The sequence below is a fragment of the Hydrocarboniphaga sp. FW305-C-57 genome (assembly GCF_058783045.1).
In genome coordinates, this window is the sequence record NZ_JBYSYG010000017.1 from 57,672 (window position 1) to 109,174 (window position 51,503).

At 65.1% G+C, this 51,503-nt stretch carries 46 protein-coding genes, 2 tRNA genes and 3 pseudogenes (1 of these 51 only partly in view); 30 read left to right on the top strand and 21 right to left on the bottom strand.

Features of this window, described 5'->3' with window-relative positions:
- From prmA to AC3WUM_RS23330, 4 genes and pseudogenes are all read left to right on the top strand, one after another.
- Positions 1–205, top strand: a pseudogene (prmA, locus tag AC3WUM_RS23315) (50S ribosomal protein L11 methyltransferase); its annotated part reaches 662 nt to the left of the window's first position; the annotation flags it as partial.
- 629 nt (positions 206–834) lie between these two features.
- Positions 835–1,104 carry a helix-turn-helix domain-containing protein gene (locus AC3WUM_RS23320; RefSeq protein WP_492413462.1) on the top strand — a complete coding sequence of 90 codons (270 nt, stop codon included), beginning with the start codon at positions 835–837 and terminating at the stop codon, positions 1,102–1,104.
- A 100-nt stretch (positions 1,105–1,204) separates the two neighbouring features.
- Entirely contained in the window at positions 1,205–2,824 is a 1,620-nt protein-coding gene (gene purH, locus AC3WUM_RS23325) for a bifunctional phosphoribosylaminoimidazolecarboxamide formyltransferase/IMP cyclohydrolase (protein ID WP_492413464.1), read from the top strand.
- A 121-nt stretch (positions 2,825–2,945) separates the two neighbouring features.
- Positions 2,946–3,974 carry a sensor histidine kinase gene (locus tag AC3WUM_RS23330; protein WP_492413466.1) on the top strand — a complete coding sequence of 343 codons (1,029 nt, stop codon included), beginning with the start codon at positions 2,946–2,948 and terminating at the stop codon, positions 3,972–3,974.
- Between the two features lie 24 nt (positions 3,975–3,998).
- Here the strand turns inward: AC3WUM_RS23330 and AC3WUM_RS23335 are convergent, their stop codons facing one another.
- From AC3WUM_RS23335 to hemA, 6 genes are all read right to left on the bottom strand, one after another.
- Positions 3,999–5,063, bottom strand: coding sequence for a hybrid sensor histidine kinase/response regulator (locus AC3WUM_RS23335; RefSeq protein WP_492413468.1), 1,065 nt, complete (start codon positions 5,061–5,063; stop codon positions 3,999–4,001).
- Positions 5,064–5,197: 134 nt separating this feature from the next.
- Positions 5,198–5,542 (bottom strand): hypothetical protein, encoded by a 345-nt coding sequence (locus tag AC3WUM_RS23340; protein ID WP_492413470.1) that lies wholly within the window; start codon positions 5,540–5,542, stop codon positions 5,198–5,200.
- The gene (locus AC3WUM_RS23345) at positions 5,539–6,312 is read right to left on the bottom strand and encodes a HesA/MoeB/ThiF family protein (RefSeq protein WP_492413472.1); all 774 of its coding nucleotides are present in this window, start codon (positions 6,310–6,312) and stop codon (positions 5,539–5,541) included. Before AC3WUM_RS23345 ends, AC3WUM_RS23340 begins: the two co-directional genes overlap by 4 nt.
- Positions 6,309–7,142: a peptide chain release factor N(5)-glutamine methyltransferase gene (prmC, locus tag AC3WUM_RS23350; RefSeq protein ID WP_492413473.1), complete on the bottom strand. Its 834-nt coding sequence runs from the start codon at positions 7,140–7,142 to the stop codon at positions 6,309–6,311. Before prmC ends, AC3WUM_RS23345 begins: the two co-directional genes overlap by 4 nt.
- Positions 7,143–7,152: 10 nt before the next feature.
- Positions 7,153–8,229 (bottom strand): peptide chain release factor 1, encoded by a 1,077-nt coding sequence (prfA, locus tag AC3WUM_RS23355; protein ID WP_492413475.1) that lies wholly within the window; start codon positions 8,227–8,229, stop codon positions 7,153–7,155.
- 51 nt (positions 8,230–8,280) lie between these two features.
- Positions 8,281–9,543, bottom strand: coding sequence for a glutamyl-tRNA reductase (hemA, locus tag AC3WUM_RS23360; RefSeq protein ID WP_492413476.1), 1,263 nt, complete (start codon positions 9,541–9,543; stop codon positions 8,281–8,283).
- Between the two features lie 294 nt (positions 9,544–9,837).
- Here hemA and AC3WUM_RS23365 point away from each other — a divergent pair, with 294 nt between their 5' ends.
- From AC3WUM_RS23365 to AC3WUM_RS23385, 5 genes are all read left to right on the top strand, one after another.
- Positions 9,838–11,580, top strand: a complete 1,743-nt coding sequence (locus tag AC3WUM_RS23365; protein ID WP_492413478.1) for a tetratricopeptide repeat protein — start codon at positions 9,838–9,840, stop codon at positions 11,578–11,580.
- The gene (lolB, locus tag AC3WUM_RS23370; protein WP_492413480.1) at positions 11,577–12,191 is read left to right on the top strand and encodes a lipoprotein insertase outer membrane protein LolB; all 615 of its coding nucleotides are present in this window, start codon (positions 11,577–11,579) and stop codon (positions 12,189–12,191) included. The genes AC3WUM_RS23365 and lolB overlap by 4 nt, the downstream gene beginning before the upstream one ends.
- Positions 12,192–12,228: 37 nt before the next feature.
- Positions 12,229–13,086 carry a 4-(cytidine 5'-diphospho)-2-C-methyl-D-erythritol kinase gene (ispE, locus tag AC3WUM_RS23375; RefSeq protein ID WP_492413482.1) on the top strand — a complete coding sequence of 286 codons (858 nt, stop codon included), beginning with the start codon at positions 12,229–12,231 and terminating at the stop codon, positions 13,084–13,086.
- A gap of 30 nt (positions 13,087–13,116) precedes the next feature.
- Positions 13,117–13,191 (top strand) — tRNA-Gln (locus AC3WUM_RS23380).
- A gap of 89 nt (positions 13,192–13,280) precedes the next feature.
- The gene (locus AC3WUM_RS23385) at positions 13,281–14,234 is read left to right on the top strand and encodes a ribose-phosphate diphosphokinase (protein WP_492413484.1); all 954 of its coding nucleotides are present in this window, start codon (positions 13,281–13,283) and stop codon (positions 14,232–14,234) included.
- Positions 14,235–14,339: 105 nt separating this feature from the next.
- Here AC3WUM_RS23385 and AC3WUM_RS23390 read toward each other — a convergent pair whose 3' ends face one another.
- The 3 genes from AC3WUM_RS23390 to AC3WUM_RS23400 form a co-directional block, all read right to left on the bottom strand.
- Positions 14,340–15,002 carry an HAD family hydrolase gene (locus AC3WUM_RS23390; protein WP_492413485.1) on the bottom strand — a complete coding sequence of 221 codons (663 nt, stop codon included), beginning with the start codon at positions 15,000–15,002 and terminating at the stop codon, positions 14,340–14,342.
- 10 nt (positions 15,003–15,012) lie between these two features.
- Complete coding sequence (locus AC3WUM_RS23395; protein ID WP_492413486.1) at positions 15,013–17,250, bottom strand: TonB-dependent receptor plug domain-containing protein; 2,238 nt, start codon at positions 17,248–17,250, stop codon at positions 15,013–15,015.
- 196 nt (positions 17,251–17,446) lie between these two features.
- Entirely contained in the window at positions 17,447–18,370 is a 924-nt protein-coding gene (locus AC3WUM_RS23400) for a LysR substrate-binding domain-containing protein (RefSeq protein WP_492413488.1), read from the bottom strand.
- A 192-nt stretch (positions 18,371–18,562) separates the two neighbouring features.
- Here AC3WUM_RS23400 and AC3WUM_RS23405 point away from each other — a divergent pair, with 192 nt between their 5' ends.
- Genes AC3WUM_RS23405 through AC3WUM_RS23420 form a run of 4 tightly spaced genes read left to right on the top strand, consistent with a single transcriptional unit; the run spans position 18,563 to position 23,515 of the window.
- Positions 18,563–19,495 (top strand): phosphate/phosphite/phosphonate ABC transporter substrate-binding protein, encoded by a 933-nt coding sequence (locus AC3WUM_RS23405; protein WP_492413490.1) that lies wholly within the window; start codon positions 18,563–18,565, stop codon positions 19,493–19,495.
- A complete protein-coding gene (phnC, locus tag AC3WUM_RS23410) occupies positions 19,492–20,304 on the top strand; it encodes a phosphonate ABC transporter ATP-binding protein (RefSeq protein WP_492413492.1) in 813 nt (270 codons plus the stop codon). The genes AC3WUM_RS23405 and phnC overlap by 4 nt, the downstream gene beginning before the upstream one ends.
- Positions 20,297–21,349: a phosphonate ABC transporter, permease protein PhnE gene (gene phnE / locus AC3WUM_RS23415; RefSeq protein ID WP_492413494.1), complete on the top strand. Its 1,053-nt coding sequence runs from the start codon at positions 20,297–20,299 to the stop codon at positions 21,347–21,349. The genes phnC and phnE overlap by 8 nt, the downstream gene beginning before the upstream one ends.
- Before the next feature lie 27 nt (positions 21,350–21,376).
- Positions 21,377–23,515 carry a phosphocholine-specific phospholipase C gene (locus AC3WUM_RS23420; RefSeq protein WP_492413496.1) on the top strand — a complete coding sequence of 713 codons (2,139 nt, stop codon included), beginning with the start codon at positions 21,377–21,379 and terminating at the stop codon, positions 23,513–23,515.
- A 204-nt stretch (positions 23,516–23,719) separates the two neighbouring features.
- On the opposite strand, the gene AC3WUM_RS23425 is transcribed toward AC3WUM_RS23420, so the two are convergent.
- From AC3WUM_RS23425 to AC3WUM_RS23440, 4 genes are all read right to left on the bottom strand, one after another.
- A complete protein-coding gene (locus tag AC3WUM_RS23425) occupies positions 23,720–25,183 on the bottom strand; it encodes a DegQ family serine endoprotease (protein ID WP_492413498.1) in 1,464 nt (487 codons plus the stop codon).
- A gap of 277 nt (positions 25,184–25,460) precedes the next feature.
- Positions 25,461–26,315, bottom strand: coding sequence for a DMT family transporter (locus AC3WUM_RS23430; RefSeq protein WP_492413500.1), 855 nt, complete (start codon positions 26,313–26,315; stop codon positions 25,461–25,463).
- Positions 26,315–27,640 (bottom strand): ATP-binding protein, encoded by a 1,326-nt coding sequence (locus AC3WUM_RS23435; RefSeq protein WP_492413501.1) that lies wholly within the window; start codon positions 27,638–27,640, stop codon positions 26,315–26,317. The genes AC3WUM_RS23430 and AC3WUM_RS23435 overlap by 1 nt, the downstream gene beginning before the upstream one ends.
- Positions 27,637–28,293, bottom strand: a complete 657-nt coding sequence (locus AC3WUM_RS23440) for a response regulator transcription factor (protein WP_492413502.1) — start codon at positions 28,291–28,293, stop codon at positions 27,637–27,639. Before AC3WUM_RS23440 ends, AC3WUM_RS23435 begins: the two co-directional genes overlap by 4 nt.
- Before the next feature lie 170 nt (positions 28,294–28,463).
- On the opposite strand from AC3WUM_RS23440, the gene AC3WUM_RS23445 reads away from it, so the two are divergent.
- Entirely contained in the window at positions 28,464–29,141 is a 678-nt protein-coding gene (locus AC3WUM_RS23445; RefSeq protein WP_492413503.1) for a 50S ribosomal protein L25/general stress protein Ctc, read from the top strand.
- Between the two features lie 172 nt (positions 29,142–29,313).
- Complete coding sequence (gene pth / locus AC3WUM_RS23450) at positions 29,314–29,895, top strand: aminoacyl-tRNA hydrolase (RefSeq protein WP_492413505.1); 582 nt, start codon at positions 29,314–29,316, stop codon at positions 29,893–29,895.
- A gap of 27 nt (positions 29,896–29,922) precedes the next feature.
- On the opposite strand, the gene AC3WUM_RS23455 is transcribed toward pth, so the two are convergent.
- Positions 29,923–30,075, bottom strand: coding sequence for a hypothetical protein (locus AC3WUM_RS23455; RefSeq protein ID WP_492413506.1), 153 nt, complete (start codon positions 30,073–30,075; stop codon positions 29,923–29,925).
- 168 nt (positions 30,076–30,243) lie between these two features.
- On the opposite strand from AC3WUM_RS23455, the gene AC3WUM_RS23460 reads away from it, so the two are divergent.
- Positions 30,244–30,798 carry a hemerythrin domain-containing protein gene (locus AC3WUM_RS23460; RefSeq protein ID WP_492413507.1) on the top strand — a complete coding sequence of 185 codons (555 nt, stop codon included), beginning with the start codon at positions 30,244–30,246 and terminating at the stop codon, positions 30,796–30,798.
- Between the two features lie 109 nt (positions 30,799–30,907).
- Here AC3WUM_RS23460 and AC3WUM_RS23465 read toward each other — a convergent pair whose 3' ends face one another.
- Positions 30,908–31,486, bottom strand: a complete 579-nt coding sequence (locus AC3WUM_RS23465) for a type 1 glutamine amidotransferase domain-containing protein (protein WP_492413508.1) — start codon at positions 31,484–31,486, stop codon at positions 30,908–30,910.
- Between the two features lie 235 nt (positions 31,487–31,721).
- Between AC3WUM_RS23465 and AC3WUM_RS23470 the strand changes: the two genes are divergently transcribed.
- From AC3WUM_RS23470 to AC3WUM_RS23480, 3 genes are all read left to right on the top strand, one after another.
- Positions 31,722–31,952 (top strand): biotin/lipoyl-containing protein, encoded by a 231-nt coding sequence (locus AC3WUM_RS23470; protein WP_492413509.1) that lies wholly within the window; start codon positions 31,722–31,724, stop codon positions 31,950–31,952.
- A 152-nt stretch (positions 31,953–32,104) separates the two neighbouring features.
- Positions 32,105–32,731: a DUF47 domain-containing protein gene (locus tag AC3WUM_RS23475; protein ID WP_492413510.1), complete on the top strand. Its 627-nt coding sequence runs from the start codon at positions 32,105–32,107 to the stop codon at positions 32,729–32,731.
- Positions 32,731–33,729, top strand: a complete 999-nt coding sequence (locus AC3WUM_RS23480; protein WP_492413511.1) for an inorganic phosphate transporter — start codon at positions 32,731–32,733, stop codon at positions 33,727–33,729. Before AC3WUM_RS23475 ends, AC3WUM_RS23480 begins: the two co-directional genes overlap by 1 nt.
- A gap of 42 nt (positions 33,730–33,771) precedes the next feature.
- On the opposite strand, the gene AC3WUM_RS23485 is transcribed toward AC3WUM_RS23480, so the two are convergent.
- Complete coding sequence (locus AC3WUM_RS23485) at positions 33,772–34,068, bottom strand: hypothetical protein (protein ID WP_492413513.1); 297 nt, start codon at positions 34,066–34,068, stop codon at positions 33,772–33,774.
- A 25-nt stretch (positions 34,069–34,093) separates the two neighbouring features.
- Here AC3WUM_RS23485 and AC3WUM_RS23490 point away from each other — a divergent pair, with 25 nt between their 5' ends.
- From AC3WUM_RS23490 to AC3WUM_RS23510, 5 genes are all read left to right on the top strand, one after another.
- A complete protein-coding gene (locus AC3WUM_RS23490; RefSeq protein WP_492413514.1) occupies positions 34,094–35,044 on the top strand; it encodes a hypothetical protein in 951 nt (316 codons plus the stop codon).
- An 81-nt stretch (positions 35,045–35,125) separates the two neighbouring features.
- On the top strand, positions 35,126–35,674 hold the full coding sequence (locus AC3WUM_RS23495) for a DUF3016 domain-containing protein (protein WP_492413515.1): 549 nt from the start codon (positions 35,126–35,128) through the stop codon (positions 35,672–35,674).
- A 141-nt stretch (positions 35,675–35,815) separates the two neighbouring features.
- Positions 35,816–36,784, top strand: coding sequence for a polyprenyl synthetase family protein (locus AC3WUM_RS23500; protein ID WP_492413516.1), 969 nt, complete (start codon positions 35,816–35,818; stop codon positions 36,782–36,784).
- An 11-nt stretch (positions 36,785–36,795) separates the two neighbouring features.
- A tRNA-Pro gene (locus AC3WUM_RS23505) sits at positions 36,796–36,872 on the top strand.
- A 99-nt stretch (positions 36,873–36,971) separates the two neighbouring features.
- A complete protein-coding gene (locus AC3WUM_RS23510; RefSeq protein WP_492413517.1) occupies positions 36,972–38,150 on the top strand; it encodes a tyrosine-type recombinase/integrase in 1,179 nt (392 codons plus the stop codon).
- Positions 38,151–38,311: 161 nt separating this feature from the next.
- Here AC3WUM_RS23510 and AC3WUM_RS23515 read toward each other — a convergent pair whose 3' ends face one another.
- Both AC3WUM_RS23515 and AC3WUM_RS23520 read right to left on the bottom strand, forming a co-directional pair.
- The gene (locus AC3WUM_RS23515) at positions 38,312–38,911 is read right to left on the bottom strand and encodes a LysE family translocator (RefSeq protein WP_492413519.1); all 600 of its coding nucleotides are present in this window, start codon (positions 38,909–38,911) and stop codon (positions 38,312–38,314) included.
- A complete protein-coding gene (locus tag AC3WUM_RS23520) occupies positions 38,908–39,831 on the bottom strand; it encodes an alpha/beta hydrolase family protein (RefSeq protein WP_492413521.1) in 924 nt (307 codons plus the stop codon). The genes AC3WUM_RS23515 and AC3WUM_RS23520 overlap by 4 nt, the downstream gene beginning before the upstream one ends.
- Positions 39,832–40,225: 394 nt before the next feature.
- On the opposite strand from AC3WUM_RS23520, the pseudogene AC3WUM_RS23525 reads away from it, so the two are divergent.
- Positions 40,226–40,824: pseudogene (locus AC3WUM_RS23525) on the top strand (transposase); the annotation flags it as partial.
- Positions 40,825–41,141: 317 nt separating this feature from the next.
- Here the strand turns inward: AC3WUM_RS23525 and AC3WUM_RS23530 are convergent.
- Positions 41,142–43,997, bottom strand: coding sequence for a winged helix-turn-helix domain-containing protein (locus AC3WUM_RS23530; protein WP_322266427.1), 2,856 nt, complete (start codon positions 43,995–43,997; stop codon positions 41,142–41,144).
- A gap of 167 nt (positions 43,998–44,164) precedes the next feature.
- Between AC3WUM_RS23530 and AC3WUM_RS23535 the strand changes: the two genes are divergently transcribed.
- The 5 genes from AC3WUM_RS23535 to AC3WUM_RS23555 all read left to right on the top strand — a co-directional run bounded on the left by AC3WUM_RS23535 (position 44,165) and on the right by AC3WUM_RS23555 (position 49,371).
- Positions 44,165–45,343, top strand: coding sequence for an alkane 1-monooxygenase (locus AC3WUM_RS23535; protein WP_322266428.1), 1,179 nt, complete (start codon positions 44,165–44,167; stop codon positions 45,341–45,343).
- Positions 45,344–45,379: 36 nt separating this feature from the next.
- Entirely contained in the window at positions 45,380–45,580 is a 201-nt protein-coding gene (locus tag AC3WUM_RS23540; protein WP_322266429.1) for a rubredoxin, read from the top strand.
- Positions 45,581–45,754: 174 nt separating this feature from the next.
- Positions 45,755–47,986 carry a PQQ-dependent dehydrogenase, methanol/ethanol family gene (locus tag AC3WUM_RS23545; protein WP_322266430.1) on the top strand — a complete coding sequence of 744 codons (2,232 nt, stop codon included), beginning with the start codon at positions 45,755–45,757 and terminating at the stop codon, positions 47,984–47,986.
- 33 nt (positions 47,987–48,019) lie between these two features.
- Complete coding sequence (locus AC3WUM_RS23550; RefSeq protein WP_322266525.1) at positions 48,020–48,166, top strand: rubredoxin; 147 nt, start codon at positions 48,020–48,022, stop codon at positions 48,164–48,166.
- A gap of 167 nt (positions 48,167–48,333) precedes the next feature.
- Positions 48,334–49,371, top strand: coding sequence for a helix-turn-helix domain-containing protein (locus AC3WUM_RS23555; protein WP_322266431.1), 1,038 nt, complete (start codon positions 48,334–48,336; stop codon positions 49,369–49,371).
- Positions 49,372–49,380: 9 nt separating this feature from the next.
- Here AC3WUM_RS23555 and AC3WUM_RS23560 read toward each other — a convergent pair.
- Positions 49,381–50,377, bottom strand: a pseudogene (locus AC3WUM_RS23560) (IS3 family transposase).
- Positions 50,378–50,624: 247 nt separating this feature from the next.
- Positions 50,625–51,209 (bottom strand): glutathione S-transferase family protein, encoded by a 585-nt coding sequence (locus AC3WUM_RS23565; protein ID WP_322266432.1) that lies wholly within the window; start codon positions 51,207–51,209, stop codon positions 50,625–50,627.
- Between the last annotated feature and the right edge of the window lie 294 nt (positions 51,210–51,503).

The following is a 51,503-nucleotide window of genomic DNA, read 5'->3' on the forward strand; positions in this document are numbered from 1 at the left end:
GGCCGATCTGGTGCTCGCCAACATTCTCGCCAAGCCACTCCTCGCGCTCGCCCCGCTGCTCTGCTCGAGCTTGCGACAGGGCGGCTGGATCGTGCTCGCCGGCCTGCTCGATCGTCAGGCCGACGAAGTGCGCAGCGCCTACGAATCCTGGATCGATTTCGAACCCGACGTCAGCCGCGACGGCTGGACCCGCCTGGCCGGCCGCTGCCGCATTCCGGCAATGATCGCCCCGCGCCGCCTCGGCCCCGAACTGCTGACCGCCGGCCAGCCGCGTCCCGAACATTTTCCGGTGCTCGCGGGCAGCGGCTTCAGCGCCGTGATCAATCTGGCGATGCCGACCTCGCCGAATTTCCTCGCCAACGAAGGCGATCTGGTGCGCGCCGCCGGCATGGACTACCACTGGCTGCCGATCGAGTGGACCAGCCCGTCGGCCGCGGACTTCGAACGCTTCCGCGTGCTCATGGATCAGCTCGGCGATCGCCGCCGCCTCGTGCACTGCGCGCTCAACATGCGCGTCTCCGCGTTCGTGTTTCTCTGGCGCGTGCTGCATCGCAGCGTGAACCTCGCCGAGGCTGCGCGCGATCTGTATTCGGTATGGACGCCCGACGAGGTCTGGTCGCGCTTCATTTCGGAGCAGCTCGCGACACGGGGCCTTGATTTACCGGGCCCCGCGGAACTCGAGAGTTGAGCCCCAAAAAAGCCGCCGGTTTTTCATTTCGGTGCCGGCTTTTTTCGGTCCGGACTTGGCGCTATTATTCGCGCCCCCCAAAAACATGACCCCGGGCGGATGTCCTCGCCGACGGGAAAGTCAGTTGTAGTGCCCGAGGGCCGCGCATGTCTGCATACAAGTCGTCTCACGACATCAAACCGCTCAGCCATTCGGTGTCGGAGTGCTTGGACGACTACTTCAGCAGCCTCAACGGTCACGCGCCGGCCGAACTCTACGAGATGATCCTCGGCCAGATCGAACCGCCGCTGCTGCGCGCCACCCTGCGTTACTGCGATCACAATCAGTCGCGAGCCGCCGAAATGCTCGGCCTCAACCGCGCCACGCTGCGCAAGAAGCTGCGTCAGCACCGCATCGCCGCGAAACCCGAGCACTGAGCCGACCCTCGGGCGCTCTCGAGACGACATTGAATCGGGCGCCGACTCACACACCGATTCTCCAGCCGATTCACTTTCCCCAGCTGTCGAAGGCCTGACCATGAGCACTGTCACCTCCACCGGGCTGTGCCCGGTCCGCCGCGCCCTGATCTCCGTTTCGGACAAGACCGGCGTCGTCGAGCTCGCCCAACAGCTGCGCGCACTCGGCGTCGAACTGCTTTCCACCGGCGGCACCTTCAAGCTGCTCGTCGACAGCGGCATCGCGGCGACCGAAGTCAGCCAGCACACGGGCTTTCCCGAGATCATGGACGGCCGCGTGAAGACGCTGCATCCGAAGATCCACGGCGGCATTCTCGGCCGTCGCGGCCAGGACGACGCGGTCATGGCCCAGCACGGCATCGAGCCGATCGATCTCGTGGTGCTGAACCTCTATCCGTTCGAGCAGACCGTCGCCAAGCCCGGCGTGTCGCTCGAAGACGCGATCGAGAACATCGACATCGGCGGCCCGGCGATGCTGCGAGCGGCCGCCAAGAACTGGGCGCACGTCGCGATCCTGACCGAGCCCTCGCAGTACCAGGGCCTGCTCGCCGAACTGCAGCAGTCCGGCGGCGTGAGCAAGGCGCGCCGCTTCGAGCTCGCGGTGACCGCGTTCAATCACGTGTCGAACTACGACGGTGCGATCAGCGACTTCCTGTCCTCGGTCAAGCTCGATGAGACGCAGAGCGAGATCGCCGGACGCGAGACCTTCCCGGGCCAGGTCAACGGCCGCTTCGTCAAAGTGATGGACCTGCGCTATGGCGAAAACCCGCACCAGAGCGCCGCGTTCTATCGCGACCTCTATCCAGCACCCGGCACGCTCGCGACCTTCCGCCAGTTGCAGGGCAAGGAACTGAGCTTCAACAACATCGCCGATGCCGACGCCGCCTGGGAATGCGTGCGCAGCTTCGTCAAGCCGGCCTGCGTGATCGTCAAGCATGCGAACCCCTGCGGCGTCGCCGTGAGCCTCGACGGCATCGGCCGCGCCTACGAGCTCGCCTTCCAGACCGATCCGACTTCGGCCTTCGGCGGCATCATCGCGTTCAACCGCCCGGTCGATGGCGCCACCGCGCGCAGCATCACCGGTCGCCAGTTCGTCGAAGTGGTGCTCGCCCCGGGCTACGACGACGAGGCGCTCGCCGCCTTCGCCGCCAAGGCCAACGTGCGCGTGCTGCTGATTCCGCCGCCGGAAGGTGGCGACCTGCGCGCCGCGCATCCGGGCAACGACTCGCGCCGCGTCGGCTCGGGCCTGCTGATCCAGACCGCGGACCGCGGCATGATCACGGCCGACGATCTCAAGATCGTCACCGAGCGCGCACCGACGCCGGCCGAGATCGACGACCTGATCTTCGCCTGGAAGGTCGCCAAGTACGTCAAGAGCAATGCCATCGTCTACGCCAGGAATCGCCAGACCATCGGCGTCGGCGCGGGCCAGATGAGCCGCGTCTACAGCGCCAGGATCGCCGGCATCAAGGCCGCCGACGAGAAGCTCGAAGTGCGCGGCTCGGTGATGGCCAGCGACGCCTTCTTCCCGTTCCGCGACGGCATCGACGCGGCCGCCGCCGCCGGCATCTCGGCGGTGATCCAGCCGGGCGGCTCGATGCGCGACGCCGAAGTCATCGCCGCGGCAAACGAGGCCGGCATGGCGATGGTGTTCACGGGCATGCGCCACTTCCGCCACTGAACCTGCCGGCGCACGGCGCGGGCAGCGTCCGGTCGGCCGGCATTCACTTGGAACGCCTAAGCTCTCGAAAGTCAGCAAGCCCTTCTCCGACCGCCGCAGCCCGGCGCCGCCCATAATCACGATGCTCGACTCATCCACCGCCTCGGCCGCCGATCCTGCGATCCAGCAGCAGGCCCGTGTCGCGCTGAGCGGCGATGACGCGGGCATGCTCTCGGTCGTCGAGGCCTGGCTGCAGCGCTGGCAGCTGCAGCGTGTCGACGACGGCGAGGCCGAGCTGCACATCAGCCTCGGCCGCTGCTCGCCGACCTGCGAAGCCGCGGCGACGATGAGCCTCTGCATCGGCGGCGACGCGTCCGACGAAAGCGCGATCCCGCACCTGCCCTGGCCGATCGACGAGTCGGTGCTGCGCACGGTGGTGATGAGCCTGCTGCAAACCGGCGAGGCACGCCGCGAAAGCGAAAACGCGCGCCGGGTACGGGATCAATTCCTGTCGACGCTGTCGCACGATCTGCGCACGCCGCTCAACGCCATCCTCGGCTGGGCCGACATTCTCGTGCGCCAACCGCGCGAGGCCGATTTCACCCAGGGCCTGCAGGCGATCGAGCGCAACGCCAAGGTCCAGGCGCAGATGCTGTCGGACCTCGTCGACGTCTCGCGGCTCGAAGCCGGAACGCTCAAGCTCGAGATCGAGACCATCGATCTCGCCCCCGTGGTCAGCGCCGCGATCAACGGGCTCAAGCAGCAGGCCGAGGCACGCAAGGTCGAGGTGCATTACACGCCCGCCGCGCTGCCCGCGACGATCCAGGCCGATGCGGAACGCCTACAGCAAGCGCTACACCATCTGCTCGCGAACGCGATCAAGTTCACGCCCAAGGGCGGACGTATCGATGTCGAACTGCAGGGCGATGCCGGCACGCTGAGGCTCGTGGTTCGCGACAGCGGTCGCGGGCTCGACACCAACAAGCTCGCGACGCTGCGCGCCTCCATCGCCGCCGCGCCCGGCGTCAATCCCGGCGGACTCGGCACCGGGCTGCGCATCGCGCGCGAAGTGGCTCGGCTGCATGGCGGTCGGCTCGCCATCGATAGCGACGGACCCAACACCGGCAGCTGCTTTTCGCTGCAACTGCCGACGCAAGGCGCTACCGCCTAAGCGGCGGCGCGCGCCCGACCCGTTTCAGGGCCGCGGAGCGCCCTTGCCGGCCAGCGGCAGCACGAACGAAAACACCGCCCCGCCGTTGTCACGATCCTCGTACCAGAGGTGGCCGGACATGCGCGTGATCTCTTCCTTCGAGATCGCCAGGCCCAGGCCGCTCGCGTGCTGCACTTCGGAGTCGGCCTGCAGGCGCACGTAGCGCTTGAACAACTGCTGCTGGCGCTCGCGCGGAACGCCGGGTCCGCGATCGGCCACCGAGACGCGGGCCATGCCCGAACGCCCGGTCTCGCAGCGCACCGTCACTTCGCTGCCGCCCGGGGCGTAGCGCAGCGCGTTCGAAATGAGGTTTTCGAGCACGTGGCGGATCGCCGTCGCATTGCCGAGCACTTCGGGGTCGTCGACGATGTCGGCGCTCACCTTCATCTCGCGCTCCTGCGAGAGCAGCGCGAAGCTGTCGACGGTGCCGCGCACCACCGGGGCGAGCCGCAGCGGCGAGATCTCGACCTTGCGCAGATCCTGCGACTTGGCCCAGCGGCCGAGATAGCTGTCGATGAAGCTCAGGCAGTGCTTGGCCGACTCGCGGACTTCGGCCGCCATCTTCTCGGGGCTGTCCTTGCCGCGCTCGAGCAGGTCGACCGCGAACAGGATGCTCGACAGCGGATTCTTGAGATCGTGCGCGACGATCTGGGTGAGATCGGCGCGCTCCTGCGCGACCAGCGCCAGGTGATCGCGGGCACGCTTGAGTTCGACGTGCGTCTTCACGCGGGCGAGCAGCTCTTCGGCGACGAAGGGCTTGGTCACGTAGTCGACCGCACCGTGCTGGAAACCCTGGATCACGCTCTCGCGCTCGCGCGCCGCGGTCAGGAAGATGATCGGCACATCGGCCGTGCGCGGGTTCGCGCGCAGGTGTTCGCAGACTTCGAAGCCGTCCATCACCGGCATGCGCATGTCGAGCAGCACGAGGCTCGGCGTGCGACGCAGGCAGTGCTCGAGCACCTCTTCACCCGACAACGCGGGCACCACCTCGTAGTTCGCGCGCTCGAGCAGCGCGGTGACCACTTCGATATTGGACGCTTGATCGTCCACGACGAATATGACGTCTCGGTCCATGGATCTCACGAATTAGGCACGATGGCCGCGGGCTGAACTGAAACGTGCGTTGCGCATCCCGCAATGTAACCGGGCAGGTCCATCCTTGGTGGTGACCCTGCGGCCAGCACCTAGTCCTCAACCCTCAACACGCGTTCGACAGGCAAACCCGACTCGAGCTCCCAGGCGCGCATCTCGAGCACCCCCTTGGTGTTGAGCGAGACGACGAGGTTCAGTATCCCCTCGCGCAACTCGCTCGCATCCGGCACCGCCGGTGAGGTCGGATTGGACCACAGGCGCGCCCACAGGTCTTCGTCCGCACGGTGGGTTCCCATGTCCGCGGCCGCAAGCCGGAACACCGCCGGACGGCCGCCGCGCTCGTAGACCCAGCCGTGGATCGGGTTCGGCTGGGCGATCTGGGCCTCGTGCAGGATCTGGATCGCGAGGCGACGCGGGACGAGCAGGTCTGGGTTCATGGCCTAGAGTTTGACGGGTGGGTTTGATCGCCGCGTGCATCACCGCAGACGGGGCACCGCGGTTCGCGGCGGAGATTGAGCGTGCGCCATTGCTGGCGATCGAGCGCGTTCCAGAGCCGCAGCGTGCCGGCTTCGGCGTCCTGGCCGAGCAGCAGCTTGATCGCCGCGAGCGCCTGCAGGCTGCCGATGGTGCCGACCACCGGGCCGAGAATGCCGGCCTCCTCGCAGGTTTCGGCGGCTTCGCCGCCTTCGGCGTAGAGGCAGGCGTAGCACGGTCCGCCGCGACGCAGGTCGAACACCGCGAGCTGGCCTTCGAAGCGGATCGCCGCGCCCGAGACCAGCGGCTTGCGCGCGGCCACGCAGGCGCGGTTGATCGCAAAGCGCGTGGGGAAATTGTCGGTGCAGTCGAGCACCACGTCGGCCTGGCGCGCGGCCGCGAGCAGGGCCGCGTCGTCGAGCGGGCCCGGCAGCAGGTCGAGCTCGCAGTCCGGGTTCAGCGCGCGCAGCGTTTCGGCGGCCGCGGCGAGCTTGTCGCGGCCGACATCGGCCTGGCGATACAGCGTCTGCCGCTGCAGGTTGCTCAGGTCGACGCGATCGAGGTCGGACAGCAGCAGGCGCCCGATGCCGGCGCCGGCCAGGTACGGCGCGGCCGCGCTGCCGAGCCCGCCGAGCCCGATCACGAGCACGCTCGAATCGCGCAGCAGCTGCTGGCCGTTGACGCCGACTTCGCGCAGCACGATCTGGCGGCGGTAGCGCGAGAAATTGCTCATGGCGGCAGCCTGCCACCGGTCGCGCGCTCGTTGCCGCCGAGGTCGCGACGCGTCTGCACATCAGCGTAGCCGGCCTGCGCGAACAGCTCGCGCACGGCCGCGCCCTGGTCGTAGCCGTGCTCGACGAGCAGCCAGCCGCCTGCGCGCAAATGCTCGCGTGCGCCCGAGACGATTTCGCGCAGGCAGCTCAGGCCGTCGGCGCCGTCGCTCAGCGCCGACAGCGGCTCGTGACGCAGCGCGGGCAGATGCGGATCGCCCGCCGCGATGTACGGCGGATTCGAGACGATCAGGTCGAAGCGTTCGCCGGCCAGCGGCTCGAACCAGCTGCCCTGGGCGAAGCGCAGCTTGGCGATGCCGTTGCGCTGCGCATTGCCCTCCGCCACTTCGAGTGCGGCGGGCGACAGATCGGTCGCGAGTACGCGCGCGTTCGGGCGTTCGCGCGCAATCGCCAACGCGATCGCGCCGCTTCCAGTGCCCAGGTCGGCGACCTCCGCTGCAAGGCTTGCGGGCAATACAGCGAGCGCCCATTCGACGAGCAGCTCCGTATCCGGTCGCGGAATCAGCACCGCCGGGCTCACCTGCAGATCGAGCGTCCAGAAGCCCTGCGTCCCGAGCAGATAGGCGATCGGCTCGCCCTGCTCGCGCCGTGCAAGCTGCTGCGCGTAACGGGCGCGCTGCGCCTCGTCGAGCGTCTGCCCGCCGCGAGAGGACAAAGCCCCCGGCGAGATCGACAGCACATCGGCGAGCAGCCATTCGGCGTCGAGCCGCGCAGAGTCCGAACAGGGCTCCAGGCGCGCTCTGCCGCCGGCGAGCGCCTCGGCCACGGTCATGCGCGCCGCTTCACTCGCCGAGCTCCGCGAGCAGCTCGGCCTGGTGCTCGTTGAGCAGCGGCACGATGATGCCGTCGAGCTCGCCTTCCATGACGCGCTCGAGCTGGTACAGCGTCAGATTGATGCGGTGATCGGTGACGCGTCCCTGCGGGAAGTTGTAGGTGCGGATGCGCTCGGAACGATCGCCCGAGCCGACGAGCTTCTTGCGCGTGGCCGCGACGTCGCCCTGCTGCTTGCTGCGTTCCGCATCGAGCAGGCGCGAGGCGAGCAGCGCCATCGCCTTCGCGCGGTTCTTGTGCTGGCTGCGCTCTTCCTGGCATTCGACGACGACGCCGGTCGGGATATGCGTGATGCGAATCGCCGATTCGGTCTTGTTGACGTGCTGGCCGCCCGCGCCCGACGCGCGATACGTATCGACTTTCAGATCGGCCGGATTGATGTCGATGGCCTGCGTTTCCTCGATCTCGGGCAACACTGCGACGGTCGCGGCCGAGGTGTGGATGCGGCCCTGCGCCTCGGTCTCCGGCACGCGCTGCACGCGATGTGCACCGCTCTCGAACTTGAGCTGCGAATACGCGCCGTAGCCCGCCACGCGGCTGATGATTTCCTTGTAGCCGCCGTGCTCGCCTTCGGACAGAGACAGCACTTCGAGCTGCCAGCCGCGCGCTTCGGCGTACTTGCTGTACATGCGATGCAGGTCGCCCGCGAAGATCGCCGCTTCGTCGCCGCCGGTGCCCGCGCGGATTTCGAGGAAGACGTTGTTGCCGTCGAGCGGATCGCTCGGCAGCAGATAGGTCTGCAGCGACTTCTCGAGCTCTTCGAGCCGCGCGCGCGCGGTCGGCAGATCGGCCTCGGCGAGTTCGCGCATCTCGGGATCGCCGAGCATGGCGTCGAGGCTCTCGATCTCGTCCTGTGTGTTGCGGTAGGCCGAGAACGATTCGACCAGCGGCCCGAGCTGCGCATATTCCTGCGACAGCCGCCGGAACTTGTCGGGATCGCCGAGCACCTCGGGCGTCGACAGCTCGCCTGCGATCTCCTCGCGGCGCTCGACCATGTTCTGCAGCTTGGACAGGAGAGAAGGCTTCATCCGCCCATTATCGCCTGACGGCGGTCCGGCTGCTTTCCAGCGACGAGAGGACTAGGCGTCCTCGTCGGGCAGGTCGAACAGCTGGCGCGCGGCGGTCACGAGCAGGGCCTGCTCGACGCTGCTCGCCCTGCGCAGCTTGCTGCTCGGCGAGTGCAGCAGCTTGTTGCTGAGCGTGTCGGCGACGAAGGCCATGACGTCTTCGGCCGAAGCGCCCGAAGCCAGGCGGCGGCGCGCCTTTTCGAGCACTTCATCGCGATGCGAACGCGCGTTCGCACGAATCTGCGCGATGGTCGTGCCGGCGTCGCGGCTTTCGAGCCAGCGCGTGAATTCGATGGCGTATTCGCCGATCAGCACCTCGGCCTGCTTGGCCGCCTCGGTGCGCGCCTTGAGGTTGTCCTGCACCACGTCGCGCAGATCGTCGAGCGTGTACAGATAGACGTCTTCGAGCTGGGCGACGCGCGGATCGATGTCGCGCGGCATCGCGAGGTCGATCATGAAAACCGGCTTGCGGCGGCGCTTCTTGGTCGCCGCCACCATCGCGTCGCGCTCGATGACGTGACCGCGCGCGGCGGTCGAGGAGACGAGCAGATCGGCATCCGGCAGGTACAGCGGCAGATCGGACAGCGGAATCGCGTAGCCATGCACCTCGCGGGCGAGCTTCTCGGCCTTGTCGAGGCTGCGGTTGGCGACGATCAGCCGGCCCACGCCCTGCCCGCGCAGATGGCGCGCGAGCAGCTGCACGGTTTCACCGGCGCCGACCAGCAGCGCGGTGGTTTCGCGAAAGTCCGCGAAGATGCGCCTGGCCATCTGCACGGCCGCATAGGCGACCGACACCGGATGCGCGCCGACCTGGGTGCGGCTGCGCGCGAGCTTGGCGACCGCGAAGGCATGCTGGAACAGCCGCGACAGCACCGGCCCGAGCACGCGCTGGCTCTGCGCGGTGGCGAAGCTCTGCTTCATCTGGCCGAGAATCTGCGGCTCGCCGAGCACCATCGAATCGAGGCCCGAGGCGACGCGCAGGCTGTGCAGCACGGCGGCCTGATCGCGATGCGTGTAGACGAACTGCTGGAGGTAGTCGTGCGGGGCGTTGAGCTCGCGGCGCCACCATTCGAGCAGCTTGGCTTCGTCCTCGACCGGAGCGACGGCGAGGATTTCGGTGCGGTTGCAGGTGGACAGGATCGCCGCCTCTTCGACACCGGGCAGCGCCCGCAGCCGCGCGAGCGCGGCCGGCAGGTCGGCTTCAGTGAAGGCGAGCCTTTCGCGGGCCTCGACAGGCGCGCTGTGGTGGCTCAGCCCAAGCGTGATGAGGGCCATTTGCTACCTGGTCTGGAAGGAGGCGACGTCGCCTCCCGGTTCGGGGCTCGATTCCCTGGAATCGAATCCGCTCGACATACCTTGCGCTTTCAGCGCACGGCAAGCCAATCCGTGAATCCCCGTATTGTCTGGCAGCCCCGCCCTTAGGACAAGCCAGCGCTGGTTCGCAGGCTCGCAAAATTCGTGCTCAAAGGGCCCAGGAACCACGCTACCATTGAACAGTCTCAGGACATGCCGGTTCGCTCGCCTCCACGTGCGAATCGCGCACTCCCTCCGCCTCGCCTTGGACTCTTCGTGACCCAGCCCTCGTATCGCCGCCTTGCCCCGACCGCCCTGGCTACGGCCCTGCTGGCGATCTGGGTCACTCCGTCCGCCTGGGCCCAGACGGACGACGATGCGCCGGTACAGACCGTCGAACCCGCGGAAGCCGCTTCGGGCGCCACCGTCACCGATCCGGAAGCGCGCTTCCACATCATGGCCGGCGAGATGGCCGCGGCGCGCAACGAGCCGGGCCTGGCTGCGGCGGAGTTCCTCGCCGCGCTGCGCAAGGTCGACGATCCGGCGCTCGCCGCCCGCGCCACCGGGCTGGCCTTCACGGCCGGCAGCGCCAACCTCGTGCAGCAGGCCGCCCAGCGCTGGCTCGAACTCGACGCCAACAACATGGACCCGCGCGAAGTGCTGCTCGCGATGGACCTGCAGCGCAATGACGTGGAGGGCGCCTACACGCAGGCCAAGGCCATCGTCGACGGCCATGGCGGCGGCCGCGAGGACGGCTTCCGCCACGTCGGCGTGCTGATGGTGCAGCAGCCCGGCAAGAACGACACCGCCATCGCGGTGCTCGACCGCCTGAGCAGCGAGTATCCGAAGGAATCGGGCGCCTACTACGCCACCGCCCTGCTCGCGCTGCGCCAGGACCGGGTCGACACCGCCGAGACCGCGATCCGCAAGGCCGTCGAGCTGAACCCGGATTCGCGCGAGAACGTGCTGCTGCTCGTCGGCGTGCTCGTGCGCGCCGGCAAGCTCGACGAGGCCGACCGCAGCATCGAGGCGCTGACCAAGAAGCATCCGAAGGAAAGCGCCGACATGCGCATGGCCTACGCCAAGCTACTGGTCGAATCGCAGCAGCGCGATCGGGCCCGCCAGCAGGTGGAGCGCATTCTCAAGGCCGATGCCAAGAACAAGGACGCGCGCTACGCGCTCGCCGTGTTCCAGCTCAACGACAACGATCTCGATGGCGCGCGCAAGCAGTTCGAGCAGCTGTCCAAGGACATCGATCGCGGCCCCGACGCGCGCTTCCAGCTCGGCCGCATCGCCGAGCAGCAGAAGCGCTACGACGACGCGCTGTCGCTCTACGACTCGGTCGGCAGCGGCCCGCAGGCGCTCGACGCGGCCGTGCGCCGCGCCGCCGTGCTGACCCGTCTCGGCCGCGTCGGCGAAGCCCGCGAAACCCTGCACCGCATGCGCGACCAGTTCCCGCCGCTGCGCGAGCGCCTGCTGCTCGCCGAAGGCGAGATGCTGCTGACCGCCGGCCGCCGCGACGAAGCGCTCGCGGCCTACAACGACGGCCTGCGCGAGCTGCCCGGCAACGGCGATCTGCTCTATGGCCGCTCGCTCGTCTACGACCAGCTCGGGCGCAGCGCCGAGGCCGAGACCGACCTGCGCGGCATCCTCAAGGCCAAGCCCGACGACGCCCGTGCCCTCAACGCGCTCGGCTACATGCTCAGCAACGGCAGCAAGGAACGCCTGCCCGAGGCGCGCGAGCTGATCGAAAAGGCGCTGAAGCTGGAACCCGAAGACCCAGCCATCATCGACAGCCTCGGCTGGATCAACTTCAAGCTCGGCAAGCCCGAGGCCGCCAAGGACCTGCTCGCCAAGGCGCATGACATCACGCCCGATCCGGAGATCGCCGCGCATCTCGGCGAGGTGCTGTGGACGCTCGGCCAGCGCGACCAGGCCAAGGCCGTCTGGAACAGCGCGCTCAAGGACAGCCCGGATCACGAAGTACTCAAGGAAACCATCCAGCGCCTGTCGCCATGAAGGCGCTCGTCGCGGCACTGGCCGCGCTGCTGTTGCTGGCCGGCTGCTCGCTGACGCCGCAGCAGCGCGAGCTCAGTTCGACCGAGAAAGGCGCGGCCTATGCCCGCCACGAGGCGCAGATCCTCGGCATCGAATCGTTCCAGGTCGACGGCCGCGCGGCGAGCGCCGAGCTCGGTTTTCGCGCCGACCTGCGCTGGCTCGAACGCGCGGACCGGCATTACGAGCTGCGCCTGGCCGGCCCGTTCGGAGCCGGCGCAGTGGAACTGCGCGGCGACCCGTATCTGGTCGAGGTGCGCAGCAGCGAAGGCGTGCAGCAGACCGCCGATCCCGAAGGCTGGATCCGCAACCGCTACGGCTGGACGCTGCCGATCAGCGGGCTGCGCTACTGGGCGCTCGGCATTCCGAACCCGCGCCTGCCCTCGCAGCCGTCTCTCGACGCCCAGGGCCGGCTCGCGACCTTGATCCAGAGCGGCTGGAAGCTCACTTATTCGGAATATCGCCGCGAAGGCGAGTACGATCTGCCGCGCCGCTTCGAAGCCGACAACGGTCAAGTGCGGCTCAAACTGCTGATCGACCGCTGGAACCTGCAGCCCGAGACCGGCTCTCCATAAATTCGTTGTCCGTCGACGCTACAAAGTTGTCCGCCCGATGACCCACCCTTTCAACGCCGAATTCGCCTGGCCCGCGCCAGCGAAGCTGAACCTGTTCCTGCACGTCACCGGCCAGCGCGCCGACGGCTACCACCTGCTGCAGACGGTCTTCCAGTTCCTCGACTACGGCGACTCGCTGTATTTCGCCCCGCGCGGTGACGGCGTCTGCCGGCGCGTCGAGGGCAATTACGACATCCCGGACGAGCAGGATCTGATCATCCGCGCCGCGCGCCTGCTCAGCGAGATCAGCGGAGCCGGCCTGGGCGCCGACATCCGGGTGCGCAAGCGCATTCCGTTCGGCGGCGGGCTCGGCGGCGGATCGAGCGACGCGGCGACCACGCTCGTCGCGCTGAACCGGCTCTGGAACCTCGGCATTCCGTACGACGAAATCGCCGACATCGGCCTGCGCCTCGGCGCCGACGTGCCGGTGTTCGTGCGCGCCCAGGCCGCCTGGGCGGAAGGCGTCGGCGACAAGCTCTGGCCGATCGAACTGCCCGAGCCGTATTTCCTCGTCGTCACTCCGCCCGTGCAGGTCTCGACCGCCGAAATTTTCACCGCCCCCGAGCTGCAGCGCGACCGGCAGCCGATCGACCTCGCCGCCTTCAAGGCCGGTGAAGGCGTCAACGTCTGCGAGGCGGTGACGCGCGTGCGCCATCCGCAGGTCGGCGAAGTGCTCGACTGGCTCGCCGCGCACGGCAGGCCACGCATGTCCGGCACCGGCGCCTCGTGCTTCGTCGCCTTCGATACGCTGCTCGAAGCCGAGCGCGTGCGCCAGCAGGTTCCGACGCGGTGGCAAGCTTTTGTTGGAAAAGGGCTGAATCGCTCGCCACTCGCGGATATAATGCGCGGCCTCTGAGGTCCCCGGGCTTCGGAAGACTTCCAGAATTGGGGCGTAGCCAAGTGGTAAGGCAGCGGGTTTTGATCCCGTCATTCGGTGGTTCGAATCCATCCGCCCCAGCCAGTTTTTGGATTGTTCAGATAGTCAGTCTGACTACTTAAGTTGCTTTCGCGGCACCTCACCGTAGCTTCTTCGCGACGAGATCGATTCCGATGGCCGATTCACAGCTGATGCTCTTCACGGGCAATGCGAACCCCCAACTGGCTCGCGAAATTGCCAACTACATGAAGATTCCCCTCGGCAAGGCATCGGTCACCCGGTTCTCCGATGGCGAGGTGCAGGTCGAGATCCTCGAGAACGTCCGCGGCAAGGACGTGTTCGTGATCCAGCCCACCTGCGCGCCGACCAACGACAACTTCATGGAGCTGGTGATGATGCTCGATGCGTTCAAGCGCGCATCGGCAGGCCGCGTCACCGCCGTGGTGCCCTACTTCGGCTACGCGCGCCAGGATCGTCGTCCGCGCAGCGCCCGCGTGCCGATCTCGGCCAAGGTCTGCGCCGACATGATCGGCGAGTGCGGCGCCAACCGCGTGCTCACGGTCGACCTGCACGCCGACCAGATCCAGGGCTTCTTCGACATTCCGGTCGACAACGTCTACGCCTCGCCGGTGCTGCTCGGCGACATCTGGCGCCAGAAGTACGACAACCTCATCGTGGTGTCGCCCGACGTCGGCGGCGTGGTCCGCGCGCGCGCGGTCGCCAAGCGGCTCGACGACGCCGACCTCGCCATCATCGACAAGCGCCGCCCGCGCCCGAACGAAGCCAAGGTCATGAATATCATCGGCGACGTGCGCGGCAAGACCTGCGTGCTCGTCGACGATCTGGTCGACACCGCCGGCACGCTCGGCCAGGCCGCCGGTGCGCTCAAGGATGCCGGCGCGATCAAGGTCGTCGCCTACGTGACGCATCCGGTGCTGTCGGGCAAGGCGATCAGCAACATCACCAACTCGCGCCTCGACACGCTGGTGGTGACCGACACCATTCCGCTGACGCCCGAAGCCGCCGCCTGCCCGAAGATCCGCCAGCTCTCGATCGGCGGCCTGCTCGCCGAAACGATCCGCCGCGTGAGCGCGGAAGAATCGGTCAGCTCGCTGTATCTCGACTGATCGCCGTCGGGCGGGCCAAGGCCCGCCCTGTGATCCGCGCAACGAAAAGAGCACGCCTGACGCGTGCTCTTTTCGTTTGCAGCCGCTCGCAAGCCGCGGCCGCGCTCAGCGAACCAGTTCGCCGGCCAGCACCCGAAAATCGGCCCGGCGCGCGCACGGCTCGGTCACTTCGGCGAGGCCGTAGCCATGCTCCATGAGCACGACATCGACACCGGCGGCTTCGGCGCAACGGCGATCGACATCGCTGTCGCCGATCATGAGCACTTCGCTCGGCTGCAGGCCGCCGCGATCGAGCAGCCATTGCAGCGGCAGCGGGTCGGGCTTGCGCCGTTCGAGGGTGTCGCCACCGGCCACCGCATCGAAGTAGCCGGCAATGCCGAACGACGCCAGCAGCCGCATCGCGCTCTCCTGCGACTGATTGCTGCAGATCGCCAGCCACACCCGCCCGGCGCTCAGCGCAGCCAGCAGCTCGCGAGCGCCGTCGAACAGCCGTACCGATTCCGACGCGGTCCGCAGATAGCGCTGCCGTACCTGCCGCGCCAGCGCATCGACGGACTCGCCGCTGCCGCGCAGCTCCAGCGCCTGCCGCAGCATCGAGTCGAGTCCGAAGTGCACGCTGTGCGCGAGGTCCTGCGCCTCGACGGGCTGCAGTTCCTGCTCCCGCAGTACCGCATTGATCGCTTCGATCATACCGGCGCGCGTATCGAGCAGCGTGCCGTCGAGATCGAACACGATCCCGCGATAGCGGCGGCGGAGCGTCGAACTCATCGCGCCAGCCTCAGAACTCATACGAGTACGTGAAGAACACGCTGCGCGGTTTGGCCTGGAAGGCGTACGGATAGTAGTACTCGGGATCGGTCGGCAGCACTTCGCCGCGCACGCCGGCCGAGGCGTACTGCAGGTTCCCGAACAGGCCGCGGTTGCTGTAGTCCTCGTCGAGAATGTTCTCCAGGCGCAGCTGCAGGCGGTGTTCACGCGCTTCGCCGGCCCAGTACTGCGCGGTGGCGTTTAGCACGAACCAATCGCCCCAGTTGTACGCGGGCACGCTGGCGATCGGACCGTTGGTGATCGTGCGGCCCTGCAGGCGTGGCAGCAGGTTGAACTGGTAGCGGCGATCGCTCGAGGTGTAGCGCAGCTGGCCGGTCGCGAACCATTCGGGCGTCGCGTCGATCTGCCGGTGGGTGCCTTCGACCTCGGCCTTCTGCTGCGTGTAGTTGGCGCTGATCAGCCAGTTGCTGCTGAGCTGGAACTGCACGTCGGCGACCATGCCGCGAATCTCGGTGACGGCATCGGTGTTGTAGCGCGTGTTCGGCGTCAGGCCGCTGGTGGACTGGATGCGGTCGGTGATGTCGGTGGCGAAGCCACCGATCTCGGCCTGCAACTGCGCTTCGCCGAACTGCAACCTGGCGCCCGCCCCGTAGTTGAGCGTCTTGGTCTTCTCGGGTTTCAGATCGGGGTTGCCGATCATGGTGTCGGTGTTCGAGTACAACTCGTTGGTGCGAGGCAGGCTGAACGAATTGCCGCCGTTGACGCGGACGAAGGTATTGCCGGGCAGATTCTGGTGCAGGCCGAACTTGCCGATGGTCTTGGTGCCGAACGACTTCTCGTTTTCGACGCGGCCCGCGATCGACAGATTGGTGCCGGGGCTGAAGGTCGGCGTCAGGTGAAGATCGGCGATCAGCGCATTGCTCGAGACGATGTCGTCGTCGATGCGCACGCGTTCGTCGGAGGCATCGCGATAATTGGTGGACTGCACGCCGAGCGTAGCACCGATCGACGGCGTGAAACTCACGTGGTTGAGCGCGGTGACGATCATCTCTTCGAAGCCGGCCGGAATCGCGTTGTAGCCGATGCCGCGCTGCGTCTGCGGTTCGAGGCGTCCGGTCCAGTGGCCCCATTCGATCGTCGTGTTCGGGCTGCTCGGACTCTGGCAACCCGCTTGAATCCGGCAGATCTCCGGCAGGAACTTGGTGTTGATGAGCTCGGGCTTGCGATACGAGGCGGTGATGTCGGTGCGTACGGCGCTCGACCAGGTCTTGTTGTAGCTCAGGTTGAACAGCGGCATCTTCGACTTCGTGGGGCCGTAGATCGTCGTGTTCGGGAAGGTGTCCTGAAAATCGATCTGCACGTACTGCAGGTTCGCGAGCAGCTGGCTGCCGCCGTCGATCTTCCACAGGTACTTCACGCCGATGTCGTCACGCGAGTTCGAATAGTCGGTGATGCCGCCGGCGGCGAGATGGTTGTCGGTCTGCGATTCGCGCGAAAAGAGCGTCGGCCCATCGGTGCCCAGGCGTCCGCCATAGAACATCACGCTGTGCTTGCCCGAGGTGGTCAGCGGAAACGAATAGTTGCCCCAGATCTCGCGCGTGTTGAAGCTGCCGTACGAAAATCCCATCTCGCCCTTGCGCGTGCCGTCGGGCTTCTTGGTGCGAATGCTCACGAGACCGACGCCGGCGTTGCTGCCGAAGTACAGGCTCTGGCCACCGCGGAACACTTCCACCGATTCGATCATGTGCGGATCGATCAGCGTCGAACCCCAGATGTCCTCCACGCCCGGGCCGCGGTCGTACAGCGGCACGTCGTCGAGCGTCACCAGCGTATCGCGATCGCCGCCGCCGTCGAGGCGAATGGTGAATTCGCCTTCATCGGGGGAATAGCCCACGTAGGCACCCGCGATGAGCCCCTGGGCGAGTTCGGCCATGTTGGTGTAGCCGCCGGCCTCGATCTCCTCGGCGCTGATGACCTGCACCTGATTGCCGAACTGCTGGAGATCCTGCGCCACCGCGGTCACCCGCTCGTGGCCGAGCACTTCGACTTCTTCGATCGCGCTCGCTGCCACCGCGGCCTGCGCGGCTTCGCTTACGGCAGCGCTCGCGCCGGCCTGCGCCACGAGCAGTTCGACCGCCGCGGGAGCGACCGCATCCTGCGCCTGGGCCGGCAAGCTGCAGACCGTCGCACCGACGGCAAGGGACAACAGCGTGCGCCGAAACGGCACGCGAGACTGAATCGCGGACATCGGAAGGCTCCTTCGGGATAGCGTTGGCATTCGCGACGCGAACGCAGCAGCGGCGGTCGAGTGCCGGTGCGTCGCGCCTGGCGATCGGTGGCGATCGCCCTGGCCCGAAGTCTGGTGTCGGTACTTTTCTGACCGATGTCAGGAAAGTGAACGAAATGTTCTGATATTCAGGGATTTGTGCCGAGCCCAAATCCTTCTATAGATGTGCGGCGGGCGCCGCGCCCTGCAGCCGCCGGTTCGTCGCTTCGAGTTCGGCGCGCAGCTGATGCACCAGATCGAGGAACGACATCACCAGCCGCGACTTCATGCGCTCGCGCAAACAGATCACGTGCGAATACGTGGCCGCATCGAGATCGTGGATCGGCAATGGAACCAGGCGCTGATCGTCGACATAGGCCACTGCCGAAACCACGCCGAGGCCGATGCCGTTGGCGACCGCTTCGCGGATCGATTCGCGGCTGCCGATTTCCATGACCTGCTTCACGCGAATACCGGCGCGTTCGAGCGCCTGGTTGAACACGCGCTGCGTGGTCGAACCACTTTCGCGTCCGACGAATTCGCAGCCGTGCAGATCGCTCACGCTGAGCGATTCGCGCGTCGCCAGCGGGTGCTGACGATGCGCGAACACCACCAGCGGCTGGCGACGATACGCCACGCTTTCGACGCGCTCGTCCTGTACGTCGTGCACGAGCACGCCGAGATCGGCGTGATAGTTGAGGATTCGATCGACGATCTGCGAGGAATCACCGACCGAAAGGCTCACGTAGATACGCGGATGGCGCTTCTGGAACGCGGCCAGCACCGGCATCACGTTGTAGGGCCCGACCGCGCCGATGCGCAGATGGCCGCGCAGCATGCCTTCGGCTTCCATGAGCATGGACTGCGCTTCTTCTTCGAGCGCGAACAGGCGATTGGTGATCACCAGCAGGCTGTCGGCGAATTCGGTGGTCATGAGCTTGCGGCCGATCTGCAGGAACAGCTGCACACCGAACTGCTTTTCGAGCGCGCCGATCTGCGCCGAAACGGTGGGCTGGCTGACGCCCATCTCGACGGCCGCGGCGGTCGTGCTGCCGCAGCGGGCGGTGTAATGGAAGGCGCGCAGGCCGGTCAGAAGGCGCATGTGATCTATCGACGTGATCTATGGATGGCCCGCAGTTAACGGCAAGAATCTTTCATTGCCGTGACTCCGGTGCCCGATCCATAGAAGATTTTCATGCCGGGCGGCGATTCATCGATTTTTCCTTCACGGCGATGCAATCAGGGGCTCCTAGGCTGCGCCCATCGTTGTGGCCCACGCTCCCCCGAAGCCCTCATGATCTGGAACCTGCTGCGCCGCCTGCTGGTCGCGTTCACCGCGCTGGCATTCATTCCTTCCGCATTCGCCGCGCCGAACGACGGCAGCCCGCAGCGTCCGCTGCGCGTGATGCTGATTCCGGCCGACGGCGGCACCGCCACCGGCACGCTGGCCGATTTCAAGCCGCTGTTCGACGCCATCACCGCGGACAGCGGCCTGCACTTCTCGCTGCGCGTCGGCAGCAGCTATTCGGCCGTGGTCGAGGCGATGAAGGGCGGGCTCATCGAGATCGCCTGGTTCGGGCCGGTGGCCTACGTGCAGGCGCGCGAGGCCGGCGCGGCCGAGCTGCTCGCGGTTTCGGTGCGCGATGGCGAATCGAGCTACTACGCAGGCATCTTCGTGCGCGCAAACGCCCCGATCAAAACCCTCGCCGACCTGCGCGGCAAGCGCATGTCCTTCGGCGACATCAACTCCACCTCGAGCTTCTCGTACCAGGTGGCGATGCTGCTCGAAGCCGGGCTCGATCCGGCGCGCGACCTGTCCGAGCTGCGCATCACCGGCAGTCATGCCGCGAGCCTCGCCGCACTGAGCAGCAAGCTCGTCGACGCGGCCTGCCTGAGCTTCAATTCGTATCTGCGCGCGGTCGATGCGGGTTCGGTGCGCGCCGAGGATTACCGCGTGCTCGCCCGCAGCGAGGCGATTCCGAATCCGCCGCTGGCGATGAGCACGGCCTTGCCTGCGGCGATCAAGCAGCAGCTCAAAACAGCGTTTGCGCGCGTGCATCAAGCCGGCCACATCGCCGCGGCTTCGCTGCGCGGCTACGGCAACAGCGCGGTCGATCGCTACGACACCGCGTTTCCGGAAGCCGCGTTCGACAGGCCCGCGCAGATGCTCGAGCGCATCGGCGACCAGGAACTCGGCGCGATCCTGCACAAGGCGGGCCAGCGATGAGCGCGCTCGTCGAATTCGATGGCGTGACCAAACGCTATGCCGACGGCACCAGAGCACTCCACGAGCTCAGGCTGTCGATGCCGCGCGCGCAGTTCTGCGTGGTGCTCGGGCCGTCGGGCGCCGGCAAGTCGACCTTGCTGCGCATGCTCAACGGGCTCGCGCGACCCGACGAAGGCGATATCCGCTTCGACGGCGTCACGCTCACGCCCGCGCGATTGCGGCAGCAGCGCAGCCGCATCGGCAGCATTCACCAGCACTACGGCCTGGTCGGACGCCTGTCGGTGCTCGACAACGTGCTCTGCGGCCTGTTGCCGCGCATGAGCTTGCTGCGTTCGATGCTCGGTGTTTTCAGCGACGAACAGCGCCGTCGCGCCTGCCGCATGCTCGCCGAAGCCGGCCTCGACGAAGGGCATCTGTACCGTCGCGCGGACGAGTTGTCGGGCGGCCAGCAGCAGCGCGTCGGCATCGCCCGCGCGCTCATGTGCGATCCGCAGCTGATCCTCGCCGACGAACCCGTCGCGAGCCTCGACCCGCGCATCAGCCGCGACATTTTGGGCCTGCTGCGCAGCACCGTGCACACGCAGGGCGTCGCCGTGCTGTGCACGCTGCACCAGGTCGAGCTCGCATTGGAATTCGCCGATCGCATCGTCGGCCTGCGTGCGGGCCGCGTGGTGTTCGACGGTACGCCGGCCCAGTTCGATGCAGCCGCACACGCGGCGCTGTACTCGGCGTCCGATCTTTCCGTGCGCGCCGACGCTGCGAATGTGGAAGCGCAGACACCGCTGCTTCGGGAGTGGTCCCATGCTTGAGAACGACGTGATCGAAAGCGGCAGGCTCGCGCTCGCGCAGCCAGCCACGATGAAGCCGCCCGAACAGTGGCGACTGCAGCCACGCGGATCGCTGCGCCGGCTGCTGATCGGACTGTTCGTGCTCGTGCTGCTGCTGTTCTCGGCCAGGCGCACCGAGATCGATCGCATGCTGCTGCTGAGCGCCGAGGCCGTCGGTTCGGCGCTCGGCGTGGCCGGGCCTTCGCAGGTCGCCGATGGCGTGCGGCGCGTGAGCAGCTCGCTGTGGCCGCCGCAATTGTCGGAGCGACGCGAAGTCGCGCGTATCGAAGGCTTCGACCGCGACCATCTGCCGTTGGGCTCGCACATCGAGCAGGAGCAGTCGCTGACGCGCAGTCTCGATCCGACCACGCTGCAAGTGCAGACCCAGGTGGTTGCGCGCGAGGTGCTCGTGCAGCCGCTGGGCTATCTCTGGCGCGTGATCGGCCTGATGTTCGAGACCGTCGAGATGGCCGTGTGGGGCACGCTCGTCGCGCTGCTGATGGCCTTTCCGCTGGCGTATTTCGGAGCCCGCAACTACGCGCCGCATCCGCTGCTGCACACGCTGGCGCGCGGAACCAGCAGCCTGCTGCGCTCGGTGCCCGATCTGATCAGCGCGCTGTTCCTGGTGCTGGCCTTCGGCTTCGGCCCGATCGCCGGCGTGCTGGCGCTCGGCGCGCACAGCGCGGGCTTTCTGGGCAAGTTCTTCGCCGAGAGCATCGAGAACGCCGAGCGCGCTCCGCAGGATGCGCTGCGCGCCGCCGGTGCGCGCGACCTGCAGATTCTGCGCTACGCGGTCTGGCCCGCGGTGCTGCCCTCGGTGATCGGCCAGGTGCAGTACATCCTCGAGCGCAACGTGCGGACGGCGACCGTGATCGGCATCGTCGGCGCCGGCGGCATCGGCCAGGAACTCAAGGGCCGCTTCGAGATGTTCGACTTCGGGCACGTGGCCACGCTGCTGCTCGCGATCTTCGTCTCGGTGGTGCTGCTCGAACATCTGGCCGGACGCCTGCGCGCCCGCTTCATCTGAAGAATTCCCACAGCAGGAGCTGCTCCCATGACGACGACTCGCAGTCGCCGCGACTTTCTGCGCCTGGTCGGCGGCGCCGCCGGCGCCGGTGCCTTGCCGCTGTCCATCCGCGATGCGCTGGCCATTTCCGCACGCAGCGAAACCGGCACGATCCGCGACGTGCAGCACGTGGTGATCCTGATGCAGGAGAACCGCTCGTTCGATCACTACTTCGGCGCCCTGCGCGGCGTGCGCGGCTTCGGCGATCGCTTTCCGGTTCCGCTGGCCTCGGGCAAATCGGTCTGGTGGCAATCCGACGGCAAGCGCGAGATTCCGCCGTATCACCTCGATAGCGCGCGCATGAACGCGCTGCTGGTACCCGATACGCCGCATTCGTATTCGGACGCACAGGCGGCCTGGAACCAGGGTTTGTTCGGGCAATGGCCGCTGTACAAGACGCAGTATTCGATGGGCCACTACCGGCGCGCCGACGTGCCGTTCCAGTACGCGCTCGCCGAAGCCTTCACGATCTGCGATGCGTACCACTGCTCGATCACCGCGGGCACCGATCCGAACCGCATCGTGTTCTGGAGCGGCTCCAACTTCAGTCCCGAGCTGCGCGCACGCGGCATCGACAGCACCGACGTCGACTCCGAACCCGACAACCTGCGCTGCTGGGTCACCGGCACGATGCCCGAGCCGGGCTACCAATACGTCAGCAATGCGCTGACCTGGCCGACGATCCCGGACGTGCTGCAGCAGGCCGGCGTGAGCTGGCGCGTCTACCAGGACCCGAACGACAACTGGACCGGCGCGATGCACGGCTGCCTGGCATTCAAGAGCTTCCGCGAAGCGGAACGCGATTCACCGATCTATCGCAACGGCATGTCGCACTGGAGCATCGACGACCTGATCCGGCACGTCGAGCAGGACACGCTGCCGCAGGTGAGCTGGATTCTGCCGACGCGCCTGCAGTCCGAGCATCCGGGCGCACCGTCGAGCCCGCAGCAGGGCGGCCATTTCACGAGCGAAGTACTCGCCGCGCTGACGCGCAATCCGGCGGTCTGGAGCAAGACCGCGCTGTTCGTGACCTTCGACGAGAACGACGGCTTCTTCGATCATCTGCCGCCGCCCGCGCCGCCCTCGTTCGATGCCGATGGCAGGCTCGCGGGCGCTGCGACGCTCGACCTCGCCGGGCATTACTTCCACGACCCCTATCGCAACCATCTCAAGCGCGAGGACCTCGTCAGCGGCACGCGCCGGCCCTGGGGCCTCGGGCCGCGCGTGCCGATGTACGTGATCTCGCCGTGGAGCCGCGGCGGCTGGGTCAATTCGCAGGTGGCCGATCACACGTCGGTGGGCCAGTTCCTGGAACGCCGCTTCGACCTGCGCATCCCGGCCATCAGCCCCTGGCACCGCGCGGTCTGCGGCGACCTGAGCTCGGCCTTCGACTTCAAGAACCCGAATGCGGCGCGCTTCCCGCGCCTGCCGGACGTGGCGAACTACGCCGAGATCGAAAGCGCGCAGAGCCAGCTCGCGGTGCCGTCCGCTCCGGCCCAGCCGCAGCCGGTCTGGCAGGAGCAGGGCCTGCGCCCCTCGCGCGCGCTGCCCTACGCGCTGCACGTCGATGCGCGCGCCGAAGGCGATCAGCTGGAACTGGAGTTCGGCAACACCGGGGCACAGGGCGCAGTGTTCCAGGTCTACGATCGCCTGCGGCCCCAGCGCATCCCGCGCCGCTACACGGTCGAGGCCGGCAAGTCGCTGGCGGATCGCTGGGCGACGACCGACACCGATGGCGCGTTCGATCTGTGGGTGCACGGCGTCAACGGCCACGTGCGCCACTTCCAGGGCCGCATCGGCGATGCGGCCTCGGCGCCGCAGCTGCGGTTCCGCCACGGCGACGACGGCAGCCTCAGGCTCGAAGCGCAGGCCGCCGCCGGCAGCGAGCCGGTGACGCTGACGATCGTCGACAACGCCTACGGCGACAGCGTCGTGAAACTCGAGCTGAAGCCCGGCACCACGGCCAGCAAGCGCTGGAGCTTGCGCAAGAGCGCGCACTGGTACGACTTCAGCGTGAGCCTGGAAGGCAAGCCGGGCTGGCATCAGCGTCATGCCGGGCGCGCGGAATCCGGCAGCCACGGCTACAGCGATCCGGCGATGGCGACGGGGCCCGCGCTGTTCTCCTGACATCGATCCGGAGCTTGGTCCTTATTTCGGTTCGGCCGTAAACGAGAAGAGCACGCGTCAAGCGTGCTCTTCTCGTTTGTGCTCCATCCGATCCGCGATCGCCGCCGTTGGCGATGCCCGGGCTTCGTTGCCCGCGGGAACCGGCGCCTTTGCCGGCTCCCGTGTCGATTGACCGCCGGATCAGCCCGTCGTTCAACGCATCGTTCAGCCCAGATCGACCGGCACGAAGATGCGCGCCTCGCCGCGCTGGATCAGTACGGCGATGTGACGGTCGGACTTCTCGACGATCTCGCGCAGCTGCTTGGCGCTGTCGATGGTCTTGCCGTTGGCCGACAGCAACACATCGCCCGGGCGGATGCCGGCTTCGGCCGCCGCGGCGGCGACGTCTTCGACGACCAGGCCGCCCTTGACGTCGATCTGCTTCTTCTCGTCACTCGTGAGCGGGCGCACCGCGACGCCGAGGCGTCCGCCGGCATCGGCTTTGCCGCCTTCGTCGGCGCTGGCGACCTGCGCGTCTTCCATCGCTTCGAGCTTGGCGCTCAGGTCGCGCTTCTTGCCGTCACGCCAGACCGTGAGCTCGACCTTGGCGCCGGGCTGCATCGACGCGATCGCCGAAGGCAGCGCGAACGAGTCCTGCACGGGCTTGCCGTCGACGGCCAGGATCACGTCGCCCGGTTGCACGCCGGCCTTGGCGGCGGCGCTGTCCTCTTCGACGTTCGACACCAGCGCGCCGGTCGGCTGCGACAGGCCGAAGCTCTGCGCGAGCTGCTGGTTGACGGCCTGGATCGTCACGCCGAGCTTGCCACGTGTCACCTTGCCGCTGGTCTGCAGCTGCTTGCTGACGTTGAGCGCGACGTCGATCGGGATCGAAAAGCTCACGCCCTGGAAGCCGCCGCTGCGCGAGTAGATCTGCGAGTTGATGCCGACCACTTCGCCATCGAGATTGAACAGCGGGCCGCCGGAGTTGCCCGGGTTGATCGCGACGTCGGTCTGGATGAACGGCACGTAGGAGCCGTCCGGCAAGGTGCGGCCCTTGGCGCTGACGATGCCCTGCGTGACGGTGTTCTCGAAGCCGAACGGGCTGCCGATGGCGACCACCCATTCGCCGACGTTGAGCTGCTCGGGGTCGCCGAGCTTCACGGTCGGCAGGTCGCGCGCATCGATCTTGAGCACGGCGACGTCGCTCTTGGCGTCCTGGCCGATGACCTTGGCGGTGAATTCGCGGCGGTCGGTGAGCTTGACCGTGACTTCCTTGGCGTCGGCGACGACGTGCGCATTGGTGAGAATCACGCCGTCCGCGCCGACGATGAAGCCGGAGCCTTCGCCGAAGCTCGGGCGCTCCTGCTGCGGAATCTGGCCGAAGAACTGCGAGAACGGATCGTCGCCATCACCGAAGCCCGGAAAACCGCGCAGCTGGCCGCGCGCCGAGGTCTTCACGGTGCCCTTGGTGGTGATGTTGACGACAGCCGGGCCGTAGGCACGCACCATCGCCGAGAAGTCCGGCAGCGCGGCACGCGCCGAGACGTTGGCCGGTGCGGCCACCGGGGCGGCAACCGGCACGCTCGCGGTTTCGTGGCCCATCGCATAGAGCGCGGTGCCCGGCACGGCGACGGCCGCAGCGCCCAACAACGCCGCGGCGAATGGGTTACGGACGATCTTCATGCTCATCTTCAAACGCTCCTGACTATCGGTGGAAAGCCGCGGAAATCGTTCCGCGTACCGCCACGATGGGCGCGAAGATTTAAGGAAGATTTAAGACGAGCCGCCTTCGGCTGTGCTTGTCCCCTCTCCCACTCGTGGGAAAGGGTGGCGCGCAAGCGCCGGGAGAGGGGCTGATCGGAAAGTGCGCGCACTTTTCAGACGAACCCTCTCTCCCCTCGCTGACGCGAGGGACTCTCTCCAGCAAGCGGGAGAGAGGAACGGCGACGAAGTCGCGGGGGCCGAATTACTCCCGCTGCCCGAGCCAGACGCCCAGCGAGGCCAGCAGCAGGCCGACCAGCTCGTGCCAACCGAAGGCCGCGTCGAGCAGCAGCGCGGCGAGCACCGCGGTGACCGGCGGAACCAGATAGAAAAGCCCGGCCGTGCGGCCGGCCGCTCCGCGGCGCAGCAGCCACAGGTACAGCAGCAGGCCCGCGCAGGAATTCACCAGGATCGACCAGGCGGTGCCGAGCAGCACGGCGGTCTGGGGCACGTAATGCAGCCCTTCGAGCGCGATCGCGAACGGCGCGAGCACGATCAGCGAGGCCAGCAGCTGCACGACCAGCGAGAGCCGCGGGTCCAAATGCGTGGTGTGGCGCTTCTGGTAAAGCGTGCCGAAGCTCAGCGACAGCAGTGCCAGCAGCATGAAGCCGTAGCCGAGCAGCGAACCCGGCGCCATGAGCTTGGGCCCGATCACGAACAGCACGCCGGCCAGGCCGAGCGCGAGACCGATCGGCGTGTAGCGGCGCAGGCGTTCGCCGAGGAACACCGCGCCGCCGATCGCCGTCGTCAGCGGCATGAGCCCGGCGATGAGTCCGGCCGCCGCCGGCGGAACGCCCGCGCGCATACCCGCGTAGGTGAAGCCGAAGAATCCGGCCTGCAGCAGCACGCCGCCGATCGCGGCGTGCTTGAGCTCGGAAAACGCGGCCGCGGCCGGCCGGCGCCAGCACAGCAGCCAGAGTCCGACGATCGCGCCCGAACCCGCGAAACGCAGCACTGCGAGCGTGAACGCACCGCTGCCCCGCAGGGCGAATTCGGCCGCCAGATATCCCGTGCTCCAGAGCAGCACGAAGGCCAGTCCGGCCAGCGATTCGGTCCGCATCAGTTCGATCCTCCCTGCGCGGCGAAGCGCACGATCACCTTGAGTCCGCGTCCGTCGTCGCCGCCGGCCAGCGTCACCGTCGCCGCATGCGCCTCGGCGATGCTGCGCACGATCGCCAGGCCCAGTCCGCTGCCACCCGGCGGTGCGTCGGGCGCGCGATAGAAGCGGTCGAACACGCGCCCGCGCTCGGCTTCCGGAATGCCTGGGCCCTGGTCGAGCACCACGAGTTCCACGGTCGAACCGGCGCCGCGTACCGACACGTCGATGCGCCCGCCCTGCGACGAATGGCGAATCGCGTTGTCGAGCAGGTTGCGCAGCAGCGTCTTGAGCGCCTCGGGCTCGCCGACGACGCGGGCTTCGGAGGCCGCGTCGTCGAGCCCGAGATCGACCTGCTTGGCTTCGGCCGCGGCGTAGAGCTCGCCGATCACCTGGCGCGCGAGTTCGGCCAGCACGAGCGGTCGACGGACTTCGGAGCCCGCTCCGGGTTCCGGCGCGTCCTGCCGGGCCAGCGCGAGCATCTGCTCGACGAGCCGCGAGGCCCGGCCGACGCCGGCTTCGAGCGCCTCGATCGCGGCTCGGCGCTCCTGCTCGCCGGCCTGGTCGAGCCCGCGCAGCTGCAGGCGCAGGGCCGTCAGCGGCGTGCGCAGCTCGTGCGCGGCATCGGCGATGAAGCGACGCTCGCGCTCGCGCTGGCTGTTCAGTCGGCCGAGCAGGTCGTTCAGCGAGGCCACCAGCGGCTGTACTTCGGCCGGCAAGCCCTGCTCACGCAGCGGTGCCGATTCGACCGCCGGCCGTGAGCCGACTTGCTGGGCCAGCTTGCGCAGCGGCGCGAGCACGCGGCCGACCGAGATCCAGATCACCATGCCGAGCGCCGGCATCAGTAACAGCAGCGGCAACAGCACGCGAGCGGCCAGATGCGCGGCCCGCGATTCGCGCACGCGCATCGGCTGCGCCACCTGGATCACGTTGAACGGCGTGCGCAGGCCGTAGACGCGCCATTCGCCTTCGGGCGTGCGGACGGTCGAAAACCCCAGGGTGGTCAGGCCCGGCAAGCTCGCGTGGCGCTGCGACAGGTACACGCGCACGCCGGTCAGGCTCCAGACCTGCACGACGAGGTCGGCCGCGGCTTCGCGCTCGCCGAACTCGGGCGCGGGCTGCAGGAAGCTGCGGTCACGCAGGGCATGCGCGGTTTCGCGCAATTGCTGGTCGAACACGATGTCGGCCTCGGCGAGCGCCTGCCGGTACAGGAACGCCGCCCCCGCGATGCCCGTCAGCAGCACGGCCCCGAGCAGCCAGAGCAGCAGCCGCGTGCGCAGCGAGTTCACGTCGCCACCCGCCAGCCGACCCCGCGCACGTTCTGGATGAAGCCCGCCGAGAGCTTGCGTCGCAGGCCGGACAGGTGGACGTCGACGGTATTGCTCTCCACTTCCTCGCCCCAGCCGTAGAGCCGCTCCTCGAGCTGGCTGCGCGAAAGCACCTGCCCCGGACGTTCGAGCAGGGCCTGCAGGATCGCGAATTCGCGCGGGGACAGCGCCAGTTCGACGCCGGCCTGCGTAGCCTTGTGCGCCGCCGGGTCGAGCAGCAGGTCGCGATGCTCGATCAGCGGGCCGCTCTGCCCGCTCTTGCGCCGCACCAGGGCGCGAATGCGGGCCGCGAGCTCGTCCGGATCGAAGGGCTTGGTCAGGTAGTCGTCGGCCCCGGCGTCGAGGCAGGCGACCTTGCTCGCGATCGCGTCGCGCGCGGTCAGGATCAGCACCGGGGACGCCACTGCGTGCGTGCGCAGCTTGCGCAGCACCTCGAGCCCATCGCCGCGCGGCAGCCCGAGATCGAGCACGATCAGGTCGAAATGCTCGCTGATAGCGGCGGTCAGGGCGCTCGGCGCGTCCCGCAGCCAGTCGACCGCGTAGCCACGGCGGCGCAGCTCGGCGCGCAGGCCGCTGCCGATCATTTCGTCGTCTTCGACCAGCAGGATGCGCACGATTGACCTGATTCGATGCCCCGGAAAGCCGGCTAGCCTGCCCGGTTGCCGCCAAACGTCAAGCCCGCCGCGCCGCGATCCGGTGGCGACTTTCCGACCGCTCCCGTAGAATCCGCGCCCCCGTTGCTGGTCGCGGCTACGGGTCGTCAATCATTTTTGGAGTTTTCCCCATGAAACAGAAATTCGTCATCGAAGCCGAGGCACGCTCGGTGCAGGGAACGGGTGCGAGCCGCCGTCTGCGCCACGCGGGTTCGGTCCCGGGCATCGTCTATGGCGGCAAGAAAGAGCCGCAGATGATCTCCATCAACCACAACGAGCTGTGGAAGCAGCTCAAGCTCGAAGCCTTCTACTCGGCCATCATCACGCTGAACGTCGGCGGTGAATCCGAGCAGGTCGTGCTCAAGGATCTGCACCGTCACCCGGTCCGCGAGCAGGTTCTGCACCTCGACCTCCAGCGCATCCAGGCCGACGTCGCCCTGCGCATCCGCGTTCCGCTGCACTTCAAGGGCGGCGACGTGGCCCCGGGCGTCAAGACCGGCGGCGGCTATGTCGAGCATCTGCTGAACGAAGTCGAAGTCGAGTGCCTGCCGAAGGACCTGCCCGAAGCCTTCGAGATCGACATCTCCGGCCTCAACGTCAACGAGTCGATCCACCTGTCGCAGATCGCGTTGCCAGAAGGCGTCGCCTTCGTCGAACTCAAGCACGACAACGACCTCGCGGTCGTCGCGATCCACCTGCCGAAGGCTGCCGAGGAAGAGGAAGCCGCTCCGGCCTCCGCCGAAGTCCCGGCCGCCAACCAGAAGGCTCCCGACGCCAAGGCTGCCGCTCCGGCGCCGAAGAAGAAGTGAAGGACCGAGCCACCCGTCGAGGGACCCAGGCATAGCCTGGGATCGACGGCAAGGCGAGTGTCCGCTCTCCCAGACGCGGCACCCGCCCTGGCTCAACGCAAAAAGCCCTGCCCTCGCCGGCAGGGCTTTTTGTTAAGGTCGCCACCTCGTTCAGAAGTCTCGAACCCACGCAATGCCCGACTCGCTCTACGCCATCGTCGGCCTCGGTAATCCAGGGCCGGAATACGCGCGCACTCGCCACAACACCGGCTTCTGGTTCGCCGACCTCGCAGCGCTGCGCTACGGCGGCAGCTTCCGCACCGAATCGAAGTTCTTCGGCGAAACGGCTCGCGTGAAGATCGGCCCGGCCGACGTGCTGCTGCTCAAGCCGACGACCTTCATGAATCGCAGCGGCCAGGCGGTGGCCGCGCTCGCGAACTTCTACAAGCTCACGCCGGGCCAGTTGCTCGTCGCCCATGACGAGCTCGATCTGCCGGCCGGCACCATGCGCCTCAAGCTCGGCGGTGGCCACGGCGGGCACAACGGCTTGCGCGACATCTACAAATCGCAGGGCGAGGCATATCGCCGGCTGCGCATCGGCATCGGCCATCCGGGCGACAAGAATCTCGTGCTCAACTATGTGCTCGGCCGGCCGAACAAGTCGGACGAGGACGCGATTCTCGACGGGCTGGATCGTGCGCTGGATGCGGTCGAAACCTGGCTCAGGGAAAGCTGGGACAAAGGCACGCAGCAGCTGCATACCGCTGCGCGCTGATCACCGATTCCTGCGCCAGATCCTGCGCTAGCGGTCGTGCTTGTCGCGTTGTCCGGTGCTGCCTTGATGGCCACCGTTGATGCTCTTCTCGCGCTCGTGCGGCGCGTCCTTGCCGGACTTGCCGTGCTCGTCTCGAGGCCGAGCGATCTGCTTGTCGTCCTTGCGATCGGTGCGATTCATCGTCGTCTCCTGCGTCATTGTCGACTTTCCAGTGAGACCTGATGCTCGGTCAGCGAGTGTGTACATGCCCTGACTTGAATTCCTCGAAAACGACCGCTTGAATCCTGCGAGGATTCAGCACGCGGGCCTAGTCTTGAACCCCTCACAGCCAGCCAAGGAGGGCAAGCCATGAGTCTTCTGAATCCGCGTTCTTCCACGCATGCGATCAAGCTACTCGAGACCGATCACCGCGAAGTCGATGCGATGTTCGAAGAATTCGAGAAAGCGAACACCGGCCCCGATCAGACCGAGATCGTCAGCCGCATCTGCAAGGCGCTCGCCGTTCATACCGAGATCGAGGAACGCATCTTCTATCCGGAATCGCGCAAGGTGCTGCAAAGCGACGGGCAGGATCAGGTCGACGAAGCCTACGTCGAGCACGCGAGCCTCAAGGGCCTGATCCAGCGGCTCGACGGCATGCGCGCGAACGAGCCGCTGTTCAAGGCTTACGTGACGGTACTGAAGGAATACGTGCAGCATCACGTCAAGGAAGAGGAGAAGGATTACTTTCCGGATGTGGAGAAAACTTCGCTCGATCTCGAAGCGGTTGGCCAGCGCATGCTCGTGCTCAAGGAGCAGCTCATGACGCAGCTGCGCGACGAGGGCAGCCATCGCGGAGTGGTGCGCGCCAAGCTCATCGAATCGCAACCGCTGCCGCAGCGTGCGATGAAGAAAGCGGCCTGATCGATTCCAACGGTGCGTGCAGAAAAGAGGCTTGGCGCGATGCGCCAAGCCTCTTTTCTGCACGCTGCGAAAGCGGTGGGCCGGCCGGCAAGCCACCCACCCCGTTCGTCTACGCCGCCTTTTTCTGCTTCGAGTCCGCGCCGAGCTGCTTGATCAGCGCGTCGACGAAGGCGGGAATGTCGTCCGGCTTGCGGCTCGTGACGATCGGACCGTCGACGATGACCTCCGCGTCGGCCCACTGCGCGCCCGCGTTCGTGAGGTCGATCCTGAGCGAAGGCCAGCTCGTCATCCGCTTGCCTTTGGCGAGGCCAGCATCGATCAGCGTCCACGGGCCATGACAGATCGCCGCGATCGGCCGGCCGGTTTCGCCGAACGAGCGAATGAAATCGATCGCCTTGGTCTCGAGCCTGAGCTTGTCCGGATTGATCTGCCCGCCCGGCAATACGAGCGCGGCGTAATCCTCCACCTTGGCATCGTCGACCTTGCGATCGACGCGGACGGTCTCACCCCAATCGGTGAATTTCCAGGCCTTGATCTCGCCGGGCTTGGCGGTCTTGGCCGGGGCGAGCACCTCCACTTTCAGGCCGGCCTGCTCGAGCAGTTTCTTGGGCTGCAGCAGCTCGTCCTGCTCGAAGCCATCGGTGGCGAGAATGGCGACTTTCCTCGGTGATACGGTCTTATCGTTCATGCCTTGCTCCTTGCGGTGTTGACGCGCATCCATGCGCAGCCGATCGCTTGCAATAGCTGTTCCGAGCGCGGCGCGCGACCCCGACGGCCGCAAAAGACACGCGAGCGAGCCGCAAGCCGCACGAGCACCGAGGCCCGATCGTGCAGCTTGATCCGCCGCGCCTGCACGCTCCCGGTCGGCGGAAATACTCACTACACTAGCCCGCAGCCACGAGAGCCCAGAACATGAGTACGCCATGAGCACGCCGATCGTCCTTCCCAAGCTGGGTTTCTCGATGACCGAAGGAACGCTCACCGACTGGCTCGTCGCCGATGGCGGCTCGGTGACGCAGGGCCAGCTGCTGTATTCGCTCGAAAGCGACAAGTCCATGCAGGAAATCGAGGCTCCGGCCACCGGTAAGCTCAAGATTCTCAAAGCCGCGGGTTCGGCGTATCCGGTCGGCACCAAGCTCGGCGAGATCATCTGAACCCGGCGTCGCAGGGTCACCGGATCACGATGCCCAGGTGGCCGTGACCGCCACGGCTTCCGGCGCCAAGCACAAAATCGATTACAGCCGCAATCTCGCTCAGCTTCCGTTCAAGCTTTAAGCTTGCCGCTTTTAAAGCACCGCGAGCTCCCATGTTCGGACGCCTGATGCCCCGCGAGGGCAAATTCTTCGATTACTTCAGCCAGCATGCCGACCAGATCGTGCTCGGAGCCGAGCAGCTCACGGCGCTGATGCGCGCGGTTCACGAACTCGACGAGCGCAAGCGCAACATCGAGAACATCGAGCACCGGGCCGACAAGATCACCTCGCAGACGATGCAGCTGCTGCATCAGACCTTCATCACCCCGCTCGACCGCGACGAGATCCATCAGCTGATCACCAAGATGGACGACATCCTCGATCTCATGGAGGACGTCTCGCAGTGCATGTTCCTGTACGACATCCGCGCGGTCACCGATGAAGCGCGCACGCTCGCCGACCTTTGCCTGACCAGCACGCAGAAGGTCAAGGAAGCGGTGGACCTGCTCAGCAACCTCAAGAACGCCAAGAAGATCCTCGAGCTCTGCAACGAGGTCGATCGGCTCGAAGGCGACGCCGACCACGTCATGCGCAGCGCGATGGCCAAGCTGTTCCGCGAGGAGGCCGACGCCAAGCAGCTGTTCAAGCTCAAGGAGATCTACCAGCTGCTCGAATCGGTGACCGACCGCTGCCAGGACGTCGCCAACATCATCGAAGGCATCGTGATCGAGAACGGCTGATGACCGTCAGCATGGAAGTTCTCGTGCTGCTGATCGCAGCGGCACTGCTGTTCGATTTCATGAACGGCTTTCACGACGCGGCGAATTCGATCGCCACCATCGTCTCCACCGGCGCGATGTCGCCGCAGGCCGCGATCGTCTGGGCCGCGGGCTTCAACTTCATCGCCTTCGCGTTTTTCGGCTCGCACGTCGCGGCGACCATCGGCAAGGGCGTGGTCGATCCGAACATCGTCGACACCTACGTCGTCTTCGGCGCGCTGTTCGGGGCGATCTGCTGGAACATCATCACCTGGTACTTCGGCATCCCGTCGAGCTCCTCGCATGCGCTGATCGGCGGGCTCGCGGGTTCGGCGATCGCCAAGGGCGGCACCAGCACGCTGATCTCGGCCGGTTTCATCAAGACCGCGGCCGCCATCGTACTGTCGCCGCTGCTCGGATTCGTGCTCGCGGCGGCGCTGATGATCGCGATCGCCTGGATCTTCTTCCGCACCTCGCCGCGCCGCGTCGAGCGCACCTTCAACCGCCTGCAGTTCGTCTCGGCCGCGCTTTACAGCCTCGGCCACGGCAGCAACGACGCGCAGAAGACCATGGGCATCATCTGGCTGCTACTGATGGTCTCGGGCGCGCTGCAGAAGGACGCCGACCTGCCGTTCTGGGTCGTCATCAGCTGCCAGACCGCGATGGGCCTCGGCACGCTGTTCGGCGGCTGGCGCATCGTCAAGACCATGGGCATGCGCATCACCAAGCTGCGCCCGGTCGGCGGCTTCTGTGCCTCGGCGAGCGGCGCGGCGACGCTGTTCCTGGCTACCGGCCTCGGCGTGCCGGTGTCGACCACGCACACGATTACGGGCGCCATCGTCGGCGTCGGCGCTTCGCGCAAGCTCTCAGCGGTGCGCTGGGGCGTGGCGGGCAACATCGTCTGGGCCTGGGTGTTCACGATTCCGGCCGCGGCCTTCCTGTCCGCGATCGCCTGGGAAGTGGCGCATCTGGTGTTCTGAGGCCGGCGATCGGGCGACGCGCCGCGTCACCTGATCGTCCGCTCAACTGACACGATTGGTCGCGATACGCAGCCGCATCGGCGCGCTTCGATTGACGGCATGAAACCCGGTGATTCCGCTCATCCGCGCGCAATCGCCGACCGTCCGCGGTGCCTCGGCGCGCCGCGTGTGCTGACGCAATGCAGCATCCGATCGTGCGAGCAGCGCAAACTTCAATCGCAACAGGCTCCTGCGCGGCCTGATCGAATCGGCAGGTCGCGGTCTTGCGATGCGCGCGTGATGCCGCCGGGTGAAACGGCACTCAGGATTCGAGAACGGGGTTTGAAAGTGCAGCGCCATGACCTCTCCGGACATGGCGCTGCATATGAGCTCTCCGACCTCGTCGCGCGGTTCGTCACGATCGAAACTCGTGCTGCGCAGCGCGCTGCTGTGTTTGGCCTGGTTCGCTCAACCGGTCGCCGGGAATGAACAAGCCGCCGGATTCGACGAAGACCAGAGCGCGATCGCCGCGAGCGCTACGGCCGGCGCGCAAAACCGCTATTCGGCCCAGCCGACCGCGGACGGGCTCTATCGCGTGTCGACGCGCTTTCGCAACTTCGACGGGCAGACCCTTGCGCTGGGCTTCGATCTCGCCACTGCCGAGAGCCGCCGATCGCTGCGCGAGTTTGGCGTCGACGACCGCGAGCTCGATGCGCTGATTCGGCTCTGCCACCAGGCCACGGCTTGCGATCAGGCCGCCTACGACGGCTACACCACACGCTACTACCGCGAGCATGCCTTGCGGCTCACGGCCGACCCCGGGCGAGCCACGCGGCTGTCGGTCGACGTGCCCGCCGTGGTGCTGCGCAATCGCTCGCGCGTGCGTCCGCTGACCGATGCGCTGCGCCGCGCCGCGGCCGAGCAAGGCCGGGACGGCGACTGGATGATCAAGACCGCGATGACGCTCGTGCAGACCGCGCTGCCGTACAAGAAGCCCGCCGCGCAACTCGAGGGACGCTCGTTGCTGGGCTTCTATCCTCCGGCGCTCGCGCTCGAACGCGGCTACGGCGATTGCGACACCAAATCCGCCCTGCTCGCGGCGATGCTGCTCGATCTCGGCGAACGCCGCGTCGTCGGCCTGCATGTTCCGGGACACTACCTGCTCGGCGTCGATCGCCGGCCCGAGGCGGACGAGGCCTTCATCACCCACCAGGGCCGCCCGTTCGTGCTTGTCGAAGCGGCCGGCCCGGCCATGCGTGGCCTCGGCGATGTCTCTGTGCGCACCCGCAGCGCGCTCGCCCGCAACGATGGGCTGCGCGTCGACCCGATGTTCTGAGCCGGAAACCTCCTCACGGCGAAGCGGTCCAAAGGCGGTACGATCGTTGCCGATCGGCCTATGTGGCTTCGGAGGTTTCCCATGCGTGCCCTGCTTCCCTTGATCTCCCTGACCGGCGCCCTGCTGGCGCTGCCGGCCCACGCCCAGACGCAGAGCGCATCCGCGCCCGCAGCGGAGCCCCGCGTGGGGGTGAGCTTCGTCAAGCCGGAGAAGTTCACCGATGCGACGCTGCAGAACCGCTTCAACTCCTACGAGCGCGTGACAAAGGATCTCTCCGACTACCTCGCCGGCCTGGGCGAGCGCTACCTGCCGGCGAACCAGAGGCTCGAGATCGAGGTCACCGACATCGACCTCGCGGGCCGCTACGAACCCTGGCGCACCTACAACCCGGACGTGCGCTACATGGTCGACGTGACCTGGCCGAGCGTGAGCCTGAAGTACCGCTTGTTCGAAGACGGCCACGAGATCGCCCACGGCGAGCAACGCGTCGCCGACATGAACTATCTGCGTCGTCCGGCCGCACGAGCGAACAACGATTCGCTGCGCTACGAAAAGGCCATGCTCGACGATTGGTTCCGTGGCCAGTTCGACTCGCAATCCAAGCAGGCGGTCGCGGCACACAAGCCCTAGTCCTCGCCCGGCCTCCGGCGGCCCGGGCTCGAAGGCGCGAAACGGCGGGATGAGGGCGTGGAAAGGTCGGCCGCGGCCTCGCCCGAATTGACCCTGGGTGCCGCGAGCCCCTAGCATTTTGGTCCTTCGCAAGCCCTCCCTATGGACCTCAAGACCCTACTCGCCCCCATCGCCGACGACATGCTCGGCATGGACCGCATCATTCGTGCGCGCTTAGCGTCCGAAGTCGCCCTCATCAACGAGATCGGGGCCTACATCGTCGGAGCCGGCGGCAAGCGACTGCGCCCCGCCCTGTTGCTGATGTCCGCGCGCGCGCTCGGCTGCAGGAGCGAGGAGCCACAGCTGCTCGCCGCGGTCATGGAATTCATCCACACCGCCACGCTGCTGCACGACGACGTGGTCGATCACTCCGAACTGCGCCGCGGCCGCAAGACCGCGAATGCTTCCTGGGGCAACGCCGCGGCCGTGCTCGCCGGCGATTTCCTGTATTCGCGCAGCTTTCAGATGATGGTCGATTCCGGCCGCATGCCGGTCATGCGGCTGATGGCCGACACCACCAACGCGATCGCCGAAGGCGAAGTGCTGCAGCTGCTCAACGCCGGCGACCCCGATGTCGATCAGGCGCGCTACATGCGCGTGATCGAACTCAAGACCGCGGTGCTGTTTCGCGCCGCGAGCCAGGCCGGCGCGATCTGCGCCGACGCCACGCCGCAGCAGATCGAAGCGCTCGGCCGCTACGGCCATGATCTCGGCATCGCGTTCCAGCTCATCGACGACGTGCTCGATTACACCGCCGACCCCGAAGTCAGCGGCAAGGCGGTCGGCAACGATCTGGCCGAAGGCAAGCCCACGCTGCCGCTGATTCACGCGATGCGCGTGGGCGCGGCCGAGCAGTCCGCGCTCATCCGCGAGGCGCTAACGGGCGGCAAAGCCGAACTTCTCGGCGAAGTGCTGAAAATCGTTGAAGCCACCCAAGCAATCCCGTACACTCGCGCGCTCGCCGAGACCTACTCGGTTTCGGCGGCGGCAGCGCTAGACGATCTTCCCGACTCGTCATACAAAAAAGCACTGCTGGATCTGACCCAGTTCGCGCTCTCGAGAGCCAGCTGAGAAAGACGAATCGGGGCGTAGCTCAGCTTGGTAGAGCGCTTGCTTCGGGAGCAAGAGGTCGCAGGTTCAAATCCTGTCGCCCCGACCAAATATCCCAATGAATTAGAACAAGTTTTTTCGGCTTTCACCGACCCAGCCATCGGCATAAAATGCTCCATCTGCACTCTATCTGCACGAGGAGATGGCGATGGCCTCCATACGCAAGCGCGAGCAGGTCGGCAAAGACGGTAAGCGCACTGTCAAATACGATGCGACCATCACCAAGCGTGGCGCTCGCCGTCAGACCAAGACTTTTCTGACCAAGGCGGCCGCCGAAAAGTGGGCTCGCAAAGTTGAAGGCGACATCGAGACAGGCAGTTGGATCGACCCGACCGCTGCTCATCAGATGACCGTGGCGCGTGCTCTCGATATCTACTTGGCCGAGGTCGTGCCGCATCTGAAGTCCGCTGCATTTGAACCGCCGAAGGCCGACAATCTCAAGAAGCGTCTCGGCAGCATTTCACTGTCTGCGCTCACTACGATCGAACTCGCCCGCTACCGTGATTCCAGATTGACCGATCGCGTTAGACGCGGTGTTGGCACCAAGGGTGGCGGCACCGTGGAATTGAATCGCACCGTTGCTCCGCAATCAGTAAAGCATGAGCTGGGGCTTCTCAATCGCGCGTTGGCTCATGTTGAGCACGAACACGGGATCACGTTTCCTCGCGGTCGGCCGAAGCTGGATCATCGGCGCAGCAATGTCCTTGCTTTGCCTCCCGGCCGCAATCGAACCCTCAGCCCCGAAGAAACGGCTCGACTGAGGGACGCTTGCATGGTCGGGCAAGGTGCCAGCGACGGCGCCTACGCATCCCTCAAGGCATCGCGCTCCTTCTGGTTGTGGCCGATCGTCGAATTCGCGATGGAAACTGCCGCTCGCCGAAACGAGATCCTGGCGCTGCGCTGGGAGGACGTGGACAAGGCATCCAATACGGTCACCCTCAAGAACAAGAAGACACCGCGAAGCAAGGCGCCGGAGACCAGAACAATTCCCGCCTCCCCCCGCGTACAGGAAATTCTGGAGGGCCTCCCCAAGCCAACCGGCAAAGGTCATTACGTCTTCGGCGGGATCACGGCTAGCGCACTCTCCCAGCAATTCAAACGAGCGGTCCGCCGCGCCGAACTTGAAGACTTCAAGTTTCATGATCTGCGCCATGTGGGCGCCACCCGGCTAGCGACGGTGCTGGACGGCGACCTGTTGATGCTGGCGGACATGACGGGGCATCAAGATATTCGGATGCTGCGCCGCTATGTCGCCCCGCGTCGTTCGGAGATAGCTCGCCGCCTCAATCTGGTTCACTCCGCCGTTCCGACGTCCGGCGCGGGATAGCCACCAGCGCCGTCTCGGTTGAAGCGCCGGCCTTCGGCCGCAGCAAAGAAAACGGAGTTTTGCAAAGCTCGCGAAACAGCTCGGCGATGACGTGATGGCCCCTGGCCGCGGTCACCAGCCACAGACTTTGCGTCGACGAAAACCTGAATCATGCCTTTTGCCTATGCCCACAGAAGGACGAGCACCGCCGACAGGACTGTGAGCGCAGCCATCGCGCGGTTGAACAGCTTGAGGCGGTGCGGCTCTTTGAGCGCGGACTTCATTCCGGCCCCGAACGCCGCCCATACGGCGACACAAGGAGCGGAGACGAGGATGAAGGTCGCGGCCACCAGCAGCAGCCGAGCGCCATAGTCCTGGGCCGAGGCCCCATAGATGGAGACGGCAGAAACCGTCATCATCCACGCCTTCGGATTGACGAACTGAAATCCGGCCACATGCCAGAGTTGCAGCGGCGGCTTGGTCTCCGCTTCCGTCAATTCGCCCGACCGCCAGAGGCGCCACGCGAGATAGGCCAGATACAGCGCGCCTAGGATGCGTAGACCGATCTGCAATCGGGAATCGCCGAGGATCAGGGCGCCGACGCCCGCACCGCTTATCAGGAACAGCGCCGCGATCCCGACCAGCGTCCCCGCCATGGCCGGCAAGGTGCGCCGAAAACCGTAGGTAAGGCCCGACGTCGTCAGCAGCAGGTTGTTCGGCCCCGGCGTGATCGACATCGCGAAGGAAAACAGAATCAGCGATGCAAAGGCGGCGGCGGTCATCGTTCGATCTCAGTGAAGACCGGCCCAGCGCCCTCTACCCGCTCCGACCAAGGATTGATCCCGTCGCGCAGCCAAGCGATCGTGTCACGCCAGAAGCCATCTGTATGCCGCGCATGAAAGAGGCCGAAATGCCCAATCTTCTCCGCGCCGAGCCGGGCGGGGGTCAGCAACACCTGATTTGCGGGTGCGTTGGGATAGTAAGAGAGGCCGCGCCGCACAGCCGCCGGTGGCGCGAGTTCGTCATCGCCTACCGTGATTGCCAGGATCGGCGCAGTGACCGCCGCGAAGCGCTTCAATATCGCATCGCGATCGGCGGCCGGGTGGCTCAGCTCCATGCGCTCGCGACGGAAACTCCATTCGTTGGCGACTCCGGCCGGGAGGTCTTCTATCCACCCAAGGCGGCGCCCTGGAAAATAGCCACACAGAGCCGTCAGTAACGGCATGACCACATGCCACTTCCACACCAGCCGCGCCTTGCTTCCGGCGGCATAATCCCGCCACCACGCATATTGCGCGCCGACCGTCAGCGTACGGGTTATCCAGCGTGCGTTTTCGGCAAAGCCGGGAAGGAAGCCGCCGATACTATGACCCGCCACGAGCAGGGGCCGGCCGCCCGCATGGCGCCGAGCGAACTCTATCGCCGCGTCAAAATCGAGGATTCCCCAGTCACTCCATCGATAGCGGCATCCGCGCAAGGTCGCCGGACGTGAAGCACCGATCCCGCGATAGTCGTAAGTGAGTACATCGAACCCTTGGTTCGCAAGGAAGCGGGCATAACGATGATAGTAGCTTGCGAGGACGCCAGTGGCGGCGTTGACGATGACGGTGCCATGCGTCCGGTCCGCTCGGTTGCGCCATAGATGGCCGCCGAGAAGCACCCCGTCGGCACAGGTGATGGTGATTATCTTGGACCCGGTCATGCGAGCGTCCGGCCAAAGCCGATGGCGATACGGTTATAAGCGTTCTTCGGCCCCGCCGCAGGCCCGATCCGTATCGCGCAGATCTCGTTCATCGCAGAGTTTTCGTTGACCACAAGGTCGCTTCCACCTTCTGTACTGCAGGAATACAAGAGCGACAACGGCGAGCGAATTTCTCAGTCAGCGATATTCCCTGTCGAGATCGACCGGCAGAACTGGGCATTTGAGCTGCACAACCTGGGCTCCACGGGAGAAACGCACATGCTGCTTCGTCGGATGCCTGATTCGGTTGATTGAGCCGGTTCGACGAGATAAGTCAGCAGCGTGCCCTTGACCTGCCCGCCCATTTTCGGACCGTTTGAAACTTGAGACGATGGCTCCCAACGACGAGGGAGCGATGAAGAAGAGCCGTTTCACTGAAGAGCAGATGGTCAAGATTCTGCGCGAAGCGGACGCCAGTCCGGTCGCGGAGGTTGCCAAGAAGCACAAGATCAGCGAGCAGACGCTGTACACCTGGCGCAAGCGCTTCGACACGCTGCAGGCCAGCGAGGTCAAGCGACTGAAGCAGTTGGAGCAGGACAACGCGCGGCTCAAGCGGCTGCTGTCGGAGCGTGATCTGGAAGTTGATGTTCTGAAGGATATTGCTGCGGAAAAATTCTAGGCGCACCCGAGCGGCGGCGGGCCGTGGTCCACAGCGTGGACTGCGGCCTGTCGCAGCGTCGTGCGTGCGCCTTGCTGAAGGTGCCGCGATCCACATTGAAGTACGCGCCGACGATGCCCGGCAAGGACGCGCCTGCCATTGAGGCGATGAAGCAACTCTCGGCGGAATATCCGCGCTATGGCTATCGCCGCATCCGCATCTTCCTGCACCGCCAGGGCCACGCGATGAGGCTGGAGCGCTGCCACCGGCTGTGGCGGGTGGCGGGCCTACAGGCGCCGCGCAAGCGCCCCCGCCGGCGCATCGTCACGGGAAGGCCACGGCTGTTGCCGCTCACCGAAAATTGATCATTTCTGGGTTGTTCTGCTCAGGCTGTGACGATCAGCGAACGCACGCGTAACACGTCGAAGCGATGCGAGTTGTCGCCGGACTCTCTGGTCCGTCGCTCGGCAAGCACGGCGGTCAATGGGGCGTAAGCAGCAACACTATTGGGTCAATCGTAAAAGTCGAATCGTTCCAAACAGGGGCCAACTGCGTAGAGCCCTGGGTAGGATCACTAGCATCCGGGCGCACCAAAGCCAGCAACGCTGAACGAGCTGATCTTCTCTTCGAGGTCCGAAATTCTCCAGTAAACGAAGAGCGCCGGCTTATGAACTCAAATCAATCCGACCTGCGCTGCACGCGCCACTGCGGCACCGCGGCTTCCAACCTGCAGCTTGCTGTAGACGTTGTGCAGATGCCATTTCACAGTAGGCACCGATAGGAGCAGCGTGCTCGCGATCTTGCGGTTATCCAGTCCGGCATGAAGCAGCTTCAATAACTCGATTTCCCGCGCCGTCAGCAGCTCGATATCGACCTCCGCAATAGGCGTCCCTCCTTCAGGTGATCTCGGCGCGGACCGGTTGCCGCTCAGATAGGCGATGAGCCAGTTTTGAAGATTGAGCCGCGCAGACAGCTCCGGCGCGGCTGCATCGGACCGACGCGCCGCCATGCTTTCCAGTACCGGGATCAGGGCACCGCCCACCGAAACAATGGGAAATGCATGGAACTCTCCGGCGGCTGCAGATAGGGCCCGGTCCAGCTGTCGGGCGGCCTCGCTGTGCTGACCCAGCTCCCAGAGCGCGACGGCACGGTTGGCGGCGACCGCAATAGGAAAGCCACCCACAACTTGCGCACCACGCGACTGCTGTAGATTCGTCAGAATTCGAAGGGCCGATTTCGAATCGGACTCCGCCAGTTTCAATCGGGCTTCCAGAAGCTGGATTGCATCTCGCTTGGCGCGTAACCAACCCGGTCCGGTTGCAAACCCGTCCAGGAGTTTGCTTCTTTGCATCGTGAGAGACGCGCCGGCACTATTGCCCGCTGTCAGCTGAAGCGATATTTCCTCCATCGTCAGCGATACGTAGAGGCGCCGATGGCGCTCACGAAGAGCCGCGTCCTGTCCTTCGTGAAGTACCAGCAGTGCAAGATCGAGACGACCCAGATGAGCCTGAAGCCGCGCCTCGTTGCGAACTGCCACAAGCTGCGGCTCGACGGGTCCGAAGATTTCCTTGAAGGCGCGTCCCACCGCGATCAAAGCTGGCGTACTGTCGAAGTCGCAGCGCTGTACGGCAATCTCGCATTGAAGCAGTGCACAAAGACCGGCAACGTAGCTTTTCTGCCCCAGTCCCAAGCCGAGCGAGTCTCGTTGAACCTGATGTCCGAATTCATTTGCCGCGTTGAGCTGGCCCAGCTCGACGTCGATCAAGCCATGCAGGAAATCACCCCACGCCGAGAGATAGGCAGCATCGGCGGCATGGCCTTGCTCGTGGGCCGAGAGTGCGAACTCACGGCTGCGGTCGAAATCGCGCAGTGCGAAATAGCTGTAGCTCAAGCAGTTCGAGAGGGTTGCAATCAAAAACGGCTCGTTGTCCCGGGCTTGCGGAAACAGAGCAGTCCCTCGCACCAGGCAATCCTCGATGTCGTCCGAACAGGCCTTGGTTGCCGCCTGCACGGTATGCGCCCACAGCTGCCAGCGCAGCCGTTCCGGACTCGACATTGACCAATGACCAGGCTGGTCTGCGGACAACTTGTCGATGGCCTGCTGTGAGATCGTCATGGCCTTGGCCGTCTCACGTGAGAACGCGCAAGACCAGGCATGGCTCAGCAGGATCTCCGGGCGCTGGTCATGAAACCGGGCCGGTAGCCGTTTCATCCAATCCAGAACGGTGTAGTGATCGCCCTGAAAAAGCGAAGCTCTCATCGCGTGATGCGCGATCAGGTCGGCAGCCTGCTCGAAATGCTCCGCTTCGAGCGCGTAACGGATCGCCTCGGCTGGCTGACCGTGCGCTTCGCACCATCTCGCGGCTTCTGCACAGGCCTTTCGATATCCGGCAGGATCAGTTTTCCGAAACTCGTTCTGCAGAAATTCGGCGAACAGATGGTGATAGCGATACCACTGGCCATCGCGATCCAGCGCGATCAGAAATAGATTGGCGCGGCCGATATAGTCGAGCATCTCGCGGCCATTCTGATCTCCGGTGGCCGCATCGCACAGGTCCGCGCACATCCTGCGCAAGGGCGAGGTCTTCAGCAGGAACTGCCGGACCGGTTCTGCCTGGGCGCGGATCACGCTTTCGACCAGATATCGCGTCAGGTCACGATCTCGTCCCGAGAAGGTCTTGATCAGTTCGGCAGCTGCCCCCTTGTGACGACGCAGCGCCAAGGCTGCCAACTGCACGCCCGTTGGCCAGCCCTCCGTCGATTCGAGCAGCGAGTCTAGATCGGTCGGTGATAGTTCAATCTGGTGATAGCGCTTCAGAAAAAGCTCAGCCTCGGCGCCGTCGAAATTGAGGTCATCCTGGGCGACCTCGATCGCGAATCCCGTCACCAGCAGCTTGGCAAGCTGCAGCGGCAAGCGATGGCGGCTGGCGACGACAAGCGACAAATTTCGCTGCAGGTGTGTCGTGAGCTGGTTTAGGAATCGTAAGATCCGGGGTTCGGTGATGTGCTGGAAATCGTCCAGAAATAGGGCGGCCGGCACCGAGAGAGCCGAAAGACGATGGCTCAGACGCTCGAACAGTGAATCGTAATCCCGCACCGGGTTGGCACCGAGAGCGGTCAGCTCGTCTCGGGCGAACATGGGCTCGATGAACTGCAGCGCACTGATGAAGTAAAGCGCGAAGGTCGCCGGATCGTTGTCTTCCACATCCAGACCGAGCCAGCTGGTCGCCACTCCGTGCTCGCTATAGGCGCTGTGGAGCTGCGTCATCAGCGAGGACTTGCCCGACCCGGCCGGGGCCACGATGGTGATCACCCGGCCACGCGGCAGGTCTTTCAAGGCCGCGCTGACAAATGCCGGCCTGGCGATCAGGCGGGGATCCGGGAGCGGCGGAAACAACTTGCTTGCGATCAGGCCATCGAGTAAAGGGCCGCTTTCTGCGTCAGCCATTTTTGGAATCTCCTCGTGCAACGTAACGCTCGTCTGCGAATTCTGACGACCCGGATGATCGGTCTTCTTGATTCTCAGCATACCCATCCTTGGATCGGGTTTTCGCGCCGACGCAGCTCCTACACTCGTGACACGACCTCCAGGTCACAACGTCGCCGCTGCTGCAGCGATCTGGGAATCAGGAGGCGTGGCGCTTCGGTTCGAACCGGACGCGCCTTGGAGAGAGATAACCGGTCGGAGAACTTGTGATGGAACAACCCTCAATTGCCGCTTCGAGTGTGGCCCCTGCATCCGCTTATCGTGATGGCAAACGCCATTGGTGGTGGCTGCCCCTATTTGTCGCCATCTCGCCGGCTCTGGGCATCTACTTGGCCCATATCACCGGGCAGCAAGCCTGCCTCTGGTTTACGCCTTTCCTGTGGTATGTATTCCTGCCCATCGCGGACGCCCTGGTTGGCCGCGATACGCGCAACCCCCCGGATGCCGCCGTCCCCACGCTGGAGTCGGACGGCTACTACAAGTTCCTGGTCTACGCCTCGATCCCGCTGTTCTACGCCACCTGGATCGCGGGCGCCTGGGCCGTATCGACCCAGGGTTACGGCTGGGTGGGTTACCTGGGCGTGAGCCTGGCGGTGGCGCTGACCAACGGGCTCGCGCTCGTTGTGGGCCACGAGGTCGGCCACAAGACCAACCGCTTCGAGAAGCGGCTCGCGCAGATCGTGCTCGCCGTGCCGGGCTACGGCCATTTTTCCGCCGAGCACAACCGCGGCCATCACAAGGACGTGGCGACGCCCGACGACCCAGCCTCCTCGCGCTTTGGCGAGACGCTCTATAGCTTTGTGCTGCGTGAGATCCCTGGTGCCCTTTCTCGTGCCTGGCACGACGAGAAGGTGCGTCTTAAACGCGCCGGCAAGGCTGCCTGGAGCCCGTCCAACGAATTGCTGCAATCGTTCGCGATCACAGCAGTGCTCTACGGCGGCGCCATCGCCGTGTTCGGTCCAGTGGTCATTCCGTTCATCCTGATTTCGACGTTCTGGGGCTGGCAGTTCCTGTCGACCTCCAACTACATCGAACACTACGGCCTGCTGCGCAAGAAGCTGCCAGATGGGCGCTTCGAGCGCTGCCGGCCAGAGCATTCCTGGAATGCCGACCACATCATTTCCAATCTGATGCTGTACCACCTGCAGCGTCATTCCGACCATCACGCGCGGCCGACCCGTCGCTACCAGGCACTACGCAGCGACAAAGCGCCGGAACTGCCGTCGGGATATCCGCTGTGCTTCACGCTGGCCTACTTTCCGCCGCTCTGGCGAGCGGTCATGGATCATCGCGTGTTGGAGGTTTACGACGGTGACATCACCAAGGTGAATATCCAGCCGTCGAAACGCAAGGAAATTCTGGAACGCTACGGCGTCCACGAAAATTAAGCGCCTACCAAAAATATAAAAGTCGAGGAGAACGACGTGGCCCGCTATCAATGCCCGGGTTGTGGCTATGTGTACGACGAGCAGAAAGGCGACGTGCACGAAGGATTCCCTCCTGGCACGCGCTGGGAGCAGGTCCCCATGGATTGGGCTTGCGCCGATTGCGCGGTGCGTGACAAAGCCGATTTCGTGAGGCTTGAGGCCAGCGACTCAGGGCTCAGCAGGAGCGCCGCAGGCTGAGAGACGGGCTGACCGGCTTAGGCATTAGTAGCGTCATCTCGCGATGGCACCGCACTGCCATGCCGCTCATTCTTCGTTGAAATAAACGCGGGCCGTTCTCACGCCTTCTATCGTGCTACGTGCCGAAATCGCGACGCAGAGCCGACTGCGCATTCCATCGGCAGGAGAACATCAATGATCACTCGTTTTCTGCTTGCGCTATGGCTGCTTTGCCTGTTGATCGGCGGCTGCGGCAAGGGTCCTTCGAGCGGTGATGCCAAGCCTGCGGTGGCAACGGCACCGGCAACCACGCCGACCAAGGCCGCGCCAGGGGATGGAGCGCGCATCGCCGGGGCCGATGCCGACGCGGACAACTGGCTCAGCCACGGCCGTGGTTACGACGAGACCCGCAACAGCCCGCTCACGCAGATCAACACCGACAATGTCGGCCAGCTCGGCCTGGCCTGGTTCTACGACCTCGATACCAACCGTGGGCAGGAAGCCACGCCGTTGATCGTCGACGGCATGATGTACACCACCAGCGCCTGGTCCAAGGTGCAGGCTTTCGATGCGGTGTCCGGCAAGCTGCTCTGGGCCTACGACCCGCAGGTGCCCGGAGACGCTGGCGCCAAGGCATGCTGCGACGTCGTCAATCGCGGTGTGGCCTACTGGGAAGGCAAGGTGTTTTTCGGCACGCTCGACGGCCGCCTGATCGGCTTGAACGCCGCCACCGGCAAGCTGCTGTGGTCCACGGTGACGGTCGACCAGTCCAAGAATTACACCATCACCGGCGCGCCACGCGTCATCAAGGGCCGCGTAATGATCGGCAACGGCGGCGCCGAATTCGGCGTGCGCGGTTACGTCTCAGCCTACGATGTCAACGATGGCAAGCTGGTTTGGCGCTTCTACACGGTACCCGGCGATCCAGGTGTGAAGGACGGCGCGGCCTCCGACGCCATCATGGCGTCTGCCGCGAATTCCACCTGGACCGGCAAGTGGTGGAAGAACGGCGGCGGCGGCGGCACGGTCTGGGATTCGATGGCCTACGACCCGAAGCTGGATCTGCTCTACATCGGCGTCGGCAACGGATCGTACTGGCGGCGCACGCTGCGCAGTGCCGAGGGCGGCGACAACCTGTTCATCGCTTCCATCGTCGCCTTGCGCCCTGAGACCGGCGAGTACGTCTGGCATTACCAGCAGACGCCAGGCGACCAGTGGGACTATACCTCGACCCAGCACATGATCCTGGCCGATCTGCCGATCGACGGGCAGACGCGCAAGGTGCTAATGCAGGCGCCGAAGAACGGCTTCTTCTACGTGCTCGACCGCAGCAACGGCAAGCTGATCTCAGCCGAGCCCTATGTTCCGGTGAACTGGGCCACGGGCATCGACAAGGCCACTGGCCGCCCCAAATTCAATCCGGATTCGGACTACGCCAAGACCGGCAAGCCGTGGATGGCGATGCCCGGCGCGCTCGGCGCCCATGACTGGATGCCGATGGCCTACAACCCCGGCACGGGCTACGTCTATATCCCCGCCTACGAGCTGGGTTTCCCGTATGTGGCAGATGCGAACTTCAAGCCCAAGCCCAAGGGCATCAACCTGGGCGTCGATCTGGGCGCGCTGAACCTGCCCGACGATGCCGCGGTGAAGGCCGCGGTGCGCGAAACCATCAAAGGCTACCTGTTGGCGTGGGATCCGAAGACGCAGAAGGAAGTCTGGCGCGCGCCACACGCCGGCGCCTGGAACGGCGGCGTCCTTTCCACCTCCGGCAACCTGGTGTTCCAGGGCGACGGCGACGGCATGTTCAACGCGTTCGACGCGCGCACCGGCAAGCAGCTCTGGTCCTACGACGTGCAGACCGGCGTCGTCGCTCCTCCGGTCACCTGGGCCAAGGACGGCAAGCAGTACGTAACCCTGGTCGCGGGCTGGGGCGGCGCCTATCCGCTGCTCGTCGGCGAACTGTCCTGGGGCGCCAAGGGACCGGTGCCCAACCGCAGCCGCGTACTGACGTTCACGCTGGGCGCCAGCACCAAGCTGCCGTCGGCGCAGCCGGTGGTCTCCAGGCCGCTGCAGACGCCGCCGCTGTTCGGCGATGCTGCGACCCTGGCCCTCGGGCAGAAAGCCTACGACCGCACCTGCGTCGCCTGCCACGGCAGCGGCGCCCTCAGCGGAGGCATCGCGCCCGACCTGCGCTATTCGGTGGCCCTCGCCAACAAGCCGTACTGGGACGGCGTGGTCAGCGACGGCATTCTCGCCTCCCGAGGCATGGTCGGTTTCAAGGAAAACTTCACGCCGGCCGAGATCGAGGCGATTCGGGCCTATGTCGTAAGCCGAGCCCACATCCAGGCGACTGTCGATACCAAGAGCGCGGCTCGGCAAAGAGACGGTGCCGTCCTTAATGCCCCCTCGCCAAACCGGTACTGAGGAAGATTCACTGTGTTCAAGAAATGGCAATGCATGGTGTGCGAATGGGTGTACGACGAAGCATTCGGCCTACCTGAAGAGGACATCCCGGCAGGAACACGCTGGGAGGACATTCCAGACACCTGGACCTGCCGTGACTGCGGCGCCCCGAAGTCCGATTTCAAAATGGTAGAAGTCTGATGTTCTCAATAGAACAAATGCCGCGCGTTGATGAAGACAGGTCGGCGCCATCAGGCCAGCACCACGTGTCCGACAAACGCGATTCTTAATCGTGCCTTGTGCTGCGCGAAAAATAACGATTGGCTCAAGAACCGATCGACAGCTGTAAGAATTTAGGAGGATTACCGATGAAAGTAGCCACCAACATCGAACTGCCGATAAAAAACAAGTTTTCGAGTACTTCGCCCTGGACGTTTAAACCTCATCACTTAAGCAGCACCTCGTCTTGGCACGATTTCCTTCAAGAGCATTTTCCGTGGCTTGAGCAAAAGAATAGTGGGCAGGCTGTGCTCCCGGCGGTCGTCGATTCGTTCCGCTTCTCCAATGTGACACTTGCCACGATTAGTGTCGGAGCCTGCGAGATCGTCCGCACACGACAGCAAGCACACTCAGAAACAGGATTCGTAAAGTTAATCTGGCGACTGTCTGGGGCACTCCAAGTTGATCAAGATGGCCGAACCTGCATTCTAGAGGCGGCACAGGTCGCCGTCTGCGACACTAGCCGGCCTTATCGCATCCGCTTATTGGAGAAAACGAGCTTCTTCATACTAATGCTGCCTTACGAAAATTTTCCGAATTGGGAAAGCATGCAAGCACGAGTCTGTGGAAGAAAGCTGGCAGAGGGGGCAATTACTCAGGCAGCGTTTGGAGCCTTAGCCACCCTAGCGAATTTTTCTTCGGATGCGATAAAAGCTGATGGCGATATCGTCGTTCGTGCAGTGCAATGGATGATCTCGACCACCTTTCACAAGAACTGCGGTGACGTAGATGAGGCTGTTCCGACAGACGGTAGAATTGGCAGGGCGAGGCGATTCATTCTGAGTCATATCTCAGATCCCGACCTCAGCGTCGATGCCGTTGCTGCTGCGCTCTGCATGTCTCGTCGCTCGTTGTATCATCTATTCAGCGAATACCAAATTACTCCAGGAAAAATGATCCTCGACATTCGGCTGCAGCAGGCGATACAGATACTCGGAAATCCAAAATTCAATCGTATGAAGGCTACCGAAATTGCCTTCGGCTCGGGCTTTAATGACTATGCGACTTTTAGTCGACTGTTCAAACTTCGTTACGGTCTATCGCCCAGTGAGTATCGGCTGAAAGCCACATCTCAGGAACGGCTCAGCATTATTGGATTGTCATCGACGTTCCCCCGCAATGAGTAGTGGTTGCGTTTAGAGTCCGGGGTTGATGGTAGCTGCCTTGGTTAGCAGTGTCTTGGCGTAGGCGGCGGGCGTTAGCCCGCCAAGTCCTTTCTTGGGTCTTTCTTCGTTGTATTCCTGCATCCAGTTTTTGATGATGGCGCGTGCGTGGAGCAGGCTGGTGAACCAGTGCTCGTTGAGGCACTCGTCTCGGAAGCGGCCGTTGAACGATTCGACGTAAGCATTCTGATTCGGCTTGCCGGGATCGATCAGTCGTAGCAGCATGCCGTTGCGGTGTGCCCAGGTCAGCAGGGCCCGACTGGTGAATTCCTTGCCGCAGTCGCTTCGGATCGCCGTCGGCTTGCCGCGTCGGGCGCAGACTTCATCGAGCAGGCGGACCAGGTGATCGCCACCGAGACTGTGCTCAGGCATGACGGCTACGGCTTAATGTGTCGCATCGTCGACGATGACCAGGCATTTAATGGCGCGTCCCGACGCGATGCGGTCGAAGACGAAGTCCATCGACCAGACTTCGTTGGCTGCGCCAGGGCGAATCAACGGCTGCCGATCACCGAGCTGGATCTTCTTCCGGCGTCGACGACGAATCTGCAGCTTCTCCAGCGCATAGAGCCGCTCCACGCGCTTGTGGTTCATGCGATGGCCGGCCTGTCGCAGCTTCAGGTAGATCATGTCGGCCATAGCGGCGACGCCGCTGCGCCAACTCAACGATCTGCTGGCGCAGTCCCACATTGGAATCCGGGCGCGGCGTATAGCGCAGCGCCGAGGCGCTCATTTGCGCCACGCGCAAAGCGTCGCTCGCTTAAGCCTTTGTCCTGAAGCATCCGCACCAGCAAGCGCTTTGCCGGTGCGGTCACCACTTTTTTCTCAAGGCTTCCTTGGTCGACTTCCAGGCGTAGTACGTCGGCTCCGAGATCCCGTGCTTGCGGCCGGTCTCCGCCACCTTCGCTCCGGCCTCCCCTTCCTTGAGGATGCGGACAATCTGTTCTTCTGAAAACTTCGACTTCTTCACGTAGAGGTCCCAGACGGCTGAAACTCTACTTCCAACTGGCTCGAAGCAGCGAGGATCTTTCACGCGCCGGCTCTGTGAATTTGCCTCGCCACATACCTCGGACACTGCGGAACTTCTCAACTCCTGGAAAGCGTTGATGCTTATAGCGGCAGTACGGCCATGAGCGCCGAAACCCGCTAGCGCGTCAGTTACTCTTGCTTGGCGAGCGATGAGAAAGTAGTACATCACCGACGTCAAGGGTGATGATTTAAAGCACACCCTCATGGGTCATTGCTTTCCTTACGGCGGGTCGACTCGCCATGCGGTGGCGAAATGTAGCGAGCTTATCTGGCACAGAAAGCGCATTCTTCTGGGCCCACAATAGCATGACGAATAGATAACAGTCTGCTGCGCTGAGCTGCGATCCGAATATGAAATCGCCTTTCATCGCATCAGCGAGATAGCCCATACACTTGGCAATCATCTCGGCAGCTTTTGCTTTCTCCTGATCAGTGCCATCGGCGAAGAACGGCTTGAAACTCTTATGGATCTCGGTCGATATGAAGGCCAACGCTTCAAGCAATCTTGTATGGCCCATCGGGCCTGAAGGTGCTAACGCGTGATTTTTATGAGCGATCCAATCGAGAATTGCCACATTCTCGGTCAAGGTTTCGCCGGAGTCCAGGATCAGCGTCGGAACATATCCTTTCGGATTGATGTCCGCGAAATCATCGCCGCTTTCGGTACGCTTAGCCTTCAGATCCACCTTCTCGTGGTCGAAGGCGATGCCGGCTTCGTGCAAGGCGATATGGTCAGCCAGGCTACAAGCGCCAGGTGAGTAGTAAAGTTTCAATGAAATCTCCTCGATTTAGCGGTTCTGGAGCGGGACAGCAGGGCGCCACTAGCATCCTGTCAGGAAAAGGTGAGCGCTCGCGGAACGGCAGCAATTCGTCGATACGATCGCGCATGATTGTCCAGCTCCACCGAGTCCCACAGCTTCAACATGACCACAAAGCTCGACTCAGAACTCAAGCGTGAAGTGCTCATCGGGAAGCAGCCGTATACGGTGATGTAATGACCCACCGAAACCTGCGCAGGTCAGGCCGCTAAGGCGAATGCCTCGGCGGGTGTTTTCATCTTCAGCGCC

Excerpts from the sequence above, each read along its gene's own strand:
- AC3WUM_RS23465 (WP_492413508.1), bottom strand. The coding sequence starts at position 31,486 with ATGAACGATAAGACCGTATCACCGAGGAAAGTCGCCATTCTCGCCACC.
- AC3WUM_RS23460 (WP_492413507.1), top strand. The coding sequence starts at position 30,244 with ATGAGTCTTCTGAATCCGCGTTCTTCCACGCATGCGATCAAGCTACTC.
- AC3WUM_RS23455 (WP_492413506.1), bottom strand. The coding sequence starts at position 30,075 with ATGAATCGCACCGATCGCAAGGACGACAAGCAGATCGCTCGGCCTCGA.
- AC3WUM_RS23340 (WP_492413470.1), bottom strand. The coding sequence starts at position 5,542 with ATGAACCCAGACCTGCTCGTCCCGCGTCGCCTCGCGATCCAGATCCTG.
- AC3WUM_RS23500 (WP_492413516.1), top strand. The coding sequence starts at position 35,816 with ATGGACCTCAAGACCCTACTCGCCCCCATCGCCGACGACATGCTCGGC.
- lolB (WP_492413480.1), top strand. The coding sequence starts at position 11,577 with ATGAAGGCGCTCGTCGCGGCACTGGCCGCGCTGCTGTTGCTGGCCGGC.
- AC3WUM_RS23425 (WP_492413498.1), bottom strand. The coding sequence starts at position 25,183 with ATGAGCATGAAGATCGTCCGTAACCCATTCGCCGCGGCGTTGTTGGGC.
- AC3WUM_RS23480 (WP_492413511.1), top strand. The coding sequence starts at position 32,731 with ATGACCGTCAGCATGGAAGTTCTCGTGCTGCTGATCGCAGCGGCACTG.
- prmC (WP_492413473.1), bottom strand. The coding sequence starts at position 7,142 with ATGACCGTGGCCGAGGCGCTCGCCGGCGGCAGAGCGCGCCTGGAGCCC.
- AC3WUM_RS23405 (WP_492413490.1), top strand. The coding sequence starts at position 18,563 with ATGATCTGGAACCTGCTGCGCCGCCTGCTGGTCGCGTTCACCGCGCTG.
- AC3WUM_RS23530 (WP_322266427.1), bottom strand. The coding sequence starts at position 43,997 with ATGCTGAGAATCAAGAAGACCGATCATCCGGGTCGTCAGAATTCGCAG.
- AC3WUM_RS23330 (WP_492413466.1), top strand. The coding sequence starts at position 2,946 with ATGCTCGACTCATCCACCGCCTCGGCCGCCGATCCTGCGATCCAGCAG.
- ispE (WP_492413482.1), top strand. The coding sequence starts at position 12,229 with ATGACCCACCCTTTCAACGCCGAATTCGCCTGGCCCGCGCCAGCGAAG.
- phnC (WP_492413492.1), top strand. The coding sequence starts at position 19,492 with ATGAGCGCGCTCGTCGAATTCGATGGCGTGACCAAACGCTATGCCGAC.
- AC3WUM_RS23390 (WP_492413485.1), bottom strand. The coding sequence starts at position 15,002 with ATGAGTTCGACGCTCCGCCGCCGCTATCGCGGGATCGTGTTCGATCTC.
- AC3WUM_RS23400 (WP_492413488.1), bottom strand. The coding sequence starts at position 18,370 with ATGCGCCTTCTGACCGGCCTGCGCGCCTTCCATTACACCGCCCGCTGC.
- prfA (WP_492413475.1), bottom strand. The coding sequence starts at position 8,229 with ATGAAGCCTTCTCTCCTGTCCAAGCTGCAGAACATGGTCGAGCGCCGC.
- purH (WP_492413464.1), top strand. The coding sequence starts at position 1,205 with ATGAGCACTGTCACCTCCACCGGGCTGTGCCCGGTCCGCCGCGCCCTG.
- AC3WUM_RS23490 (WP_492413514.1), top strand. The coding sequence starts at position 34,094 with ATGAGCTCTCCGACCTCGTCGCGCGGTTCGTCACGATCGAAACTCGTG.
- AC3WUM_RS23485 (WP_492413513.1), bottom strand. The coding sequence starts at position 34,068 with ATGGCGCTGCACTTTCAAACCCCGTTCTCGAATCCTGAGTGCCGTTTC.
- AC3WUM_RS23320 (WP_492413462.1), top strand. The coding sequence starts at position 835 with ATGTCTGCATACAAGTCGTCTCACGACATCAAACCGCTCAGCCATTCG.
- AC3WUM_RS23520 (WP_492413521.1), bottom strand. The coding sequence starts at position 39,831 with ATGACCGGGTCCAAGATAATCACCATCACCTGTGCCGACGGGGTGCTT.
- AC3WUM_RS23395 (WP_492413486.1), bottom strand. The coding sequence starts at position 17,250 with ATGTCCGCGATTCAGTCTCGCGTGCCGTTTCGGCGCACGCTGTTGTCC.
- AC3WUM_RS23420 (WP_492413496.1), top strand. The coding sequence starts at position 21,377 with ATGACGACGACTCGCAGTCGCCGCGACTTTCTGCGCCTGGTCGGCGGC.
- AC3WUM_RS23345 (WP_492413472.1), bottom strand. The coding sequence starts at position 6,312 with ATGAGCAATTTCTCGCGCTACCGCCGCCAGATCGTGCTGCGCGAAGTC.
- AC3WUM_RS23445 (WP_492413503.1), top strand. The coding sequence starts at position 28,464 with ATGAAACAGAAATTCGTCATCGAAGCCGAGGCACGCTCGGTGCAGGGA.
- AC3WUM_RS23475 (WP_492413510.1), top strand. The coding sequence starts at position 32,105 with ATGTTCGGACGCCTGATGCCCCGCGAGGGCAAATTCTTCGATTACTTC.
- AC3WUM_RS23430 (WP_492413500.1), bottom strand. The coding sequence starts at position 26,315 with ATGCGGACCGAATCGCTGGCCGGACTGGCCTTCGTGCTGCTCTGGAGC.
- AC3WUM_RS23385 (WP_492413484.1), top strand. The coding sequence starts at position 13,281 with ATGGCCGATTCACAGCTGATGCTCTTCACGGGCAATGCGAACCCCCAA.
- pth (WP_492413505.1), top strand. The coding sequence starts at position 29,314 with ATGCCCGACTCGCTCTACGCCATCGTCGGCCTCGGTAATCCAGGGCCG.
- AC3WUM_RS23495 (WP_492413515.1), top strand. The coding sequence starts at position 35,126 with ATGCGTGCCCTGCTTCCCTTGATCTCCCTGACCGGCGCCCTGCTGGCG.
- AC3WUM_RS23545 (WP_322266430.1), top strand. The coding sequence starts at position 45,755 with ATGATCACTCGTTTTCTGCTTGCGCTATGGCTGCTTTGCCTGTTGATC.
- phnE (WP_492413494.1), top strand. The coding sequence starts at position 20,297 with ATGCTTGAGAACGACGTGATCGAAAGCGGCAGGCTCGCGCTCGCGCAG.
- AC3WUM_RS23555 (WP_322266431.1), top strand. The coding sequence starts at position 48,334 with ATGAAAGTAGCCACCAACATCGAACTGCCGATAAAAAACAAGTTTTCG.
- AC3WUM_RS23470 (WP_492413509.1), top strand. The coding sequence starts at position 31,722 with ATGAGCACGCCGATCGTCCTTCCCAAGCTGGGTTTCTCGATGACCGAA.
- AC3WUM_RS23550 (WP_322266525.1), top strand. The coding sequence starts at position 48,020 with ATGGTGTGCGAATGGGTGTACGACGAAGCATTCGGCCTACCTGAAGAG.
- AC3WUM_RS23535 (WP_322266428.1), top strand. The coding sequence starts at position 44,165 with ATGGAACAACCCTCAATTGCCGCTTCGAGTGTGGCCCCTGCATCCGCT.
- AC3WUM_RS23515 (WP_492413519.1), bottom strand. The coding sequence starts at position 38,911 with ATGACCGCCGCCGCCTTTGCATCGCTGATTCTGTTTTCCTTCGCGATG.
- hemA (WP_492413476.1), bottom strand. The coding sequence starts at position 9,543 with ATGGCCCTCATCACGCTTGGGCTGAGCCACCACAGCGCGCCTGTCGAG.
- AC3WUM_RS23510 (WP_492413517.1), top strand. The coding sequence starts at position 36,972 with ATGGCCTCCATACGCAAGCGCGAGCAGGTCGGCAAAGACGGTAAGCGC.